This is a genomic window from Campylobacter sp. RM12651, assembly GCF_022369475.1.
Classification (GTDB): Bacteria; Campylobacterota; Campylobacteria; order Campylobacterales; family Campylobacteraceae; genus Campylobacter_E.
Map to the genome: position 1 here is coordinate 288358 of NZ_CP059600.1, position 57671 is coordinate 346028.

Sequence of the window (57671 nt, forward strand, 5' to 3'; positions counted from 1 at the left end):
ATGAGAATTTAAAAGCTCATTCAAGTATTATTAATAATACTAATATTATTAGAATTTCATCAGATGATAATGATTTAGCTATGAAATATATTAATGATATTAAAAGCAATTTTTTGCATAAAGGAGGTATGAAGTTAATCTTAGCAAGACAATAAAAATATAATAATTTTATAAAACTAATTTTGTAAAGGAGAAATTATGACATTAACAAAAAAAGAGCAAGAAAAACTCTTATTAAGCTATGCAGCAGTAGTTGCTAGAAAGCGTTTAGACAATGGTCTTAAGTTAAATTGCCCTGAAGCAATTGCTATTATAAGTGATTATGTAATGGAAGGTGCAAGAGCAGGTAAGAGCGTAAGCGACCTTATGAACGAAGGTAAAAATGTTTTACGCAAAGACCAAGTTATGGAAGGTGTTGCTGATATAGTAAATGAAGTTCAAATTGAAGCTACTTTCAAAGATGGAACCAAATTAGTAACTATCCATAATCCAATTAACTAAGGAGGAATTATGAAATTAGGTGAAATAATTTATGCACAAGGTGATATAGTTTGCAACGAAGGTCGTGAAAGTATAGAAATTGAAGTTGTAAATACAGGAGATAGACCAGTTCAAGTAGGTTCTCATTATCATTTTTATGAAACAAATAAACTTTTAGAATTTGATAGAGAAAAAGCTCGTGGAAAGCGTTTAGATATTATTAGTGGAACTGCAGTTCGTTTTGAACCAGGTATGAAAAAAAGTGTTAAGTTAATTGATTTAGCAGGTAGTCGTGAAGTTTGGGGACAAAATTGCAAAATCAATGGTAAATTAGATAAATAAGGAGCAATAATGTTTAAAATAACTAGAGCAGAATACGCATCTCATTTTGGACCAACTACTGGTGATAGTATAAGATTAGCTGATACAAATCTTTTTGCTAGAGTTGAAAAAGACTATACAAAATATGGCGAAGAGTGCAAATTCGGTGGTGGAAAAACTCTTCGTGATGGTATGGGTCAAAACTCAAGATTTTTAGATAAAGATGTAGTTGATTTAGTAATTACAAATGCACTTATAATTGATTATACAGGTATTTATAAAGCAGATATAGGTATTAAAAATGGAAAAATCCACGCAATTGGTAAAGGTGGAAACCCTGATATTACTGATGATATTGACTTTGTAACTGGAGTTGGCACTGAAGCACTTGCAGGAGAAGGTCTTATAGTTACAGCAGGTGGGATTGATACTCATATACATTTTATAAATCCTGAACAAGTTGATGAAGCTTTAAGCAATGGTATTACTACTTTATTTGGTGGTGGAACAGGTCCAAACGATGGTTCTAAGGCTACAACTTGCACCCCTGGTATATTTAATATAAAAAGAATGCTTCAAGGCACTGATGATTTACCTATTAATATAGGTCTTTATGCTAAAGGTCATGGTTCTAATGTAGAAGTGAATTTAGAACAACTTCGTGCAGGTGCAGCAGGACTTAAAATTCACGAAGACTGGGGAACTACAAAAAGTGCTATTGATAACGCATTAAAAGCTGCAGAGATTGCTGATGTATCAGTAGGTATTCACACAGATACATTAAATGAATATGGTTGCGTAGAAGATACAAAAGCAGCAATTAATGGTAGAACTATTCATACATTCCATACAGAAGGTGCTGGTGGTGGTCATGCTCCTGATATTATTAAATTAGCAGGCGAGCCAAATATTTTACCAGCTTCAACAAACCCAACAATGCCATTTACGGTTAATACTATTGAAGAGCATTTAGATATGTTAATGGTTTGCCATCACTTAAGCAAAAATGTTAAAGAAGATGTTGCTTTTGCTGATAGTAGAATTAGAAAAGAAACAATTGGTGCTGAAGATGTATTACACGATATGGGTGTAATCTCAATTATGAGTAGTGATTCTCAAGCTATGGGAAGAATTGGTGAAGTTGTAAGTAGAACTTGGCAAACAGCTCATAAGATGAAAATCCAGCGTGGAGCATTAGGTAATGATAGTGAATATTCTGATAATGAGCGTATTAAAAGATATATTGCAAAATATACAATAAATCCAGCAATAGCAGCAGGAATTTCTACTTATGTAGGTAGTGTTGAAGTTGGTAAAATCGCTGATTTAGTATTATGGGATCCAAAATCATTTGGAACTAAACCTAAATTAATAATTAAAGGTGGATTTTGCTTACATTCAGTAATGGGAGATAGCAACGCATCAATTCCAACTCCACAACCAGTAATGCATAGAAAAATGTTTGGTGCTTTAGGTGTTGCATTACACGAAACTTGCTATAGTTTTATGTGCAAAATGGCAGTAGATGCAAATGTTGCTAAAGAATACGGAATTAAAAAACAAGTATTACCAATACAAGGTGCAGCTAGTGCTAAAAAATCTGATATGAAATTAAACAACGCAACTCCAAAAATTGAAGTTGACCCACAAACTTATGTAGTAACGGTTGATGGAGAAGTTGCATATAGCGAACCAGCTACAGAATTACCACTAACTCAAAGATATTATTTATTTTAGGAGAAAAAATGATAGTAAAAACCATACTAGGCAATATAAAAGATTATGATACTAAAGGCAAAATGATAGATAATGTGAAAGTTTCGCCTGATGATAGATTAAAACACATACTTCGCTTAACAAGTGATAGTGGAGTAGAAATTGGCATAAGCCTAGATAATGGTCATTTTCATAATGGCGATATTTTAGGCGAAGATGATAAGAGAGTTTTTGTAATAGAATGTTTGCCACAGAGTGTAATTTTGATTAAGCCAAAAGATATGATGCAAATGGGTTTTGTAGCTCATTCAATAGGCAATAGACATATGCCTGCTGTTTTTGAAGATGGTTTTATGATAGTTGAAGATGATTATTTAATAATTGAGTGGCTAGAAGAAAATCAAGTAAGCTATGAAAAAACGCAAAAAGTTTTGCGTCATGCTTTAAAACACGCGAGTCATCATCACTAATGTTAGGGCAGTTTTTATTTGATAGTGCCTTTGCAAATGGTGCTTATTCGCATAGTTTTGGTTTGGAAAGCTATATTTCTTGGGGCGTTGTAAAAGACGCTTCAAGCTTTCAAAAATGGTTAGAAAGTTATATGCTAGATGTATTTGCTACTAGCGATGGTGCTATTTATGCTATTGCTTGTGGTTTAAAGGGTAAAAAATTAAGTTTATTAAAATTAGCAAAAGTAGCTAATTCATCAATGGCTAGTGCTGAATGCAAGGCTGCAGGTATTAGTATGGCAAGAGCTACTTTAAAAAATACAGAATTTATGCACGATGAATATGCAAGTTGGTATTATAAGGCTTGTGAGAATGATGAATTTTGCAATCCTGCTATTGCTTTTAGTGTTTTAGGGCAAAATATGGCTGTTGAATACGCATATTCAAGTATAAAAACACTAACTCAAAATGCAACTCGTGCTATACCATTATCTTATAAAAAATCAAGCGAGTTATTACATATTAATTTAGATTTAGCTAAACGCTCTGCTGATAAATCAATGCAAATTGCTAAAAGTTTTATAGAAAAAGGATTTTTTAGTTTGCAATTATTAGATGAAAATGATTTAAATAAATATCATTTGTTTTCTACTCATCATGAATTAGATTTAGGAATGTTAGCTCACGAAAAACTTGATTTTAGATTGTTTATGAGTTAAATCATTAGAATTTGAAAATATAAAAAAGGTAATAAATTAATAATTTATACCTTTTTTAATCTATTAAAATAATTTTTGTAATTCTTCTTCGCTTAGTTTCTTAGAATTATATTTGATTAAATAAATATCATCTTTTTTATTAATATCTATAATAAATTCGCTTTCTTTTAAAGGAGCTTTATTAGATTTATAAGTCTTAAAATCATTAGGATTATCCATAGTTTTTAGGATAAAAAACCAAATAGCACAAACAAAAGCAATCAGCATTAAAAACTCATTTTCCAAATCAGCGTGCATAAAAATCCCACATAAAAATGCTCCTAAAAACGAGCCAAAATATCCGCAAGAATTTGAAAATCCTAATACTAAACCTTTTTGTCTAGCTTTGCAAATCTTAGAAATTGAGCTTTGCATAATAGGCTCGTGTAGACAAAATGCAATAAAATATAAAATAACAGCTAAGAAAAATAAATAATAACTAGAGCTTAAAAATATCAAATATGATAGGAAAAATAATGAAACTCCGCTTAATAATATAGTCTTACTTTTGCCTTTTGACTCGCCAACAACTCCACCAACTCCCATAGCCAAAAATCCAAAAAACATAGCCACGCTATAAATAATCCATAAATTATCACTATTTTTATGAAATATATTTACATAAGCTAAAGGAATTAGCATAAAGGTGCTTGAGCTTAGCATTTTTTGTAAAAAGCAAGTTAGATAAAGTTTGTTTAAATTAGCACTTATGAATGCTTCTTTAAAAGGGATTTTTTCTTGTTTTATAATTTCTTTTTCTTTAGGTAAAAAGGCTAATAATACAATACACAAAACGCTTAAAATCGCACTTATATAAAATAAAGCCCCAAGCCCTAAAAAACTAGCAATAACAGAACCCAAAATAATAGCTACAACAAAGCTAAGTCCAATAGCTCCACCCATTAACGCCATTGCTTTTGCTCTATCTTTTTCGCTAGTTAAATCAGCAATCATAGCAGTAGCAACCCCGCCAATTGCTCCCATACCTTGTAAAACCCTACCAACAAGCATTGTATAAATATCACTTGCACTTGCACAAATTAAACAACCTATTATAAAGATTATTAATCCCATAAGCATAGTTTTTTTACGACCGATTTTATCACTTAATGCTCCAAAAGGCACACTAAAAATCATTTGAAAAATTGCGTAAATTCCAACAATAAGTCCAGCCAATACATCATTAGCTCCGTTTAACTTATGCGAATACAAGCTAATCACAGGTAAAACAATAAAAAGCCCAAAAAATCTTGAAGCAATAATAAAACTTAAAATCAAGGTATTTTTATTCATAATCTATCCTTTTTGATAAAAGATTATTTTACTCCTAAATTTATTTACCACTAATTTATCTAAATAAATTTTATTATTTTATGCTATATAATTTACAAAAAATTTATGCTAAACTAACGGAATTTTATATATTTTTGGAGTTTTATTTGAAAATTATTATATTACTTTTATTTAATTTGTTAATTTTTGCAGATGAATTAAAATTCGGTATCGTATATACTATTCAAGACAAAAATTATTCTAAACAAATAAATGATTGTTTATTAAACCCATCTTTAGGCAATGTTAATGGTTATAATGAGTTTTTAGGCAATTATTTAAAACTATGTTCTAGCTTAGGAATAAAGGCAGAGAATAATAAAATAATTTATTGTTTAAATAATGATAAAAAGCTCAACGGGGGGGGGTATTTAGATATAATCAATGCTAAAGCAAATCCAAATACATTAGAATTTTATTCATCAAGTGCTGATGATAATTCTTATAAGAGCTTAATTAATTCTAATCAAGATAGTTTTTCATTTATAGTAGAAAATAAAAATAATATTAAAACATATATAGAAGAGCTTTATAAATTGTATTCAGTGGATACTACTGGTAGAATTAAAATAGAATATAAAAAGACTTTAAATGATGCTGTTTATTATCTAATTGACCAAAGTCCTATAAAAACTACAAATAATGAAGATAATAAATTAATTAACGACTTTTATAACTACATAATAGCAAATCCAAGTGTTAATATGACTAGCGATTGGGAAGACAGATTTAAGCAAATAAGAAATATGCAAGCTAAAAATTCTCATATTTTTTATAGTGATATTTTTAAGGAAAAGGCATTTTTAAAGAATTTAAGAGCTGCATATAATGAATACTCATCATATCCTTTACCTAGACAAAACGAAGGTAAGTGCTATATTTTTGATATTTTTGCTTATGATACAAGTAATTTAGGTAAGAATGTAATTAGGTCTAGTAATTTTAAATATTCTCATCAAAATAGTAAGTATTATTCAAGTGATTTGATTACAAATTATAGTATTCATAAAAGCTCTCTTGTTAGAAAGGGTATATATGAATCAACATTCGCAGGAGAAGAAGTTAAATTTAGTATTAATTTAAGAGCTTTAAATGCGATAGCTAAAGGCGAAATTAAATTAAGTTTTTATCCAGACGCTAGTAATTTAGAAATTAAAAATGAAAAAATCTATTTAAAGGATAGAAATAAAGCTTTATTAAAAAGAGAAGCTGACGCTAAATATTATATGAGTGGTAGCAAACAATCAAAATGCCAATTAAATCTAGTAGAAAATACTAAAGAATTAGTTTTTAATTTAGGCAATTGTTTAATTAATCAAAAAAATATTGAAATCACAGAAAGAATTAGGGGTTTTGAAAGACCTATATTTCAAGAAAGTGGTAAAAGTATAATCAAAGGTTCTGTTGGCATTCCTTTAGTAAATGATTATCAAAATATATATACTTTATATACTAATAATAATGAAAAAGTAATTATAAATAATGCTAAAAACTCTAATGCAAAAAAGGCAAAATTAGTAAATACTATGCTAGAAAATGAAGAATATTTCATAGGGCTTAGCAATAAATATTCAAATATTAGTAGAGTTTATATTGACTTTTTGCCTAATTCTAATTTTGAAATTCTTAATGTCTATAATGCAAATTCTAAAATAGATAAAATCACTGAAGGTGCGTGTGCTGGTAAGTATTTATTAAATGATGAATTAATCCTTAGGATAAAGACAAATCAAGCAATCAAACAAACAAGTATTAAATATAATCAGTATTTTGAAAAAACTAATCAAAACAATGAATTAGTATGCGAACAAATGATAAATGATAATTATAACTATACTTTTGCTAGCAATGATTTTGCTATTAGACCTAAAGAATTTAGTTTAGGCATTTCATCGTTAAATCAAGAAGCATTTCAAAATACTTTAAATAGTTTTGTATCAAGAGAATTGAAAAATTATTCAAATCTAGCAATTGGAATAGCTAATTTGGTGATTAGTTATGATAATACTACTAAAAAATTTGCCTTATTAAATAATGAAAATAATAAAATTACAATTTTTGCTAATGACAATCGTGTAAGAAACAAAGAAAAATATGGAGTAGCTTTTATAAATAATGGCAAGTTTGATTTAAATATTAATTTTCCTTTAGCTACTGATGGTTTAATAGAATTAGCAGAAACTAATTTTACAAAACACGACCAAGAATTAGATATTTGTATTCAAGATGAATTTGATTTAGATAGTGCAAATACTTTAAAAAATGGAAAAATTTCTTGTTTTATACCTATTAAAAAAGCCTTAAATATTGAGTTTTTATCACAAACAAAAGCTATTAAAAACGAATATATAACTTGCAAAAAAGATATGCAAAAATGCAAACTTAATCAAGACAATTCAATAGGTATTAAAAATATAGCTTATGATAAACTTATGCTAGGAGATAATGCGGGCTTGGTTTATAATCTTTATTTGTTAAGTTCAAATTCTAATAACAAATTTGTTCCAACAAAATTTAAAAATGATATAAATTTAATGATAGATGTAGGCAATTTAAATGGTTTAGTAGTAAATGAAGGCAATTTAAAAACCTTACATATTAGCAAAAACGATTTAAATCAAGCATTTAAATTGGCTTTTAATAATTTAGGAGAAAATACAAGATTATCTAATCTAAACGAATACTTGCAAGATGAGGCAAGTTATAAAAATACTACGCAATTTACTTTCAAAAAGGACAAGCCAAGACCTTTACAAAAGGTTACAATCAGTGTCTATGTAGATGGTAAAGATGAGTTTAATATAACTTATAATAATGTTTATGATATAGCTTATACAGGCTTAATGTTTAAAGATATTAATACTACTAATCAAGCTTTAGAATTTAAAAAAGATTATGATTTTGGGTATTATGATGAGGTAGATGGGAAATTAAGTTTTATTAAAGATAATATTATTTTAGATGATTTATTGTCTAAAATTGACTTTATACCAACCTATAACAGCACTCAATTTATTAATAATAGTTTTCATAATATTTCAAATTCTTCATACACAAAAGATACTATAAAATTTGTTCCTAAAGCAGGATTTGAATATCTTTCAAATACTAAAAATACCTTTACAATAGAGTTTAAATAATATTAAGCCCCTTTAATATGGGGCTTATTTTTCTACGCAAAATAAAGCCCAGCTTAATTCTTGTTTGATTAAATCTTTATCGTTTTCATATAGATTTTTTAGTTTTTCAATTTGAATATCATTTAGTTTTTTGTAAGAAAACTCAACGCTTTTTTGTAAATCTTCATAAGTTTTATAATAATTTTGATTTTTTATAGTGATTTTATTTAAAGTGAAAAAATACCCAAGCTCATTTAAAATATTTGCAGCGTAAATATAATTAGGCGTTGCAATTATGTCTAAATCAAGGGCATTTATGATTTTTTCGTGTATGTAAGAACTATCGATTTTATATGTAAAATATAGCCTTTTTTTCGTGCAGTTTAAAAGAATTTGCAATGCTTTTGCTAGGTCATTAACATCTAAACACCTACTAGCAAAAACCAAATCCCAACTACCATCTAAATCATCATAAGAGCCTTGAATTATCCTTGCATTAGGGCAATTTATCTTAGCAAACTCAAGCATTTTAGGAGAAAAATCACATAAAGTAATATTGTTTATTAAAGAGTGCTTAGCTAAAAAAGCACTCCCACAAGCAAAATCAAGCAAACTATCACACCCACTAAAATCAACTTGCTTTAAAAATTCTCTCACATAAGCTTCGTGTTTTGCGTAATCATTAAAACTTTGAGCTTTTTTATCCCACTCACTTGCGTCCTTACTCTTAAAATCACTCAAATTCTTTTGCTCAATATAAAGATTTTTAAATGATATTTTAGAAAGATTGTTTGCTTTTAGCATAAATTCTCCTTAAAAACTTGGAATTAATATATCTTTAAACTTAGTATTTAAAAACTCTCTCATTTTTTCACTTCTCATAGCCTTAAGCAAAGCTTTAGTTTTAGGGCTATTTAAATCATTGGCTCTAACAGCTAAAACGCTAGCATAATCACTATCACTACTTTCGTGCAATATAGAATCCTTAATAGGATTTAGTCCTGCTAGTAGGGCATAATTTGTATTAATTATCGCCAAATCACATTCATTAAGTGTTCTTGTTAGTTGTGGAGCTTCTATTTCTTTTATTGTAAGTTTTAATGGATTATCTTTAATATCTAATACTGATTTTGTGCTAGATTTTGCATCTTCATTAAAGCTTATTATATTATTTAAGGCTAGTAAATCTAAAGCTCTAGCACCATTAATAGGGTCGCTTGGTATATAAACTAAGGCATTTTTAGGCAAATCTTTAATATCTTTAATAGTATTTGAATACGCTGCCATTGGACCTAGAAATATTTTTCCTGCACTAACTAGATTTGTCCCTCTTTCTTCGTTAAAGCTTTCTAAAAATTGTCTAATTTGAGTAAAATTCGCATCTAATTCTTTATCATTTAGAGCATAATTTGGGACTATGTAATTATCAAATTCTATGATTTCTAGTTTGTATCCTTGATTTTCAACCAAGTCTTTTACATTTTCTAAAATCATAGCAGTTGGATATGGAGTTACTCCGATTTTGATTAATTTTTCATCAGCATTTAAGCTTAATAAACATAAAAATATTAATAATTTTTTCATTTGTTTTCCTTTAATTTTTAAGGTGCTTACCGCACAACAATTAAAGAAAATGTTTTTACATTTTCTTTCTAGCCCACGCTTGCTTTTTATTCATTTTTGCGTCTAGCTAGAAAGTTTAGCTAGACGCTAACGCATCTGTATCATTTATAATCCTTTTTAATTTTTTAAAGCTAATCTTAATTATAAATATTAAATAAAATAATAAAAATACTTATATTTTTTATAAGTTGTGTAAAAAAGTAACAAAATATTAAGGAATGATTTTTGCTTTTTTAAATAAATATTTAAAGGAGAGCAAATGAGAATAGAAAGTATTTCAATTTTTGATGAAGCCAAACTTCAAAAAGCTCAAAAGGCTGCAGGTGTATCATTTTCATCTATTTTTGCAAGCGAATTTGCAAGAGTAAATCCTAAGCTAGAAACTCAAGCTAAGTATTCGCTAGATAAAGACATAATAGACGCTTCAAATATCTTTATAGATAGGTTTAATAATTCAAGATTTAAGGTATTTGATAATACTCACGATTTAACTAAGCTAAATTCTAATATATCTTGGCAAGGAGATTTAACAAAAGCTAAGATTTACAATGCTACCGAGTTTGGTTATAGCGTTGATAGTAGTGGCTTTTTAGGAGCTGATTTTAACAAAGCTGCAGGCTTGCCAAATGATTTTAAAATCCATTCAAGCACACTAAAAGAAATCTCAAGGCAAAATAACCTAATGACTATGCCACAAGTTGGTATTTTTAATAATATTTATGAAAATATTGATTACGCAGACACTATCAAACACCAGTTTAGATTATACGAGCAAATTGTAGGAAATGTAGCCGAGTTTAGCAAAGATGATATTGCTAATATGCCAAATTATGTTGATTTGGTTGGACTTAAAATCAATAATGGTTATACATTTGATTATTCACACGCAAATGTTGGCAATAAGTATTATGAGAATAAGGAAAATGCTTTACAAATAGGCTTTAAGTTTGATTATGATTTAAGCGTAAATAATAGCAGAAAGCTTAATTTTGATTTAAGTCCTTATATAAAAGATGGTGAGATTTCTAATACAGGATTATTTGTAAGTTTTCTAGGTGGCACACAAGGGCTTAAGGTAAGCGATAGTGGGGCAACTAAGATTAAAGATGAATATAAAGAAAGAATGATTATAGAAGATGCACTAAGTAAGCTTAATCCAAATGAAGGCATAGATATTTCAAAGCTAGAATTATTAACGGGACTTAGCAAGGAAAAAATCCAAGATTATTTAGATAAGTTTGAAGATGAGAAAAAATTAAAAGAAAAGGTAAGAGAGTTAAGTCAGAGTTTAGCAGTAGATGCTTTATTAAACAATAATTATTCAAATGATTTTAGGGCTAATGCTAAGGATTTTTATAAAAGAGTTCAGATATAAATTAAATATCTATTAATATTTTTTTAAACCTACCGATATAGAAAAATAACGGGGGTTTAAAATGCAAATAACAAATAACAATTATATAAATTATCAAACAAATATTAAAAATCAAATTCCAACCACTCAAACTCCTAAAGATAATATAAAAGAACAAATCGCAAATATTTTAAAAGACGCCCCACAAGATGAATGGGGCACATACGATCCAAATGCTGTGCTTAGTAAAATAGGAGCTTATGAAAAAGGCAGTAAGATTTATGAAGCCTTAGAAAACGAAATGCTAAAAGGAATAATTACTTACGGAAAAGACCCAAACGAGCAATTACCAAGCAATGAAGAAGTATTTAAATATCAAAAAGGCGATGATGCAAGGCTTAGCGAGTTTAAGCTAAAGGCTCAAGTAGCATTCGGCATTAAAACCAATAGTATTTATCAAAAGGCATATCAAGGCAACGCAAGTGCTGATGAAGTAAAAGATTTAGTTCAATTTTTAAAAGATAATAGTATTGATGGGCTTGATTTAAGTGGTAGATTTTTTAAAATACCTAAAGATTACGCCGATGAGATTATGGAGCTTTTTGCAGATGATAACCTAAATGTAGATGATTTTAAGCAAAAATATTTAGAGATTAAAGAAAAGATAGAAACTAAAAGAAACAAAGCAAAAGAAATAGATGAAGAACAAACTAAAGAAAAACCATTCGAAGCCATAGAAGTAAAAGGCTCTAATACTCGTGAAAGTATGGAAGATATTTTAAGCAAACTTGATATTCAAAATATCAAAGATGAAAGAGATTTATTAGCTATTTTAATGGCGTATAAAGATAGCGAGAATTTATATGATAAAAGGGTTTAAAATAAAGGAATAATTATGAAAATAAATTCTTATTCAACATATCAAATAACCAATATAAGCAAAAAAGAAACAAATAACGAGATTAAAAAAGTAGATAATAAAGCAGATGATAAAAAGGTAGGTGAAGTATTAGGATACGGAGTTGATAAAGATGGCTTTTTTACAAGTGATTTTAACAAAGCCGCAGGAATTGCTGAAGATTTTAAAATACATAGCGATACAATGCTTTCTCTTGTAGAAAAAAATAATCAAGCAAACCCGCCAATATACAAAATGCGTCACAACATAGACATAGTAAAAAGTGCAAGTAGTGCTTATAAAGTTTTAAAAGGAGTTTTAGGCGATGAGTTTTTAAACTCAAAGGATTTTTTTAGCTCTGATGAGCTTTGGAAAACTTCACATTTTTTTGAAATGGATAAAAGAAGCTTAACTATTACAAAGACTTTTGATAAATTAGAAGATTATCAAGACTATGTAAAAATGACAGATTATTGTAGGCTTGATTCAAAATATAGAGCTACTAATTATTTATCTGGCTTGTTTGAAAAAGATGATATTTTTTTTAAAAAAGAACCACCTATAAATAATTATGATGCGTGGTTAGATAGTATATGTAGTTTTATCTACGACCCACATAAAGAAAACTACCAAAACGAGCAAGGCGAGTATAGCAAAGGCGGACTTTTAGCTGCTGTTTTATATAATAATTATATTTTAGTAGAAGGTGAAAAAACTAATTATGCTAAGCAAATGGGACATGACTACAGCGACCCATTTGACCCGTATCGCACAGATGATGATTGGGGTATGATAAAGCCAAACAATACAAAACGCTATGAGATAGGTAAAGAAGATGAGTGGCAAAAGCTAATGCAAAAATTATTATATGAAATGCTAAGTGGTAAAAACCTAAAAGCTCCTAAAGATATAGATAATTACGAAACATTTGAAGAGTTTTTACAAGCAGCTTTACAATACAGCCAAAAAAATATAAGTTTATTTGATATAAAAGTTTAAATTCCTATTTCAAATTCCATTAATTTTAAAGGAATTTAAAATTATGAATTATTTAAAAATATTACGAAAAGTAACAAATATTAATAATATTTTTAATATTAAGTTTTATTTAAAATTAGTTAAAGTATTATGAGATTTTATTTTAAAACAAAGGAGAAAAAATGTTTAAAAAAACATTAAAAGTTTTATCTTTAGTTGCCGTTTTAGGCTTAAGTGCTAATGCTAATGATTTATTAGCAGATATTAGCAAAGGTGCTATAAGCGATAGTTCATTAGGTGTTAAGGTATTAAATACTGAAGAAATGAATAAGGTTCGTGGCGGGTATGTTTTAACCGATATATACACATATGGTGGTATGGCATTTGTGTTGGCTATCCCACATACATCAAATGAGTTAGGCGCTAGATTTAATAGTGATGGTTTATTGATAAAAAATAGTATAGGGCTTTGTCCTTTAGGGCAAACTCAATGTTACGCGAATCCTAGTACTAGAGAGCATATTGATAGAAATTACGGCAGACTTGTAGATTATATTAGCGCATTAGGCGGCAGAACTATAACAGGTCATGTTTTATTATACGGTATAAAAAATACAAATGTGGGTAATGGAGTGATGGCACCAGTTACTCATGTATATGCTGTAGAAAAAGAGTATTTAAATCTTTCAAATGCTAGTACAGTTCGAGAATTAATATATATGCTTAATCGTTGGTTTGACCATGAAGCTACGAATAGTTTTCAATTAGAATATAATCAAGTATTAAGAGAAATAAAACAAGCAGTAGGAGCAGATTTGCTAAGAATGGCAAGATAAGGATTTATTATGATGGTTAATGGAGTAAATAATTTTTCAAATACTTATGCAAATACGCTTAATAATAAAAACTCACAAAATAAAGCAAATGATGGGGCTAGTTTAGAATATCTAAAACTAGCTCAAGAAAAGCTAGAAAACGATCCGACCTATAAACCATTATATGACAATAATTTAGGTCTTCGTGATAAGCTAACTTATGGTATGTATGGAGCGTTAGACCCTGATGTTGTAAAGAATATAAGGTTGGAATTGGAGAAATCTCCAGACATTGATCCAGAAGAATTAGTAAAAACTCTAAATAAACTTTTTAAAAATTTAGATAAATTAACTTCAGATAGCATAAATGATGAAGAAAAAAATAAATTAATGAAAAGTATTTTTTCTAATACAGATGAAGATTTAAAAATATCACAATCTAAAGAAGAAATTAAGCAAGAAGAAAAAGAAGAACAAACTAAAGAAAAACCATTCGAAGCCATAGAAGTAAAAGGCACTAGCACTCGTGAGAATATGGAAGAAATACTTAGCAAAATTAATATTCAAAATATTAAAGATGAAAGAGATTTATTAGCTATATTTTTAGCCTATAAAAATGGCGAGAATTTATATGATAAAAGGGTTTGAAATTTTATATTTTAAATTGAAAGGAAGAGTTTGAAAAAGTTATTTTTTATAGCATTTACTTTAAGCTTTTTATTTGGCTCTGATGCTATTACTATTGATAGTCTTTTTAAAAGACAAATCGGACTTAGAAGCATTACAAGTCTTAGTTTAATCACTAGCGGGAATGCTAATATCTACACAAGTTATCCAAGTCTAATAATAGGAGGCGATCCTGTGATTTGGACTGATAATAAAAGGCTTAGTTTGAATGAAACTTTGATATATTCATTTAATAACAAGCTTGATTTTATAACTTCAATTGGCGCTAATGCTACTAGAAATGAATATAGTAATTTTTTTACGGGTAAGCCTATGAGTGAAACTCATTATTCATTTGAGAGCTTGTGGCTTGGGTTTAATTATAGATTTGATAGTTTTAGTGATAAAATACTTAGTTTTTCTTATCAAGCAGGATTATTACAAAGAGAAAAAGCACTTGATACAAATAAAAGTTTTTATTTTAAATCACATTCAGCTAAGCTAAACTTAAAAGGATATAGCGACCCTGCTATTTGGGGTATTTATATGGGATTTACATATAATGATACTAGGACTTTTGATAAACTAGCGATAAATTATGGAAATTCTTATAATTTTGGTGCAAATCTTAGTATAGTATTAAGCCCTAAAATTACGCTTGATTTAGAAGCTTCACAGAGTTTTCAAGCAGCTCAGAAAATCAATGGTGTAAAATATACAAATCTAAGAAGTATCCCAACATATAGTGTAGGCTCAACTTATAGTATAAATGATGATACAAGTATCAGTTTTAACGCTAGTTTTGGTGGTGGTTCAGCTGCTCCTGATAGTGTGTTTGGTATTAGCTTATGGCAAAAATTCTAATAATCTTTATAACTATAACTTGTCTTAATGCCGAGTTTGCAGTGAAGTCTTATAGACAAATCAAAAATAACTCCGTAGTAAGACAAAGTTATGAAGAATCTTGTGGGGCAAGTAGTATAGCGACATTGCTAAATCTAACAAATATCAAGCGTTTTAGTGAAAAAGATATTTTAGAAGTTTTAGATAAAAATACTAATATGCTAAGTTTTAATGAATTAAATAATGCGTTAAATAAATTGGGTTTTAATGCAAAAGCTTATAAATTAAATCGTAATATGTTTGAAAAAATATTCGTGCCTTTTATAGTAAAGATTGAAAATGACCCGAGATTTCCACATTTTGTAGTGGTAAATAATATTAATGGGGATTTTGTGAAAGTATATGACCCAAGCTTTGGCGAATATCTAAGCTCTAAAAAAGAATTTTATAGCGTATGGGATAAAGATGGTTTAGGTGGATACGCTCTAATAATTAAGCCAAATATTACAAAAGAACTAAAGCCAAATTTACCACGCCCAAGTCAAATAAAAGAAATTTAAATAAGTTTTATATTTTTAAAGTTTTTGTTAATTTTGCTGATATAGATGATAAAGGAGATGATTATGAAAATAACGGCTAATTCTTATATAACATATCCAACAACTAAAATTAGTAAAAAAACAAATAATGATAACCTAGATATTCAAGCTAATAAACCTTATTATGAAGATGGAAAGGCTAGTTTAGAATATCTTAAACTAGCCCAGCAAAAGCTAGAAAACGATCCGACTTATAATCCTTTTAATGATAGAAATTTAAATCTTGGAGAAAAGGCAAGTTATTGTGTGTTTGGAGCATTAGACCCTGATTTAGTAGAAGAAATAAGCAAAGAATTTATGAAAAATTGGGTAGAAATTGATAAAAAAGAGCTTGATAGAACGCTAAACTCACTAAATATGCCATCTTTAGGTTTGCCTGATGATTTTCCTTTAGGTTATATAGATAGTAAGAAAATGCCAAGCGTTGAAGAATTACAAGCTAGAGTTAAAGAAAAAGAAAATTTAAGAAATAATGCAATAAATACAAAAGAAGAAATTAAACAAGAAGAAAAAGAAGAACAAACTAAAGAAAAACCATTTGAAGCCATAGAAGTAAAAGGCACTAGCACTCGTGAAAGTATGGAAGATATTTTAAGCAAAATTAATATTCAAAATATTAAAGATGAAAGAGATTTATTAGCTATATTTTTAGCTTATAAAAATGGCGAGAATTTATATGATAAAAGGGTTTAGTTAAAATGACAATCATAAATAACAATCAGAGTATTTTGGATTTAAGGCAAATATTTTTAAGAGATGAGATAAGGACTGAAACTAATAAAGATTTAAATTCTAAGCCAGTAAGCTCTGATGATTTAAAAGGCATTTCTAATTTATATAATCACGATAATTGGGGCAAGAGTTTTAGTGGGGTTAGTAAGAATGGCGAAGTTACTATTTATGGCAAACTATTAGGGTTTGATGATAAAAGCAATTTAAATGAATTAAGCGAACTTTTAAGCTTTATTATGACTAATTCAAATTCAATAAACGGACAAATCGCCTTAAATGATGAGTTAGAAAGCTTATTAAATAGTGATTTAAGCATAGAAGAATTTAAACCTAGATGGCTTTTAGCAATTACTAAGGATTTAGCAGCAAAAGAGCTAGATACTAAAGAGATTAAAAGAGAACCGATTGAAGTAAAGAGCGATTTAAATGTGTATAAAGAAAACTTAGCAAACTTGGTAAAATCTCTAAGAGAGCAAAAAGATAGTTATGATGCTTATGTTTTATCTATGCTAGAAACCGAGTTTATAAACAAAAGGACATAAATGCAAATTAACTCATCTTTAAATCAAATAAATCTCATTAATACAAATAATAAAGATTTAAAAAAGATAGATTTAAGTAAAGAGCTTAGCCAAATTGCTAAGCCTAATGATATGTTTGATTTGTTTTTACAAGTTCAAAATGATTATAAGACAGATAGTATTTATCAAAGAGCTTTTGCAAAGCATTCTGATATAGAGATTAAAAAAGATTTGCAAAGCTTTTTGCAAGCAAATCCTATAAATAGTAGTAGTGGTAGCTTTACATATTATGATGATTTAAGATTTAATTTTAGCGATGATGAAAGGCTTTTTAGATTATTTGCAGATGAAAAAATAAGCATAGATGATTTTAAGAAAGAATATCTAAAAATAAAAGCTGAATATGAAGAAGAAAAACCTAGAGAAAAAATAGAAGTAAAAGGCACTAGCACTCGTGAAAGTATGGAAGATATTTTAAGCAAAATTAATATTCAAAATATTAAAGATGAAAGAGATTTATTAGCTATTTTAATGGCGTATAAAGATAGTAAGAATTTGTATGATAAAAGAATTTGAATAAATCAAATTCTTTTTATTTTTAAAATATAAATCCACCACCTTGAACCGGTGTTATATCTTTTATATCTTTTCCATTTGCATCATTACTTGTAAAGTTGTTGCCAATATTTTTAAATCTACAAATATCGCCTTTATTTGGATTTCCTTCTAGTATTTTTGCATAGCTTGTTTTAGCATTTGCATTAGTTACTTGCACCAAAGCACTAAAAATTTCTTCGTAGCCGTTTAGCTCTTTTGTGTAACTATCATAGATTTTATCGCCTTTTTTATAGCATTCTAGTTGTGTATTTATAGGTAGGCTTTGAGTAAAAACTGCTTGATTATTGCTGATTTTTTCTATTTTTGGTGGATAAATAGCAGCTTGAGTGTTTAATACAATAGTGCTTGCAATATCGTTTAAAATACTATCATAATCTTTAGATTTTATATCAAGGTTTATGCTATCAGCAAATCTTATTTGTCTAGTTGCAAATGTAATAACTTGATAATTTATACTAACACTTACTTTAGAACTACTACCACTGCCAATAATTGAGTAATTTTTATTAGTTGTATTAACATCGCTTATGGTGTAAAGCAATATATAATCAGTGCCTAGATTTTGACCTAATTTTAAGGCTTCATCTTTATTTGCGTCATTTAAAATTATATCTCTTTCAATAGCTAATGCTTCTCCTGCTTGTCTATCCAATAAATCAAATTTACGAGTTTTGTGGATATTGCTTTCTATTTTAAACCTTAAATCTCTTAATATTTGTTCGCTATCTCTTCCTAATAAAGAAAAATTATTCGGACTTAGAGCAGGTGCTACGATGATTTTTCTTCTATCGTTTTTCATTCCGGCTAGTTCGTATTTTTTTGAAACTGCTGTTTTTTGAATACTTACGACTACTTTAAATCCATCTTCTGTTTTTGTATTTTCTATAACTTCAAAAGAGCTAAAGCGACCATTTGTTGCTTTGCTAATTTGTTGGTTAAAGTGTTTATAAATCTCATTTTCATCACCACTTTTTATCGCACTAATTTGAGCTTCTTGTCTAGTTTTAACATAGGCTCCGTTTAATTTTAAAACAGCTTCTGCTAAAGCATTATCTACTGCTTGCTCGTATGTAATGCCATAGCCTTCTCCGGTAGCAGTTTTTGTGCTAGTTGTAGTTACTACTTTAGCATTTAGGCTTACTAAAAATAAGCCTAAAAAAACAATTAATATCTTTTTCATAATCTAATCCTAGAAATCATCAACATCAATATTTTTAGAGCGAATTACTTTTGCATTACCACTTGATGGAATTTCGCTTGTTTTTGAGCCTAATGTTTTTTTATCTAAATCACCTTTGATTTCTTTTCTTTCTTGCTTTGCTTGTTCTATGCTTGTAGGTGAATAATACATAATAACCCCAGCAACTCCGTGTGTATCAAATTGCTTAGTCCATTTATCAGCAACTTCAACACCTACTAGGCTCATTTGTGCTTCAGAGCTAAAAAATTCTTCTAAATCAGAATAGCTATCTGATCTAGTTTCTTTACCACCAGTTGCACTTTCATTTGCACCTTTTTTAATTAAAGTTGTATAGGCTTTTTGAACTGTATCAGTAGTTTTATCTGCATTTGTATAAGTATAAATAGATGATTTTACAAAAGTAGCTAAAGTTTTTTCTGCTAATATTTGAGCTACTGAATAACTTGAACTTTTATATTCATTAGTCATTCCATCCTCAATCTTATAAGTATCCATTCCAAAAGCTAAAAGTGATGGTTGGCAAGCTTCGTTGTAAAAGAATTTTAAACCTAATTTATTTATTTTATTATCACTTGAGCCTAAAGCATTCACTACTGCATCAGCACTTTTACATTGTTCTTCATTGTTTGTAGCATTTGCTTTATAGCCACCTGCTAAAGCTCTTGCTAATTCTCTTGACTTAGGTGATGTATATGCTACTATTCCTAGTTCTGTTTCACCATTATCACTAACTACTATAAAGTTTTCATAAGGAATTAATCCTGATATTTCTTCACGAGCTACTTTATACATTTCTTCTTTAAAAGTATTGCTATATAGCACTTCTTCTGCACGAAGTCTTAATTCTTCATCAATTTGTGGTTTTGTCAAATCAATCTTATCATCACTGCCGAAAAATTTATTCATTAAGCCATCTAAGAAACCTTCTTTTTCATTTTTTGCTTCTTCTAGTCTTCTTTGACGCTCTATTTCTTTATTTAGTCTTTCTTCTACTAATTCTGCTGGCATTTTACTATGATCATTCTTTTTAGCAATTTCTTTTGCAACTAAGTTTCCTGCCATTTTCATTGCTAAATTAGATTTAATTTTTAAAAATGCTTCATTATACTTTGCACTTAAAAAATCATAATATTGTGGGTCGTTTGGATGCTTTGGAATTGATATTGTTTCTATATAAACTTTAGCGTTTGGATTTTTTTCTAAAAGCTCACTTTTTGCACATTTTATTAATGTTTCTATATCATTTCCTGGATTTTCGCAAGTATTTGCAAAAACAACTGAACTTAATGCCAAAGATAAAACTATTTTTTTTACCATGCTACACTCCTATTTGAACCAAGTTTATTAATTTTTATTTCATCTTCCCAAATTGCTAAGCCATTATCAAGATTTGTAACCGTCATTTGGAAATAATAATCAACTCTTTGAGAATCACTAAAAGTTCCTTTAATTCTAGTATTTCTTTGAATTATTTTACCGCTTAAAGACCTATTTGCACTCAAGATTGTGCCTTTTTTAGCGATTGTTTTTTGATTAAATTCGTCATTATCTCTTAATTCTCTTGTAGCGTGGGTCATATTATCCTCAGCCCCATTAGCTCCAATTGCTGTTGTTACATAAACACGACCAGAATTAAGTAAAGCAATTCTTATTTTTTTAGTAAGAATATCTGTATCAAAATGTTGCATTGTATCATTAGTAATCCTACTCATTACAAGAATATGGCGTTCGTTTGGATTTGAAGTAGCAAAAACAGGGCTTGCTAACATAGAATTAATCAAATCTCTTGCCGCATTTTGTAAATCTATATCATCAATACCTAGTGAAACAGGCTGATTTTTGCCATTATTTACTTCATCAACGACATAACTTGGTGCAGCTGCACAAGCTCCTAAACTTAGTGCTAAAGCTAGTGTGTAGTATTTTTTCATTTTGTCTCCTTAATTAAATTTGTTAATTTTTATTTTGTAATTATGTGCGTTTGCTGGAGCACCTAATTTTATATATTTTGTTTCTTTTGGTTGTAGTGTTAGCTCTTTTTTAGCTAAACCTAAATTATCAACATGCATACCATTATCATAAAACCAATCTTGTGAGTATTTAAGATTTAGTTCATTATTGCTTATATTAGTAAGTTCAATACTAATTATTAGGTTATTAAAATCATTATTGCTTCTTTCTTCGCATTTTAGAATTTTATTTAAATCTTCATCTAAATAGCTTACATTAAAGCATTGATTGTTTTTGATTACATTTGCATTGTTAGCACACGAACATAAAAATACAGCAAAAGCTGTTAAGATATATTTTTTCATTTTTTTTACCTTTCTTCAAATATTGTTATATATTCAGTTCCTATTGTAGGAATTTTTACAAGTATTACATAATGTTTATTTATATCTAATTCTTTTGAAAATAGTGTTTGAGAATTTGGACTTGCAATATTTATACTTCCACTATTTGCAATTCTAATTGCTTGATAGTTTTTAGGTAAACCTATAAAGTATCTAATATCAGAATGGTTTAATAAATTATTTACCAAATCAACACCTATGCCAGAATATAAATTCTCTTTATTGGCTTTTACACTAATCATTGTTTTAGTAATCGCTCTTAAAAAAGACTTAGATATTCTAGGTATTAATGTAGCTTTGTATTCAGCGCCTATTATTTTATCCATATCACTTAGAAGCCTTGTTTTTTGATTATTTGCTACTATAAATGGATAAGCATCGCTACTATCTCCTAAAATTGCTATTGAAAACACTAAACTACTAACGGCTAATTGATTAGCATAAACAGAGTATTTTTCATTTCCAAAAGGAATTTTATAATCTATATCATTATCGTTTTTCTTAATAAAAACAATAGGCAATGATAGATTAAATTCTTTTAAAGATTTAGATTTACCATTTTCATAAATTACCCAAATATATTTATTTGTTTTAGATATTTGCATTCCTTTTTTTATTTTATTTGCTATTCTTTTAGTGTTGAAATTGTTTTTAGCTAATTCATAATCTTGATAAAACAGCAAATCATTTTCTTGAGAATAAACTTCTTTTAATAAATCAATAGAATTATTTGACCTACCATCTAAAATATAATAAAGAGCAGAAAAATAGCTAACAAATGGATTAGAATAATTAGCATAAGACTTATAAGCAGGAATTGGGACACTATTATTTATAATGTCTATTACTTCATTACTTTCTCTAGGTTTTTGTTGTAAGTAGTTTAATTCGCTTAAAATATCGCTTTCAAATTCTTCTTTATTTCTTTTTTGTCTATCTAAGGCTCTTTTGATTTCAACTCCAGCTTCATCGTATTCGCCTAAAGCTAGATAACTCATTGATTTGTATGTATTAGTTAGCATTTTTTCATAATATTGACCGCTATAATCAGTTATATTATCATTAAAAAGACCTTCTAAAACTCCTTCTCCAATCTTTAACAATATATTTTTTTCATCTTTATCTTTATAACCATCTTCAACCAAATCAAATAGCTTAATACTATCTTTATAAGACTTACACAAGAATGCTTGATATCCGTAATAATTGCCGTTGTAAAGTGGGTCTTTAATCTTTTCTAATACATTTTCTTTTGAGTATTTTAGCTCTTTTTTCGTAAGTAATTCGCAGTCTTTAGTATCTAAAGAATATATTTTATTTTTATTTTCTTCTTCGTAGCCTAAAAAGACAGAAGAACAAGCATTTAATACTAATAAAGTAAAAACTAAAACAAAAACTTTTAACAAAACTCTTAACATCGCCGACCCCCCCCCCATTTTTAAAAAACGCCATTTTATAAAAACTTAATTAATATATATTAATTTTTTTTAAAATTCAATAATTCTTAAATAATAAGAATTATTGTTTATTTTTATAGCTCTAGTATTTTAATAGGAAGACCCATTTTATTCATTTCATCAAAGAATGGTTTTGCATCAAATTCTTCCATATTAAATACACCTTTTCCGCTCCATTTGCCACTTGCTATTAAATATGTTCCAATTGCAGCAGGAACGCCTGTTGTGTAGCTTACTGCTTGAGCGCCAGTTTCAGCGTAGCATTCTTCATGCACGCAAACATTATAAATATATACTTTTTTAGCCTTGCCATCTTTAATACCTTCAATAATACAACCTATGTTTGTCTTGCCTTTAGTCCTTGCACCAAGACTTGCAGGGTCAGGTAAAAGTGTCTTTAAAAACTCAATAGGAATTATCTTCATTCCTTGATGTTCAACTGGCTCAATTCCTAGCATACCTACATTTTTAAGACAATTCATATGTTGAATATAGCTTTGTCCAAAAGTCATAAAAAATCTAATTCTTTTTAAACCTTTTATATTTTTACATAAGCTCTCAAGTTCTTCATGATAAAGTAAATAGCTATCTTTAACCCCAACTTCAGGATAATCGTGTTCAACTTTAATCTCAAGTGGTTTAGTCTCAATCCACTCGCCATTTTCCCAATATCTACCATTTGCACTAACTTCTCTTAAGTTTATTTCAGGGTTAAAATTAGTTGCGAAAGCATAGCCGTGATCTCCTGCATTACAATCCATAATATCAATTGTATGAATTTCATCAAATAAATATTGCTGCGCATACGCACACATAACATTCGTTGCACCTGGGTCAAATCCACTTCCAAGCAGTGCAGGAACACCAGCTTTTAAAAAGTCATTATTTCTAGCCCATTGCTCTTTATACTCAAATTTAGCTAAATCAGGATGTTCGTAATTTGCTGTATCAATGTATGGAATTTTAGTTTGAGAACAAGCGTCCATTAAAGCTAAATCTTGATAAGGTAAAGCCACATTTAATAAAATCGTAGCGTTTATATCTTGTATAAGCTTAACAACTGCATTTGTATCATCAGCATTAATCGTAGCAGTTGCAATCTCAACTCCTAAACGCTCTTTAATAAAACTTGCTATTTCATCACATTTGCTTTTTGTTCTACTTGCAAGCGTGATTTTATCAAAATATTTATATTCAGCTGCTTTATAGGTTGCTACACGGCTAACTCCACCAGCTCCAATTATTAATAAATGTTTCATATTTTCTCCTTTTAGCTTATGATAAAATATTTATGATAATGATTAATCTTTTTATGAGATTATATTAGTCTTATTTTATTTTAGGAGTATATTATGAAAAAATTATTTTTAGCTTTAAGCTTAGCAGGTATTTTAGGTGCTAGTGAATTTGTTCTTGATAAAGTTCATACTAGCGTTGAATTTAGCGTTAAACATATGTTAGTTTCTAATGCTAAGGGCAAATTTAAAAGTTTTGATGCGATGATAGATTTTGATGAAGCTAATAAAACTTTTAAAGTATTTAATGCAAGCGTTGATGTAGCAAGCGTTGATACAAATAGTGAAAAAAGAGACGAGCATTTAAAATCAAGTGATTTTTTAAATGAAAAAGTTAATCCAAAACTTACTTTTGTTATGAGTAAATACGAAAAAGTAAGTGATACACAAGGAAAAATGACAGGGGAATTAAACATAAATGGCGTTAAAAAAGAAGTAACATTTGATGTTGCTATCAATGGTGTTGCTACAATGGGAGATAAAACTAAACTTGGGTTTGACCTAAATCTTGACCTTTTAAGAAAAGATTTTGATGTAGCAAAAGATACAAATGAAGGCTTAGTAGCAAACGAAGTAAAAGTTCAAATTTTTGCTGAAGCTGATAAAAAATAATTAAAATTAAGAATTTGAAATTTTATTTCAAATTCTTATATCAATTAATCTTGTATCGCTTAAATCTTTTTTAAATTCTTTCGTAAAATCTATAAAATCTCCTAGCTTATCACTACTTATTAAATCTTTTAATTTATCTTCGCTTATTTTTAATTCATTACTTATGTTTTGGATATTAAATTTTTGTAATATTTCTTTTTCGTTATTATCTAAAGATTGTGATTTTTTAAGTTTTTCAATTATATTATTAAGTTTGATTTGTTCTTCTGTTTTTTTATTTAATTCTTCAGTTATATTAGTATTTATTTTTTTGTGTGAAATTGTCATAAAAGGTAGATTATCTAAAAATACTCCATATTGGTAAGCAGTGTCAGAATAATTGTATTTTTCAGCAATTGTTATATAGCCATCAAGATTTTTATCCATACTAATATTCCCATCAAGTATTGTGCTAATATCAGTTGATTGTTTATTATCAACAGTCAAAATACTTGGAACATAACTTGCAACTTTAGTAGCTTGTCCTGAACCATCTTTAGTTGGCTCTATATATAAAGCAAATGCATAGATAGTATAATCAATTTCTTTTTTATCTACTTCTCCATCGTTATTTCTATCGGCTGCTAAAAAATTACTCTTATACGCTACATCGCTAAACCACCCAGCTACAAAACTTGCTGCATCTTTATCTAAAATAATGCCTTTGCTAGTATCAATGAAATTATCTTCATTAAAAAATTCTTTTAATCTATTAATATTCTTGTCACTAAGTTTTACTCCGATATTGCTTTCATCAAATTTAAAAAACACATTGTAATCTTGCTCTTTATTTGTCTTAATCTCAAAATTATTTTTATTTATATTATCTTTTAAATTGCTAATATCTTTAGTATTTAATTCTTTAGTTTTAACATTATCAGCCCAAGACATTGCTATATTTTTTACTTGCGAGATATCTATTTTCATAAGTTTTCCTTAAATTATTTAGCTAGGAAACTCCTAGCTAATCTTTATCTTATAACAAATCCAGCATTTAATCTCGGACCATTATTTGAGCTAGATGTTCTTTTAAAATTAGGACTCCAGTTTTGTCTAGTAGGAGTTACTCTATCTCTTTCAGCACTTATAAAAGCCCATCTCCAAGGACCACTGCCTGTAAAATAATCATACCAATAATACGCACTTGCATTCGTAATAAAACCTAAAGCTAAAATAGCTAAAACTGCTTTTTTCATTGAAAATCTCCTTTCATTAATGATTTGAATTATTATAATATAACTTAAATAAATTATATTGAAATTTTATTTAAAAAATAGATATTTTGTAACTATAAGTAACAATTAGCTAATTTCTATTTCAAATTCTTTAATAATTTAAAATATAAATTAGACTTTTATATCAATTAATTTTGTATCGTTTAAATCTTTTTTAAATTCTTTTGTAAAATCTATAAAATCACTTAATTTATCATTTGTAATTAACTCTTCTAATTTATCTTCGCTTATTTTTAAATTAATATTAAAATCTTTTAAGAGTTTCTTTTCATCATTTGTTAGACTTTTTAGGCCTTGATTTTTAAGTTTTGCTAAGGCTGCTAATTTTTTTAATTCTTCTAATTCTTTCTCTTTTAATTTATCTGTATTTGCAATCTTATATAAGCTAATAAAATCATTATTATTTTTATTATTAGATACTTCTATGTTATCTTCAAAATATCCCTTTTCGCCTACATTTAGAAATTCGCCAAATGTAATAATACCATCAAGATTTTTATCATTATTTAAACTAGCATTTAAAGCATAGCTAATATCAGCATAGTATTCATCATTATCTGCTAAAAATTTACTCTCTTCATAGCCTTTTACATAATTAGTGATTATATATTCACCTTTATTATCTCTTCTATATTCAAGCCTTTCATGTATATAGCTTAATGTCTTTTTTCCTTCTTTATTGCTTAGCTCCCCATTACCATCAACATCAGCTTCAAGGAATTTTTGTTTATAAGCAATATCACTAAACCATCCAGCTACAAAACTTGCTGCGTCTTTATCTAAAATAGTGCCTTTACTATTAAAAATGAAATTATCTTCATCAAAAAATTCTTTTAATCTATTGATATTATTTTCACTAAGTTTTACTCCGATATTACTTTCATCAAATTTAAAAAACACATTGTAATCTTGCTCTTTATTTGTCTTAATCTCAAAATTATTTATATTTATTGCATTTTTTATATTGTATAAATCAAAAGAATTTAAAGAATTTGAATTAATTTTATCTTGCCAAGCTATAGGCGTATTTAAATAGTTTCCTAGATAATGTCTCATAAAAAATCCTTTAAAATTATGACTAAATTAGATCTAGCTAATTAATCAAGACATTTTTAAAATCATATAGCTATTTTTTACACTTAAAAAGCAATATTAAAGCACTAATACTTTTTAAAATATGCACTAACATTCGTAATGCAAATTAAGTTAATACATTAAAAAATGATTTGAATTATTATAATTTGATTTTAATTAATACTATTATTATTTTATTTAATGTTTTGATATATTGTAACTTTTAGTAACAATTAATTAAAAATAAAAAATTAAACCTTAATATCAATTAATTTTGTATCGCTTAAATCTTTTTTAAATTCTTTCGTAAAATCTATAAAATCATCTAATTTATCGTTTGTAACTAATTCTTCTAATTTATTTTCACTGATTTTAAGATTAAGACTAAAGTCTTTTAAGAGTTTCTTTTCATCATCGCTAAGCACGTCTAAACCTTGATTTTTAAGTTTTGCTAAGGCTACTAATTTTTTTAATTCTTCTAATTCCTTTTCTTTGAATTTATCTATATTCATAATTTTATAAATATTACCACTATCAATTTTAATTCGCTCATCACTTGATTTACAATCAGCTGTATATTTATGAATTTTATTTTTACCATCAGCTCCTAAATATTCGCCAAATGTTATTATTCCATCAAGGTTTTTATCATCATTTAAACTAATATTTAAAGCCTTACTAATATCCATACTCTCGCCCTCTGGCAAAGCTACCATACTAGGTAAATATGTGCCTATGATTGCATTTGAGATTATTTCTTCTTCAAGTGTCTTTTCATTTACTACTATTTCGGCTGCTTCACTAAATACCGTAAATGTATATTTAAATTCCTTGCCCGTTAATTCTCCATCGTTATTAATATCAGCTGCTAAGAGATTTTCTCTATAAGCAATATTGCTAAACCATCCAGCGACAAAACTTGCCGCATCTTTATCTAAAATAGTGCCTTTATTATTAGCAATGAAATTATCGCTATCAAAAAATTCTTTTAATCTATTTAGATTTTTTTCATTTATTTTTACACCTATATTATCACCATCAAATCTAAAAAATACATTGTAATCTTGCTCTTTATTAGTCTTTATCTCAAAATTATTTTTATTTATTTGATAATTTAAATCTTTTAGCTCTTTTTCTGTTAGCTCGTGCTTTTTAACATCAATTTTCCAAGCTATCGGCATATTTTTACTAGCACTTATATCGTGTATCATAAATAATCCTTTAATATTTATTTAAAGGATTATAGTTTATTTAGGATAAATAATTTAATCAGTTTAAATTCCTTAACCTAAGCTTGAGATTTTTTCTATAATTACTCCAAATCCTTGCCTTGCTACAGAGCCTACGACAAAATCACTAATTAAGGCATTTTCTCCACGAATAGTATCATCAGGTATTATATTTGAGATACTAACGCCTGTTCTTTTTGAAATATTTTTAGCAATTAATTTCCCATCAATATAAAAATCACTAGCACCTTCGCCACGCCTAGCACGAGAATGCTCAATTCCTACTGCTTCTTTATGAATTCCTTTTCTAGTTTTTAATATTCCTATTATTTTTTTATCATCTCTTATAACTTTGATTAAATCCTTATCTTTAAGACCTAGTTTTGCTGCTGTATCTTCGTGTAATTCAATGTAGTTTGAATATTTTAAATGAGTTAGTTTTGAACTAGCAGCAACTAAACTTGAATATATATTTGATTTATACGAAAAGGCTTTTAGATTTAACTCATCTAATGTGGTATTGTTTTTAAATCTTTGTTTTACAAAATAAGGAACCCCACTATAATTTTTCCCAGTTAAAGAATCCTTAGTAAGTGCTAAATCTTCGTTATAAATAGCTATTTCTTTTTTGTATGTTTTTGCTAAGGCATTTTTGTTATATGCTTTGTTTTTGCTTTCAAATTTTCCACCCCTTGCCATACAAAATAAAGCTTTTTTATAGTGTTTTGGGCTAATTTCTTTTAATTCTTGAATGAATGGTAAGTCCTTTATCTCATCTTCGTTTATTTCATAATCAAATCCACCATCAAGCGTAACATTTATAAAACTTCTTAAATAATAATCACTCGGCTTATCAAGGTCAAATAAATTACCTTCACTATCGCTAATTGCGTTTTTGCCAAATCCTGCTAAGCCTAATTTTTTGCCTAATTCAATTATAAAGCTATCCATACATACGCTTTCATTATTGCTAAACTTAACATTAGGAGAATTTAAAATAGGAAATCTAAAATGACTAGCTTTACTCAAAGCACCACCCCAAGGATTAACAACACCCCAAGTCTCATACATAACGTTATCAGGAACTATATAATCAGCAAACATACTTGTTTCGTTTATAAATGGGTCAATTGCTATGAATAATGGTATTTTAGAGCTATCTTTTAAAGAATTTTTAACATTATTCATATTACTAGCATAAGCAATATTAGCATTCCAAGAAAGCAATATATCTATTCCGTAAGGATATTTTAATGCTGCATTTGTGATTGCGTCGGTGCAAATTGCATTAGTTAGTGGATACCAAGGTAGTTTTGATGGATAAGGGTTTTCGTTGTTTTTGATTTTGTTTTTATATTCGCTAGTTGCTTCATAAGGTTTTTTAGTTTTATCAACCCTAATTCCACTAGGTTTAATTTTGCCTTTATATTTTGCTAATTCAAATTCTCCTGACAAATCATTATATTTACCCCCACCAGCACTCATTCCACCAATTTTATTTAAATTCCCAAGCAAACCAACTAATTCTAAAATAGCATAAGCTGTATAAAATCCATTAGTTTGCATAGTCCCGCCGTGCAAATCAAATGCTACTTTATTTTTATATTTTTTGATTTTTTCTAATAAATATTCATAATCTTTTTTACTAACGCCACTATTTTGCAACAAATCATCTAAAGAATTTGAATTGACACTTTCTTTTAATTTGATAAAACTTGTTTTAACCTTTATTGCTTCATCATCTAAAGTTATTATTCCATCATAATAAATATTAGCTTTTTTACAATCTTTTGCACTTATTAATCCTTGCTCGTTAATAACCATAATTTCATTATTAATTCTTAAAAATTCTCCTTTTTTATAGTTTTTATAATCATCTTCAACGACTAAATAAGCAGCATTAGAAAAACTTACATTGTTTTCATTTAAATTAGTATAAGATAGATATTCTTCATCATAAATTTTTTGATTTATTACATCTTGTAATAAGGCTAATGCTAAAAACAAATCCCCACCAGGCTTTATAGCAATCCATTTTCCTACGCTAGATGCACTTGAAGTAGAATTTGTAAGTATTGGGGTTATTGTTGCGTATTCTAAATTATTGCTTTTTCTATTTGCTATTTTTAATCCTTGTCTTTTGAAAGGATTTCCAGCTTGAGCAGGAGCACTTGCGAAATTAATCAAAAACTCGCAATTATCAAAATCAGGTTTTAAGTGTGGGTATTTATCAAAATCATTTAAAAAAGCAGCCATTCCAGCTCTCATAGAAAGACCGCAAGTTGCTGTGTGTCCGTGAAAATTAATAGTTCCGAATGATTTTTGAAATCTTTCTTGAAAGAAATTCTTTCTTCCTTCATCGCCTGTTGCGATTATACATAATCCATTTGCTTTCTTTCCAAATTCAGGAGCATTTTCATCTATTAAATCAGTATGATTATAAACTTCTTTAAATCCTTTTACATAGCCTTCATTAAATAAATCTCCGCCATTTACTATCTCATCTAAAAATTTATCAGGCTCAATACTTTGCCATTTATTTTCTCCCCTTTTTCCAACTCTTTTTAGTATTTTAGTTACCCTTGCTTTATCATTTAATTTATCAAATACTAAATTACCCCTAGCACAAACACTTGAATGGATTTTGCCTTGATTTGTGAGTAAATAACTATCTTTTATACTAGTATTCATATTAAGCCAAGGGTCGCTTGATAATAAACTATATGGATTGCCAATAACTTTTAAAACCTTATTATCTAATACTTTTACCCTAACACCACAATGAGTAACGCAACCATTACAAACACTTGAATAATACTTGCCGATTTTTGGATTTAGGCTATTTGCATATATGCTATCGTTTGTTTTTGTTTGTGGTTTTATGATTTTTTGTATTGTTTCATTGTAAAAATAAGCCCCTGCTATGCCTGTTATCCCTGATGCTATTAAAAACTTTCTTCTACTCACTTAATTCTCCTTTTATTTGTTTTTCTAATATGCTTACTAAAAGACAAAACAAACTTATGCAAATTAGCCAATTGCCAAATACAGAACCTAAACTATCACTACCTAAGATTTTTGGTGTGTATGTTAAAAATCCACTCATAATTTTTGGCATAGAATTTCCTGCAAAAACTACATTAAATTTAAAGCTAAAGCTATAAATTATCATAGACAAAAATGCAAGTAATAAAAAGAATTGATTGTTTTTTAATCTTGTAAAAAGATTTATTAAAATAATAAAAATTAAGCAAAACTCAAGTATGAAAATCTCATAAAATCTAGCCATAAATACATATTGATATAGCTCTTTAATTTCTTTATTAAAACCAAGCATAAAGCTAAACCAAAATAATCTTAATAATAAATCACATACTATTAAAGCACTAGCAAGTCTTATAAAGATAAAAAGATTGATTTTATAATTTATAATTTTTGAATATATAAATAAGACTAAAGCACATATTCCAACACCTCCTACACCGCCATTTGCAGCAAATAAAAGTGGTAAAACAGGTGTATTCCAAAAACTAACTCCAACACTTGTTCCTAAAATATATCCAGTGTATAAAGGAATGCAAAAAGATACAATAAGTGTGATTATTCCTAATTTTTTAGTATTTTTATTGTTAATATGATTATATGCTAATAGTATTAGTAAAATAGGGTAGGTTATAAGTAATATAATTCCTATTTTCATAGCTGAAGTTGATAGATTACCCCAGCCATTTAAAAAGATTTCAAAAACTCTGCTAGGTTGTTTTAAATCATCAATTAAATTAAAAGGAATTGCACATAAACAAACAAAAGAAATTATCATTGAAAATAGGGCGATATTTTTGTAGTTTTTCAATCCAAATACTAAATATAAACTAGCACATAAAAACGCTCCAAAACTAGCTCCTGCTATGAAAAAATCATTCACAACATCTAAAGCCCAAGTTCGCTGAACGCTAAAACCTTCTAAAACTACAGCACTCATTTTATTCTCCATTCTTCTTCTAAAGCCAAATCAAATTCTTTTGAAATATCTTGAAACATTTTATGATTAGGATTGATTTCATTTAATTCATTGTCTAAATTAATATAAAAAACTTGTGGTTTAGTCCCAAAATTTTGCTTTAAAACACTTGTTGGATAATCTTTTAATATTTGTGAAATTTCACTTGAACTATCATTTAAATCGCCAAAAATTCTAGCCCTACCAACGCAGGTTTGAACACAAGCTGGTAATTCATTATTATCTATTAAATGCACACAAAAAGTGCATTTATCAGCTACTTTTGTATTTTTATTAATAAATCTTTTATCATAAGGACAGGCATTTACGCAGTAACTACAACCCCAGCATATTTCATTATCTACTAATACTATTCCATCTTCTCTTTTAAAAGTTGCTCCTGTAGGACAAACGCTTACGCAAGGTGGATTTTCGCAATGATTACAAAGTTCTGGCAAAAATGCCTTAAATACTTCATCGCTTTTACTTAATTCATATTCAGTAACAAATGTTCTAAATTGTTCGTGGGGGACTTGATTTTCATTGATACAAGCAGCAGTGCAAGCTTGACAGCCGATACATTTTCTAAGGTCAATTAGCATTGCATAGCGTTTTTTGCTATCTCCTATATATCTTTTATCTTTTTTATCTATTCCATTATTTTTTAGGCTAAAAGCATAACTTGATGAAGCTAATGTGGTTGTAATAAATACTCTTCTATTCATATAAAACCTTTTGATTTAGATTTTAATGAGTATATTTTTTGATTGTATAATTAAAGTTAAAATTTAATAATAAATTAAGGTTTAAATATTATTGCCTAATTTTTGTTTGTTATTATCAATAAGTTTATATATAAATTTTATATAAATTTTTATAAGAATTTAATAACCATTAATATTTTTTTTAAACTTACCGATATAGAAAAATAACGGGGGTTTAAAATGCAAATAACAAACTATAATCACTTTTATAACATTTTAAAGCGTGAAGCAATAATTAATTACAATGTAAAAGAGCGTAATCAAAGCACAATTGGTAGTGTAAGAGAGCAATATATCAAAAATCTTAATTTAGATGAAAACTTATTAAATGATTTAAATAATACATTTATAAGAGATGATTATTTGCCAAAGAAAGCTTATACAATCAAAGAAGCTTTAAAGAATTTAAATAGTGATTATAGTGAAGCTTTAAAAGATTTAAAATATAACATAAATCAAATGTCTGATTTAATTTATAATTCAGCTTTTAGCGATTTTGATGAAACTTTTGTTGATGACGGGACTAATTTAGGCAATCTCAAAACCAAGCTTAATTTAAAATTAAGAGTAATACAAGAATACAAAGTAAGTAATATTTATCAAAGAGCTTTTAGTGATTTTTTTAACCCTGAAGACAAAAAAGAACTAAGAGAGTTTTTAAAAGATTTTAAGATTAATAATGAATACATTGATGAAAGTCTTAATAATATTAATGATAGTGATATTTTAAAATTATTATGTGATAAAAATATTAGCGTTAAAGATTTTATAAGTGAGTGCAAAAGATTAAAGGCTATAAAAGAAAATCATACAATACTTGATAATAAAAAAGATGATTTTAAACCCATAGAAGTAAAAGGCACAAGCACTCGTGAAAGTATGGAAGATATTTTAAGCAAACTTGATATTCAAAATATCAAAGATGAAAGAGATTTATTAGCTATTTTAATGGCATATAAAGATAGCGAGAATTTATATGATAAAAGAATTTAAAATAAAGGAATAATTATGAAAATAAATTCTTATTCAACATATCAAATAACCAATATAAGCAAAAAAGAAACAAATAACGAGATTAAAAAAGTAGATAATAAAGCAGATGATAAAAAGGTAGGTGAAGTATTAGGATACGGAGTTGATAAAGATGGCTTTTTTACAAGTGATTTTAACAAAGCAGCAGGAATTGCTGAAGATTTTAAAATACATAGCGATAGTTTAAAATCTTTAGTAGAACATAATGAAAATGCAATATCACTTTATAAAATTTGTAAATCAATTGATATAGCAAAAAGCGTTGAAAATGCTTATAAAGTCTTAAGCCAAGTTGTAAGTGAAGATTTTTTAAACTCTAAAGATTTTTTTAATACCGAAGATATAAAGCAATTTCCACAAGGTTATATTCAAGCAAGAAGTGATGAAATCAAAATCAATAAAATTTTACATTCACCTGATGATTATGAGAATAATCACGGAATGACTTTTCAAAATGAACTTTACCAAACTCATCATCCCTTATTTTATTCTTTTGACAATGATGATAAAACCTTACCAAACACAAATGTTTTTCCACCTGATAATATCAAGCAAGACCCTAGATTTAGTGGATATTTTGGTGATTATGACGAAGCAAGACAAAATTATATAAATGAAAATGGAGAAATATCAAAAGGCGGGCTTTTGATAGGTATATTAAAATCAAACCCAGCTTTAATTGAAGGAGAAAGCACATATAAAGGTAAATTAAGTGGTTATGATAGAAAAATTAGCTCGGCTACATTTTTTGCATTTGATAAAGCGTTAGGAATGCAAGTAATAGCAAGGGGAGAAAATGGCTTTATGAGTGCTGAAGTTGAGCGTATGCCAAGATGGCTGAAAGATTATGTCAAATTAAATGCTTATGATAAACCATTAAGCCAAAGAAGTGCTATTTTAGGAAGTGCTAATTATACTAAAACCTTATATAGTCTTAATAGTGGATTTTTTAGTAGTAATAAAAAAGCTGAAGAAAAACAAGCTGACGAATTTATGAGAAAGATAAGAGAGTTAATGGGTTTAGAAAATCCAAATAAAAACATTAGCGAATTAAATTATGATGAGTTTTTAAAACTAGCTTTTAGTTTTAGCCAAAATAAAGTATCTAATATAAGATTGTTTGATATAAAAGTTTAGATTATTTTAGAAATTTTATTGCAAAAGTTATAAGATATTTTGATTTTTGAAAATATTTTCTTATTTTAAATTCTTAAAACTAAATAGAATTTAAAATAAGAATAAAAAGCGAATTAGGAATAATCCTAATTCAAAATTATTAAAGTTTGCCGCCTTCTACAACAACACTTTCTTTATCAATATCAGTTCCATAAACAGGTGCTAGAGTTTCATCATAATTTTTGTGGAAGAATTGCTCTTCGCCTAGTTTTACTATCTCATTATTTAGCCATTCTAAAAGCTCTTTATTGCCTTTTTTAACAGCAGGTGCGATTACATCAATATCTCCTAATTCACTAATACCTACTACAAAATCAGGATTGTTTTTAACCCAAGCAAAAAGCAAGGTGTTATCGTGTGCTAGTGCAGCACCTCTGCCATCTAATAATGCTCCAAAAGTTTCAGTATTTTGGTCGTATTTTGCTAGATTTACTCCGTTTTTATTTTTTGTAAAATACGCATCAGCAGTTGTGCCTTTATTTACGATTAGAGTTTTTCCATCTAGTTCTTTAATGTCTTTAATCTCTGCATTTTTAGGACTTGCAATGCCTAATGAAACTTTCATATAAGGTAATGCAAAATCAACAACTCTTGCTCTTTCAGGTGTTTTTGTAAAATTAGCTAAAATAATATCAACTTTATCAGATTGTAAAAACTCAACCCTACTAGCAGCCTCAACAGGAACTAAGGTTAATTTATCTTCACTACCTAATAAATCTTTAGCAATTCTTTTTGCAAAATAAATATCATAGCCTTGAAACTTACCTTCTTTATCAACAAAGCCAAATGGTGGTTTATCAGCAAAAACACCTATTTTAATATTATCGCTAGTTTTAATCTCTTCAATATTTCTAGCATTAGCAAAACAGGTTAGTAAAGCCCCTGCAACAAGTGATAAAATAACTTTTTTCATAATTTCTCCTTTAAATAAAATCGCTTGTAATTAAAACGCAAAAAAATTAATAAAAGATAATTTTAATCCTTTTTAAATTCAAACATATTTAAAAATTGCTTAGCTCTATTAGTTTGCGGATTTGTAAAAAACTCTTCAGGACTTGCAATTTCAACAATTTTGCCACTATCCATAAAAATAATTTTATCAGCTACAGCTCTAGCAAATGCCATTTCGTGAGTTACTATTAGCATTGTTTTTTCTTCTTTTGCAAGATTTAATAATACATCTAAAACTTCTCTTACTATTTCAGGATCAAGCGCAGCCGTAACTTCATCAAAAAGCATAATTTCAGGATTCATACATAAAGCTCTAACTATTGCAATTCTTTGTTTTTGACCGCCACTTAGCTCTTTTGGATAGGCGTTTTGTTTATGCTCTAAACCAACTTTTTGCAATAAATCTAGGGCTTGTTTTAAAACTTCATCTTTTTTACGCTTTTGAACTTTCATAGGAGCTAATAAGATATTTTCAAGCACATTTAAATGGTCAAACAATTCATAGCTTTGAAACACCATTCCAACATATTTTCTAATCTCTTGCCAGTTTTTATAATCTTTAGTAATTATTTCATTTTTTATATAAATATTTCCACTAGCTATATTTTCAAGTCCGTTAATACACCTTAAAGTTGTGCTTTTCCCACAGCCACTAGGCCCTACTAAAACAACAACTTCGCCTTTATTAACTTCAAAAGAAATATCTTTTAAAGCGTGGTTATTGCCGTAAAATTTATTAATATTTTCAAGTTTTAAAATACTCATTAACTCCACCTTTTTTCTAGTATTTTTGATATTTTTGATAAGGGATAACAAATTATAAAATATATAAAAAATATAATTGTATAAATATATAAAGGTGCTAGATTGCTAATAAATAATGTAACTTCTTTTAATTGATTACCTATTGCTAAAATATCTACAACACCTATTAAATAAGCTACTGAAGTAGTCTTAATCATACGGCTTAAAAGATTTATTACATTAGGAATTAATCTTTTTAATGCAAGTGGCAAAATAATATATCTATACATTTGGTATTTACTAAGTGCAAGTGCGATTGAGCTTTCAAATTGGTGTTTAGGAATACTTGTTATTGCACCCCTTACTAAATCCATCATCTCAAACATACCCCAAATCACAAATACAATAATAGTAGCACTAATAGCATCTATACTAAGCCAACTTGACATTCCAAAATATATTAAAAATAGCCAAACGATAATAGGCATAAATCTTATAATTTCAAGAATTATTTTTAGAATATAAAAAATAATTTTATTTCCTAAACTCATAAAAACGCCTAAAACAAGCCCACCTATAATTGAGAAAAATATAGATACAAAAGATATAAATAAAGTAACTTTTAAGCCTTCATAAAGCCTTGAATAAATTGATAAATCAAATAATATTTCACTCATTTTCTAATCCTTGCTTCAAACCAAGTTAAAAATAATGAAAGCGGTAAAATCATTATAAAATAAGCAACACAAAGCATAAATAAAGCTTCATTAGTCACATAATAAAGTCCTATTATATCTTTTGCTGTATAGACTAAATCAGCTAGAGCTATTACGCTTACAACTGATGTTTCTTTTAACAAAAATATTATATTTGCATTAATACTAGCTATAGAAACTCTAAGTGATAATGGCAATAATATGTAGTATAAAACTTGATTTTTGCTTAACGCTAGAGCATATCCTGCTTCTATTTGGTGCTTATTAATAGCATTTAAACCTGATTTTAAACTCTCAGCCATATATCCACCACCTAAAAATGCAAGTCCAATTACTCCACAAGTAAAGGCTTCAAGTTTAATTCCAAGCTTTGGCATTGCATAATATAAGAAAAACAAATGAATTAAAAGCGGGGTATTTCTTGAAAGCTCTATATAAGCATTACAAATTAGTTTTAAAAACCTTAGTTTATGTAGTTCAACCCACATACAAAATAGCCCTATTAAAAATGATAAAACTATGCCATAAAATGCAAGTTTTATAGTAAGGATTAATGCGTCTATGTAAAGTGGATAAAACTCTTTTATAACTTCAAAATCCATCTAAGCTCCTAGCTAAAATAAAAACGGGTTAAATATATCTTTTTTTGATAAATAATATTTGTAATTTTATTTTCAAATTCTTTTAATTTTGTTACAAAAATTATTAATAAATATGTGTTTATATTAAATAATTTTATTCAAATAAATTAACTTGATTTTGAGATAAATAATTTAAAGAAATCTTTAAGAATGCTAATTTATAATCAGCCTTTTAATTTTGGCTAAGTTTTAGCTATACAAAGGATTTTTATGAAAACTTCAAATTTTGGTGCAGAACTTGCACACTTTCATCAAAACTACCTAAGCAAATTCTATAGCAATACTAAAGCGGTTATGGTTTTAAGCATAATGGCAACTTTATATTTCGCTATTTTTGGTGGTGTTTTTGCAGTAACAGGCGAATTTACTCGTATCGGTGGAGAAATTCTTGAGCTTTTTGGAATGGATTTAAGTTCGTATTCATATTATCAAAAGCAAAATCTAAACGGAACTATGCTAACTCGTGTTGATGGAGTTATGATTATTGGACTTATAATTGGTTGTTTATTAGCTGCTAGCGTTGCTAATAAGGTGTATTTTAGAAAAATAGCTTCTAAGACTAGATTTTTTCAAGCATTAGTAGGCGGAATATTAGCAGGATTTGGTGCTAGACTTGCTTGGGGATGCAATTTGGCTAACTTTTTTACAGGTCTTCCTTATTTTTCTTTACATACTTGGGTTTTTGCTATTTTTATGTGTCTTGGGGTTGCGGCGGCTATTTTGGTGCTAAAAATTAAGATTTTTGCTCCTAGATATGAGATGATTAAAACAAATACTCCGCAATTAAAAATAGATAAGAATTTAGAACAAAAAAACAAAATTATTTTATTTCTTAGCGTAATTGCTTTTTTTGTATTCTTTGCATATTTAGCTAGTAATGATACTAAAAATCTTCCTACAGCATTGATATTTGGAGTGATTTTTGGCTGGTTGATACAAAAAGGACAGATTTGCTTTACTTCTTGTTTTAGGGATTTATTTTTATTTAAAAGATATAGTTTTTCTTTAGCTTTATTTGTATCAATGTTAGTTGCTAGTATTTTCGTATTTGCATTATTAAATAAAGGCGGATACAACGCTAAGGTTTTAGAAATATCTCTTGGGCTTTGCACGGGAGCATTTATATTTGGCTTTGGTATAGTGTTTGCAGGTGGTTGTGAATGTGGATTTTTATATCGTGCAGTAGAAGGGCAAACTCATTTTATAGTAGTTGGTATTGGAAATATAATAGGAACTATGCTAATTGCTTTAAATTATGATTTATTGCCTAAGTGGTTTTTGAGTGGAGAAAAAATCAAATTAAGCGGATATAGTGGTCTTGGCATTAATATAGCTTTATTTTTAATAAGCATTGCTTTAATATTATTTTATGCAAGGAGAAAAAATGAAAATTGATTATTCTATTTCTTTATTAGGCGAACCTTGTCCTTATCCTGCAATTGTTGCTAATGAAGTAATTCACAAGCTAAAAAGTGGTGAAGTATTAGAAATAATTAGCGATTGTCCGCAAAGTATTAATGGAATTCCACCTGATATGAAAGCTTTAGGTCATAGTTGCGAAGTAGTGCAAAATGGCTCTATTTTAGGCTTTTATATCACTAAAAAATAAGTTTAGAATTTAAAACAGAAGTTTTAAATTCTAATTAACTTAAATCTTAAAATATAAACTAGACTTGCAAGTAAGCAAAAAATGCTTATTATGCAAGCTAGTGCAAAACTCGTATTAGCATTCATAGCACCGACTAAAAACGCTGCAAATCCTGCGAACATAAATTGCATAGCTCCAAGTATTGCTGAAGCACTACCTGAATATTTTTTAGATTTTTGCATAGCTTTTGTAACTAGATTTGGTGTTATAAAGCCTAGCATACATAAAGTTAAGAATAAAAATAAAGTAAAAGTATAAAAATTATTTGATAAGAGTATTAAGCAAAATGAATTAATTATCATTGTTATACAAGCTATAAAAATTACTTTTGATATACCGAATTTAGAAGTAAAATACACATTTAATCTAGCTGTTATCATAAATCCTAAAGAATTTATCCCAAATATTAATCCATATTCTTGTAAGCTGATATTAAAGACATTGGTAAAAACAAAACTTGAGCCACTAATATAAGCAAATAAAGTGCTCATAATTAAACTTGAGCTAATTACATAAATTAAAAAACTTTTATTAGTTAAAACACTTTTATATGCTTTATAAATATTTGAAAATGAAAAAGGAATTTGATTTTTGTTGCTTTCTTTTATATAAAAAATACTTAAAAATAATAATAAAATTCCAAGACAAAATAAAGTAATAAAAATGCTTTGCCAAGAAAAGTATTTAAGCAAAAGCCCACCAATGCTAGGAGAAATCATAGGAGCTATGCTAGAACTAATCATCATTAATGAAAATACAGCCACTGCTTTTTGCTTAGAAAAACAATCATTTACAATAGCTCTTGCAATCACAACCCCAGCACATCCGCCAAGTGCTTGCATAAATCTTAAAGCAATAAAAGTATAAATATTATCAACTAAAAAACATAAAAAGCTAGATATTATAAATATGAAAAGTCCTATAATTAATGGGATTTTTCTACCATAAATATCGCTAATTGGTCCATATAATAATTGTCCTAATGCAAAGGCTATAAAAAAACTAGCAATGCTTAATTGAGTATAAAACTCACTTGTATTAAAACTATGCTGAACTAAGCTTAATGCAGGTAAATACATATCAGTTGCAAGTGGGGCAATAGCACTTAAAAATGCCAATATTAAAATAAAAAATTTTTCTTTCATCTATACTCCTAAAAAATATGATACTGTCTTAATTTGGCAAATGAAGTTTTATGCAAGGAAAATTACCTTGCATAAATTATTAATGTTGATGATGATTGATTGCTTCTGGATATTTATAGCCTTTTTTCTCTAAATATTCTTGCATAAATTTAATTTCAATTTCTTGAGCTTTTATAATATCATTAGCTAATTTTTTGATATTTTCATCTTCTCCATATTTTAAAACGATTTTAGCCATATCAACAGCACCAATGTGATGAGGTAGCATACCTGCTACAAATGCTATATCAGGGTCGTTTTCATTCATACCTGCTTGCATTTTAGAATGCATTTTCATCATACTTTCATTTAGTTCTTTTTTCATATCGTTTAATTCTTGAGGACTTAAATCTTTAGCAAATAAACTAAATGCACCTAAGCATAAACATAAAAAAATTTTTTTCATAAAATACTCCTTGTTTTAAATAAAGATATATTTTATTAATTAGTATTTTCTATTAAGTAAATTATTTAGATTTTACATTAATTAAGACTATTTCGCTACTTGCATTAAACCTAGCTACTATGCCCCAAAATCCCGCTCCACTTGTTACATACATTTTGCTATTTTTTACATTATATAAGCCTTTTAAATATCCTTGCTCAAGTTTAACAGCCAAGCTAAAAGGAAAGATTTGTCCTGCGTGAGTATGTCCAGCTAGGATTAAATCATAAGGGCTAACATCGTATTTTTTAACAAATTTTGGCTGATGGGTTAGTAAGATATTAAACTTATCTAATTTAGGCTTTAATTTGCTAATATCAGGCTCAAAAGTCTTAAGCTTTAGCCCCATCAAATCATTTACACCTGATATTATAAAATCATCAAATTCTATGCTTTTATTATCTAAAAAATGCAATTTATATTTTTTTAATTCCTTAGCGATACTGCCTACTCCGTGATAATATTCGTGATTTCCTAAGACATAAAATGTGCCATAGGTTGATTTTAGTTCATTTAGATAATTAAGGTTTTTGACATTATTAATACCTGTATCTACTAAATCTCCTACGATTACTACTAAATCAGGATTTAAAGAATTAATTTTATTAATTATATTTATAAAAAACTCATCATTTAAATTCTTTTTTAGATGAATATCAGCTATCATTGCGATTTTTAAATCTTTTTTTAGTTTATCTTCGTTTAGATTTATTTCTTTTATTTTAGGGACTTTTATTGCGTTTTTTGATACCTTATAAAAAAATACAAAAGCTATGAAAATAAATATATACTCATAATTTAAAATATTTATATCTTTTAAATAATAAATAAGTATAAAAAATATAGGAAAAAAATTGAATATCTCCCATATATCAATTGCTTTTGCAAAATATTCTTCATAGACTATTTTTGTCTTGATATAATAAAAACTCATAATCATAAAAAACACAATAGTTGAAGCAATTAAAATTATAAAAGAATAATATAAAAGCTCTTTAATTAAGTTTTCTTGAGTAATTAGGCTTAGTTCAAACGCAAAAATAATACTATAAAAAGCCACAATTATTTTTCTAAATTTATTAAAAGTATTATTTTTAATAGTTCTTAAAAGCATATTTGCATTAGCGAAAAATACCAATAAAAAATATAAAATACCAAGTAATATAGCCATAATTAGTCCTTATTAGAATTTAAATTAGGAATTTCAAACTGCAATTCATCAGCAAATAGATTTCTCATACCAAAAATCCTACTTAATATTACATCTTGTTCTTTTACACTTGAGAGATTTTTGCCTGCATCTATTGTGGTTATTGCTACTTTTCCAACGATAATTCTACTCTCAACTCCACGCTCATAATTTTTAATCCCCCATAAATTATGCAATATATAGATTTTGTTATCAAATTCTCCTAAATATAAAACTATATGACCTTTTAGAGCTAGCAAGGTTGCAAAAGGTATTGCATTGCTTTTAATATAATTATATTTTTGTTTATTGCTAAGTTTTGAGATATTAAAAAATATTTTTCTATTTAAATAATCTTTTTGATAGATTTGATCTTGCGAATTTCTAGCTAGAAAAACTCCAAATGTGCCAAAGACATCTTTTAAAAAAGCAGAGCAATCTCTATCGCCGTTTAATCCGCCCCAGCCATAGTTTTGTCCTATTAATTCATTTGCGATTTTTTTTAAATCAACGCTAGAAAAACTATCTCCAAGCTTGAAAAAATCTTCTTTTTTGACCTTTATTTCAATAAGTTTTGCGTTATTGTTTAAATCCTTTTTAAAAACTCTTATAGTATAAAAATTAGCACTTTCTTTACTTAATGCCAAAGGCATTCCAATTCTTGCGTATTCTATGAAGTCTTCATTTTTATCTATTAATGCAATTTTATCTTTTTTAGGCATTATGAAGTCTTTTGATGATTTATAAATATTTAAATCTTCATCACTAATAAATGCAATATTTTTATTTTCTATAAAGCCAACTACTACGCTATTATAAATAAAACTCCAGCCAAAATCCTTGCTAAAATGAGAGATTTTAACAGGAGTATATGCGTAGATAAATGAGTTTTGCAAATAATCAAACGGATAGCCTTCACCTGCTAATTTAGGATTTTTAAATCTTGGTTTTTTAGTAGGTAATAATCTTAAATTACTTGAATGAATAATGATTGCATTTTTTGAAATTTTGTTTAAATTATCAAAATCAGCATTATCTACTATATTTTGCATTAATTTTTGAGAATTTAATTGATAATTTTCTCCATAACCTGTGTCTTTTAAAATATCATTTGCAATATTTTTCATATTGATATTTGTTTTATCAATTCCCCATACATAAAATAGGTTTTTTAAATAATTTTCTTTTAATTTTTGTGATACTTCTTTATTGATATAAAACTCATTGCTCTCATAATTATTTAAGTCTTGAGATGGAAGAGCAAAATAATTTTTACTGCAAGAAGTAAAAATTACAAGACAAATAATTAAAATAATATTTTTCATCATTCAAATCTAATTAAAATTTCACCTATAAATTTATTATCTTCGTAAGCTTCAACCCTATAAATCTTACCTGCTTTATCAATTGAGTATTGTTTTTGCATATTTTTAAGGCTTAGTTTTATACTATCTTCACTATCTTTTGCGTTATAGCCTATGACATTAATTCTTACTTTATCGTGTTTTTTAACTAAAAAATAATTTTTTACTTCAATCATTTTTGCGAAATTAGTTGTGATTTCTTTATCATCAACAATTAAATTTAACTTATCAATAATATCGCTATATTCAACATTTTTTTCTAAATACAAATTAGTTTGAAAGCGATTGCCGTATTGAATACTAAAGCCATTATCTTGATTGTTTTTAAAAATCGCAGTTAATTCATTGCTAGCTTTATAAGTAAATGGCAATTTTATTGGAATAAATCTTATTTTTTCTCTTGGTTTTTGAAGGCTTAATAAAAAGCGATTTTCAATTTTAATTAAAATCGGTTTTTCAATAACTTCTCTTACTGCATTAGGATTTAATTCAAATTCTCGCTCAAACTCAACTCCAGCAGCCTTTAAATAGCTCTCAATTGCTAGTAAATGATAATATGCTCTTTCGTGAGTTAATAGATTTTTGCTAGCTTCGTTTGCATAGGCGGCTTTACCTTGAGTAATTGCATAATAAGTTAGGCTTTTTAGCATTTCTTCATCGCCATTTGCTGTGTTTGTGTTTTTTAAATGATAGCTATGTAATTTGTGTAATAAATTATTATTTATACTTTCACAAGCCTTACTTGCAATTTCGTTTAAATTCCCATATTTTGCGTCAATTTGCTCTTGGTCAATTATGCAAGAATTTCCCCATTTTTTAGGATTTTTATCCTTATTTATATAATTTGGAGAATAATATCCACTACCATCGTGAAGATTTATTATGAGTTTTACTTCAGGTAAAGTTATTATTTTTTTGATTAATTCAACCGTGTAATAATCAGGGTCATCTTCGCTAAGTTCTGCGAATTTGCGATTTAAATCTCCAAATTCTCCACGACTTCTAGCAATTATTGAATCAAATGCAAGATTTGGCACGACAATTACTTTTCCTTTAGTGATTTTATAATCCGTGATTAATAAGCTAGCAGCGTGAAAACCACCTGGCTCATCTCCTTGAATACCGCCAAAAATCAAAACGGTATTATCACAAACTTTTTCACATTCTCCTAAAGTGTTTATAGTAAAATTTAAAGCAAATAAATTAAGACTTAAAAATGTTAAAAATATCTTAAGCATTCAAAAACTCTCTTACCATTTTATCTACACTAAACACATCATCAATAGTATTTATTTTACTATCAGCAAATTTATCTAAAGCCTTAAATACTGCGTCGCTAATATCATAGAATTTACATTCATCTTTTAAATATTTATATACAAATTCTTCATTAGCAGCATTGATAATAACACCTAAATCAGGATTGTTTAATAGCTCATCTTTTAGCCTAAAAATAGGGTATTTATTAGGATTTATCTCAAAGAATTCTAATTTAGCAAGTTTTAAAATATCAAAATACTCACAAGCAGCAAAATCACTCTCACCTAAGAGTGCATTTGCAATGCTAAGCTTCATATCAGGCACGCTAAAATAAGCACTCATTGAGCCATTTATACTTTCACAAAATGCGTGAATACTTGAGCTTGGCTCTATGATTGCGTCTAATTCTAAATTAGGATATAAATGTTTTGCTTCTATTAATTCATAAAGCTTATTTGTCATTGTTGCACTATCTATTGTGATTTTTGCTCCCATATCCCAATTAGGGTGTTTTAAGGCTTCATTTGCTTTTAGATTTGCAACTTCATTGTATTTAAAAAATGCCCCACCACTAGCAGTAATTGTGAGTTTTTTAGGGTGTTTAATACCCCTTAAAAGTGCTGCCAATGCACTATGTTCGCTATCAATAGGAGAGATATTAAAAGTATCAAGAAATTTTCCAGCCACAACCAAGCTTTCTTTATTTGCTAAAAAGAGTTTTTTATCTAATTCTTGAGTTTGTAAAGATATTTTAAGCCCTGCAAATCCTACTATTGCATTGATAATTCCATCACTTTTTAAATCTTGCATTATAAATGCAGCGTCTTTTATTGAGTATTTATTAGAATGATTTACTTTATCTAGTATTTCATCACTCGCTAAGACTATTTTAGGATTAAACATTTTTATTTGTTCGTTTAATAATTCATAGTTTTTATAAGCACTAATGCACTCTAATTTAATATCAGCTTGTTTTATGATTTTTAAAGCATTAACGCCGATTGAACCAGTTGAACCAAATACGCTTATAATTTCAGGTTTTGTTGGATTTATAGTAAAGCTCATAAGAATACCACCATAATAATACTAGCAAAAATCAAAGCATCAACTCTATCTAATACTCCGCCATGTCCAGGGAAAAGCTCCCCACTATCTTTAACCTTCGCTAAGCGTTTTAAATAGCTTTCAAATAAATCTCCAAATACAGCAAAAAATGCCATTAAAAATGATAAAAATAAAACTTCTAAAAAGCCAATCTCACTATAAACAAAACTAGCATAAATGCTTGAAATTATTGTGCTAATAATAATTCCGCCGATTACTCCTTCTAAAGTCTTATTAGGAGAACTTGGACTAAAGCTAGTTTTTCCATATTTTTTACCTACAAAATAAGCAAAACTATCACATAAAACAACGCTTAAAAGTAGCCAAATAAAGCCACTTAATTCAAATCTAATATAAGTTTCAAAAATAAAGCTAATTCCAATTCCTGCATAAATAAATGGTAGAATTTCTTTTAAATCTCCTTGTTTGTATGCTAAAAAAGAAGCAAGAACTAAAATAGCAAAAATCATAGAAACCACAGGCATTTGAGTATAAATTCCTAATATCAATCCTAAGGCTAAAATTAAATAATTATTTTTAGTATCAAATAATTTACAAGCTTCAAAATATCCAATGCCACTAGCTAATAAAAATATTATTAGCCATAAATAATAAGAATTTATCGCTAGAAAAATTACTGCAATTATTGCAAAAATTAAGCCTGTTTTTATTTTTTCATTCAACATAAATACTCCTTAAACAAGTTTATCAAAAAGCCTATCGCTTTCTTTTATTTCTTCAATTTCTTCATCTTCTTCTATCATAACACCGAAAAAATTAGCTCTTTTATGCTCTTTTTTAGGGCGTTCTTCTTGATATGATTTTTCATCATCAAGATTTGTGTTTGTTTTTGAGCTTTCGCTACTTTCTTCTATTACATTAACTTCTGGCGTAACTAAAGTAATTTGCTCATCAGCAAACATTTTTGCATTATGTTTTGCGTGATTATCAATCGCTACGCCTTGATTTTGATTTATATAATTTATATTTCCAATATTATTTACACTCATAAAAAAACCTTTATAGTATCGTAATTAACATAATTAACGAATGCTTTTTCAATAATTTTTACATTTGCTCTTTTTGTAAAATCTACTAAAAAATTACCTTCTTTTTTACCAGAATAACAAGCACAAAGACTTGCAGCATGATAGATTAAATCTATATCATAGCTTTTTTTGTTGCTTGAAATTATTACATGAGAGCCTTTTAAATCCTTTAAATGAAACCATAAATCATCTTTTTTGCTATTTTTTAGCAAATATTCATTAGCGTTTTCATTAAGTCCTACGCTAATTTTGTAATCATTTACATAAAAATTTAATATGTTTGGATTTTGCTGGGTTTTGCCTTTTTTATTGTTTTTTGCGAATAATGAGCGTAAAAATACTTCATCTTTTGTGCAAATTATTGCTTGTTTTAGGCTATTTAAAGCATTTATTTTTTCGTTTAGATTATCTTTTTCTATGCTTATATTTTTTGCTTTTTGGCTTAATTTTTTAGCGTTTTTATAAATATTATTTAGCTCATATTTTGCAGAATTGATTAAAGAATATTTATAAATTCCTATTTCAAATTCTCTTTCGTAATCTTTGATTTTATATAAGTTTTCTTTTAGTGCATCGCCTTTTGAGTATTCATAAAGTGCTTTTTTGTTTAGTAATTCTTCATCTTCTAAAGAATTTATTAAAAGCTCTAATTTTTCAATTTTTTTATCATTTTCCATTATTTTTTGAGCTTTTAATGAGTTTAATTTCTCGTTTTGAAGACTTGCAAAAATATTTGCGAAATAAATTTTAAAATCTTCAATTTTTATATTTTTTTCAGTGATTTTTGTAGGTTCTAAATCTATGTAAGGTTCATTTTGTAAAATATCTCTAAGGTTGTTTTTGCCGTATCTTAAGGCACTTATTATATTTCTTTTATCATCTAAGATTAGTGCATTTGTAAATTTTCCTGAAAACTCAAGTATTAAATAAAATTCCATTTTTTTATAAGCGTGAGCTAAGGCTAGTTTAAACTCTAAAATCCTATTATTTATAGGCACTTTAATATCTAAAATACTTGCGTTAAAAAGCATTTTTTTAAGTTGTAAATCAAATGGACTAGTATAATCTTTAGCATATAAATTACCACTATAAATTGCACTTTTGCCCTTGGTTAAATCAAAATATAATTTATCTTTAAACTCAATACATAAGCAATTATCATTTATTCTATACGCACGATTTATCTTTTTATATTGCTTTAAATAATCTTTAATTTGCACTAAATCATAATAATTCATTTTTAATCCTTTTATTAATTTTAACGGCTAAAATTAATAAAATTAGAAAAAAAGGGAAATCTATGACTTTAACAGAACAAATATTTGCTCATCATATAGGAAAAGAAGTAAAAGCAGGTGAGATTATTGATTGTCCTATTGATATGGTAATAGGAAATGATATTACAACTCCAATTTCTATTAAACAATTTAAAAAAAGTGGTGCTACAAAATTAGCTAATCCTGATGGCTTTGCAATTGTGCTTGACCACTATATTCCTGCAAAAGATATTCTAAGTGCAAATCAAGCAAAAATTAGTAGAGATTTTGTAAAAGAACATAATTTAAAATATCTTTTTGATGAAAAAAATATGGGTATTGAACACGCACTTTTACCTGAAAATGGACTGATTAGTCCAGGTGATGTGATAATTGGTGCAGATAGTCATACCTGTACGCACGGAGCTTTAGGAGCATTTGCTACTGGAATGGGAAGCACTGATTTAGCGTATGCAATGATAACAGGTAAAAACTGGTTTAAAGTGCCAAGTGCTATTAAAGTGCAATTTCGTGGAAAATTAAAGCCTTGGGTTTATGGAAAAGATTTAATTTTAGAAATTATTAGAATTTTAGGCGTTGATGGAGCTTTATATAAATCATTAGAGTTTTTTGGAATTGAAGAGCTTGATATGGATAGCCGTTTTAGTTTATGTAATATGGCGATTGAAGCAGGTGCAAAGAATGGAATTTGTGCTGTTGATAATGTTACAAGAGAGTTTTTAAACTCGGTTAATTTAAAGAGAAAAGGCGTTGAGTTTAGCCACTTGCCAAATGCTGTTTATGAAAGAGTAATTGAGATTGATTTAGACAAGCTTGACCCTGTTGTAGCATATCCATTCTTACCAAGTAATGGTAAAAGTATAAAACAAGCTGTAAGTGAAAAGGTAAAAATTGACCAAGCATTTGTAGGCTCATGCACAAATGGAAGGCTAAGTGATTTAAGAATTGCAGCGAGTATTTTAAAAGATAAAAAAGTTCATTCAGATGTAAGAATGATAATTACTCCAGCTACAACCAAAATTGCTTTACAAGCTCAAAAAGAAGGCTTAATGGATATATTTGCTAGTGCTGGTGCAGTTGTAAGTAATCCAACTTGTGGTGCTTGTTTAGGTGGGTATATGGGGATTTTAGCTGATGGAGAGCGTTGTATATCAACTACGAATAGAAATTTCGTAGGTCGTATGGGTGCGAGAACTTCAGAAGTTTATCTTGCAAATAGTGCAATTGCGGCTGCTAGTGCAATTAAAGGATATATTTGTTCTCCTGATGAGCTTTAAAAATAGCGTTTGCCTAATTTTAGGTGGTGGAAAATCAAGTAGAATGGGGCAAGATAAGGCTAATTTACGCTTTAATTATAAAAAGCGTGAAATTAGCCTGATTAATTATTTATATGAAAAATTGCAGCCTTTATTTAATGAAATATATTTTTGTGCTAAGACTAAGCCAAGTGATTTAAAATGTAAATTTTTAAAAGATAATTATGAATATTTTCATCCAATTAATGGTTTAAAGACTTTTAAAAATATTAAAATTCCTAATTCAAATTCTGTTTTTGTAATTGCAGTTGATTTTGTAAAAATTAATAAAAGCTCTATAAAAAGACTTTTTTATAAACATAAAAGATATAAAAGTTCAGTAGTGGCAAAAAGTATCAAAACTCATTTTTTATGTGGTTTTTATAAGATGAGCGATTTAAAATATTTAGATGAATTAGATGAAAATTGCAAAATCAAAGATTTTTTTATAAAGTCAAAGGCAATTACTTTAAGCTTTAAAAATGATAATGTTTTTTTAAATATGAATACAAAAAGTGATTTTGAAAAGTTTATTAAAAGTTACAGATATTAAACATTTTATGCTATAACTAAGCCTTTTTTATGGAGAGTTTGGCCTACTGGTGTAGCCCTAAGACTTCAAATCTTGTGGTGGGGTAGTTGACTATTCTGCGGGGGGTTCGATTCCTTCACTCTCTAGCCAGGTTTTGGAATTTTAAATAATATTTTAGGTTTAAATTATAAAATATTTTTTGATTTATGGTTTTAGGAAAAATAAGTTGAAAGAGATTAGAAGAGTTGATAATTTTGAATATATAATAAAAGTTACCGTTGTTATTATTGGCTTAGTTCATCTTATATATGCTGTTAGTTTTACTCTAACGGGGCTATATTTCTTATTACCTTCTAGCTTAATTCAAATTATTATTTCTTTATTAGTAGCTTATGTAGTGTTGATAAGAAACAAGGGATATGCAATTGCTACTTTATATGCGCATTTAGATATATTATTTTCTTGTTGTTATTGCACTTATTATCTTGGATGGGGCTATGGTTTTACTATGATAATAGTTCTTTTATTATCATTAGCATATTTACAAAATTTCAATACTTTCTTAGTTCCAATAGGTATAGGACTTGTAGAAGCGACTGCTTTTTTTGTAATGCTTTATATTACAAAAGATACTCCAAATTATCCAAATCCTTATATGCCATATATAAATATAGCTAATTTTTTATTTATGGTAGTTACATTGCTAGTTTATATTTGGCTAAATGATAGAGAAAACGCCAAGATTATTAAGCAACTTGATGCTAGAAAAGAATTCTTACAATATAAAGCTGAAAATGATTATTTAACCACACTTTTAAATCGTCGTGCTATGAATGAGATATTAGATAATATGTTAGAAAAATTAAAAAATAAAGAAGTAAATTCTTTAGCATTAGCAATAGGAGATATTGATAATTTCAAGCATTTAAACGATACTTATGGTCATAATTTTGGAGATTTAGCTTTAAAAGAAGTTTCTAAAGTGTTTAAAAACGAATATGAAAACAATACAAATACTTATGTGGCTAGATGGGGTGGAGAAGAATTTTTAATACTATTTAGCAATTACTCTTACAATGATGTTTTAAATTCTTTAGAAAAAAGTAGAAAATCTATTGAAAAATTACAAATTAAAGATAATTTAAATGAAACTAGCGTTACTATTTCAATAGGTGTTAGTTATTCTATAAATTTAATTAATAAAGATGTATTGATAACAAAAGCAGATGCAGCACTTTATAGTGCAAAAGACTCTGGAAAAAATAGAGTAAAGTTAGTTAATTTAGGTTAGATATGGGAAGTTTTTTAGATCAAGATGATTTAGTTGTAGCAAAAAAAATTGCTAGATATATACTAATTATATTTTCAACATTATATTTTTTATTATCTATTTTAATGGGTTGGTTAGGTCATAACTATCCTATGTTTGTTAATTTGTTTTTAGCTTGTATATATTTGTATTCATTAAAAAAGTTAGATTTATTAGAAGTCAATAGTTTAGTATATACGGTGCATTTTGTTTGTATAGTTTATGCTATTTTTATGGTTCTTTATTTTGGTTGGAGTTTTGGAGCTCAATATTTTTTAATACCTTGTATAGCTTTTTGTTATGTAGGTCAATTTGAAAATAGAAAAATTATCTATACATTAGCAATTTTTGAGAGTATAGTTTTTGAATTATTGTATATATTTATGGAAGTTAATAAATATACCTTACAAAATCAATTATATGTGCTTGGATACAATATTAATGGCATATTTTATATTATTCATAGCTTATTTGCGTGTCTTACAATTATAATTGTTATGTATTTTTTAAAAATTAAAGTTTATAAAACAATTGAGACAAAAGAAAATGCAAATGAAGTTTTAAGTATTAATGCTTCTACAGACCCGCTTACATATTTACTAAATCGTTGGGCTTTTATGGAAAAAATTCATTTAATTCAATATAAAAAGAATTTTCATTTTGCTTTAATAGATATAGATTTTTTTAAAAAAGTTAATGATACTTATGGGCATAGTGTTGGAGATGAAGTTTTAAGAGTAACCGCAAGTTGCATAAAGCTTAATTTTTCAAGATACACTGATATGATTGCTAGGTGGGGCGGGGAAGAATTCTTAGTATTTGCATTAGGTTGCAGTGAAGAAGAATTTTATGAAGCGTGTAATAATTTTAGAAAAGAGCTAAAAAATAATAAATTCTGTGCTGGCGATTTTACGATAAGTGCTAGCGTTGGTTGTTTGCATGTAAATGGCGATTTTTCATATAGTAATTTTGATAATTATATTAAAAAAGTTGATGAATTATTGTATATGGCAAAAAATAGCGGTAGAAATAGGATAGAAGCAAAGCGTATAGAAGATGAATGAATTTAGAAAGATAGATAATATAAGACAATTAGTAAAAATCACAATGATTTTACTAACAATAACCCATACTACTTATGGGAGTGTGTTTTATTTTCTAGGTCTTTATCCTATGGTTAATATTAAGTTTATTGAAGCTTTTATTGCTTTAGTAGCTACGATTTTTATTTTAAAAATTGACAAATATCATAATATTGCTGTTTATTTTACACATGCTTCTGTTTTGCTGTCTTGTTCAATTTGCACATATATTTTAGGGCAAGGATATGGTTTTTTAATAGTTATGATAGCACTTTTATCTCTTGGCTATGTTCATGACTTTAGCAGTTCTAAATATCCTTTGATTATTGGTATTTTTGAAATTATTTTATTTATAGTTACAATAATTATTACAAAAGATGTTCCTGATTTTGAAAGCGAATATATGGTTTTTGTATATGTATTTAATGTTATAAATATTACTTCTGTAATTATTTTTTATTCGTTTTATACGCATAGTATTGATGAGAATGAAAGTAAAATATTAGAAAAAGAAAGCATTAAATTACAAAATAAAGCTGATTATGATTATTTGACAAATATTTTAAATCGTCGTGCAATGAATGAAATTTTACATATATATCATAATTATTTTCAAAAAGACCAGATTCGTTCTATGGTAATTGTCTTAGGTGATATTGATAATTTTAAGAGTTTAAATGATGAGTGCGGTCATAATTTTGGAGATATTGTTCTTAAAAATACAGCAAAAATCATTAAAGATAAAATATCTAAAAGAGCTTCTAGTTATGTAGCTAGATGGGGTGGAGAAGAGTTTTTAATGCTATTAACAGGTCTTAGCATAGATGAAAGTGAAGAACTAATGAATGAGATTAGGGAAGATTTTGCTAACTATACTCATAAAGATGGTTATAATGCTAGGAAAACTACAATTACTTTTGGAATTTGTTATTCTTTAAGACTTGAAAGTATAGATTATATGCTATCTCAAGCTGATAATGCCTTATATAGTGGTAAAAAATCAGGTAAAAATAAAGTAGAAACTATAGTTTTAGGACAAATATGATAGATTTTGAAAAAAGAAAATATGAACTAGTAGAAGTTTTACAAGCTGAAAAAATTATGAAAGGTATTTTAGTTTTTAATTTAGTATATGCTTTAATAATGATAATTAATGATATTCCTTATTTGTTTTTAACGTATTTTATGCTAGCTGGATTATTTTTAGTATCGTTAGTATTTGTTAAGAGTAATAATTTTAATGCTTGTATTTATGTTACTTTTTTTTCTTGTTTTGTTTTTTCTGCTAGCTCAATTTATTATCTTGGGTGGGGTTATGGGTTTGAATATTATATATTACCTATAATATCTTATTTTTATATAGGTATTTATAGGAAAAAATACATTATATATTTAATAGCGACTTTCGGACTTATTTATTATTTGGCAATGTATTATTTTTTTTGTGTGAATGATTATTCTTTAGATATACCTTTATATTTATTTAGCGATGGTTCTAAATTCTATTTTAATTGTTTTAATGGGATTGTAGTATCAACTATTTTTGTAATTGTATCAAGTGTTTTAAGAAAACAAATATATATTGAATTAGAAAATAGACAAAATATAAATAAAAAGCTTGATAAAAGTGCAAATTTTGATTATTTAACAAGACTTATGAATAGATGGTGTTTTATAGATAGTATTGAAGATTTAAATATTAAAAGTAAGGTAAGTATTGCTTTAATAGATGTTGATTATTTTAAAAAAGTAAATGATACTTACGGACATAGTGTGGGAGATGAAGTATTAAAAAATTGTGCAAATTTAATGAGAAAGCATTTTGGAGAATATACTGATTTGATTTGTAGATGGGGTGGAGAAGAATTTTTAATATTAGCTTATAATGTATCTGCTTTAGATTTTGAAAATGCTTGTGAGAATTTTAGAATAGAGTATTCAAATTCTACATTTTCTGTTGAAAGCTTAACTACTAGCGTTAGTATAGGTTTAGTTTTTATAGAAGATAATTTTGCTAATAATATTTTAGATGAATATATAACAAGAGTTGATAAGTGTTTATATGAGGCTAAAAATACAGGTAGAAATAAAATAATAAAAAATATAATTTAATTTAAGCAAAAATTAATTTTATTAGGATAATATACAGCTTTTATTTTTAGTGTGCGTTCATAGCTCAGCTGGATAGAGCAACGGCCTTCTAAGCCGTAGGTCAGAGGTTCGAATCCTCTTGGGCGTACCACTTAGCGGATGTGGTGAAATTGGCAGACACGCCAGACTTAGGATCTGGTGCAGCAATGCGTGGAGGTTCAAGTCCTCTCATCCGCACCACTTATCACTTTATTTATCTTTTTTAATCACCTTTTTAATATTTGTTACGAAAAGTTACATTAACACATAAAAGTGCTAATTTTCTTTGCTTAAAATCTGATTTTATTGTAACATAAATCCTTTTATTTTATCAAAAAGGAGCCTTAATGGTAGAAAACCAGCAAATCAAACGAAATGGATTTGAAAAAATCTTACACAAAATTGAAGTATTAGGAAACAAATTACCTGATATTACAATTCTTTTTTTAATTGCATTTTTTATTGTGATGATTTTAAGTTTTGCATTAAGTTTTATTGATTTTTCTTACATTCATCCAGTTAGTCATGAAAAAATTGTAGTTAAAAATATGTTTGAAATTCATAATTTAACTGAACTAATAGTTAGATTAGGCGTTAATTTTATAACTTTTCCTGCTTTACAATTAGTTTTAGTTGCTACTTTAGGAGTTAGTATTGCAGAAGGCAGTGGTTATATTAGAGCATTACTAATTAAAATGATAGGAATAGTTCCAAAAAGCATTGTTGTTCCTGTGGTTATATTAATTTCTATATTTTGCCATATAGTATCGGATAGTGCTTATGTATTTTTAATGCCAATTGCAGCTGCTATGTATTATAGTGCAGGTCGCCATCCAATAGCTGGAATTACTACTTCATTTGCTGCACTTGCAGGTGGGTTTAGTGCTAGTTATATTCCAAGTGTAGTTGATCCGTTAATGCAAGAATTTACTCAAAAAGCAGCAAGGACAATTGACCCTGAAATAAGCGTAAATGTATTGTGTAATTATTTTTTAAGTATTTTTTCAACCTTTAGCGTAATTGCTGCTTGTTGGTTTGTTAGCTCAAAAATTATTGAGCCTATGCTAAATAAAACTATGCCTATTGATAGTGATTGCAAAATCGCTCATTTAGAAAATGAGAAATTAAGCTCACAAGAAAATAAAGCTTATTGGGGAGCAACTTTAACATTTATATTTATGGCTTTATTATTATTTGCTGTATCAATTCCAGATGATTCGGTTATGCGTGGTGCTAATGGCTCACTTACTAGTGCTGATGCAGCTTTAATGAAAGCTATTGTTCCATTAGTATTTTTATTCTTAGCAATTCCAGGATATGTTTATGGAAAAATTAGTGGCTCTATAAAAACTTCAAGTGATTTATCAAAAATGGCTGCAAGTAGTTTAAATACTCTTACTACTTTTATAGTATTTTGTTTCGTATGCGGGCAGTTTTTATATGTATTTAATACTTCAAATCTTTCAACTCTATTAGCAATTTCAGGAGCTGAGTTTTTAAAGAGTATGAATATGCCTTCAGTTTTCACTGTTTTAGGAGTGATTATATTTACAAGCTTTTTAAATATTTTTGTTACATCAGCTACATCAAAATGGGCTATATTAAGCGTTATTTTTGTTCCTATGTTAATGTTACTTGGAATTAGTCCTGAACTTACTCAAGCAGCATATAGGACGAGTGATAGTGCGGTAAATGTTATGACACCTATGTTTCCATTTTACCCATTAGTGATTGGTTATTGTCAAAAATATTATAAAAAAACAGGGGTTGGAACACTTAGTTCATTAATGCTTCCATTTGGTATTGCTTTATGGATAGCTTTAGTTGGTAGTTTATTTATATTCTGGGCTTTAGGTCTTCCGTTAGGATTTGATACTACTTATGTTTATAATTTTAAAGGTTAGATATGTTGGTAGAAGACTTTATAAAATATGTAAAAATCTCATCTCAAAGCGACGCTAGTAAGAGTAATACTCCTACTAGTGAAGGGCAGTTACAATTAGCGAAATTATTAAAAAGTGAGTTAGAGAATTTAGGACTTAGTGAAATTAAGCTAAATGATAATGGTATTTTAACCGCACTTTTAGCTGGTGATAAAACTAAGACTAGCTTAGGTTTTGTAGCTCATCTTGATACTATTGATGTTGGGCTTAGTCCTTGTGTAAATCCTAAGATTTTAAGATTTGAAGGTAAGGATTTAGATTTAGGTAAAGCGGTTTTAGAGATTTCTAAACACCCTGAAATTATGAAGTATTTAAATGAAGACATTATTTTTAGCGATGGCTCATCTGTTTTAGGGGCTGATAATAAGGCTGCAATTGCTGTTATTATAAACTTAATTAAAACTCTTAAAAATAGTGATATTAATCATCCTGATATATTTTTAGCTTTTGTGCCAGATGAAGAAATAGGGCTTTTAGGCTCAAAGCAGCTTAATTTAGATGATTTTAGGACAACTCAT

59 protein-coding genes and 3 tRNA genes (2 of these 62 only partly in view) are annotated in these 57671 nt (G+C 27.7%); 33 read left to right on the forward strand and 29 right to left on the reverse strand.

Annotated elements, in window-relative coordinates; all coding sequences use genetic code 11:
- The 6 genes in view from AVBRAN_RS01435 to AVBRAN_RS01460 are tightly spaced (at most 43 nt apart) and all read left to right on the forward strand, a layout consistent with a single transcriptional unit that may run on beyond the window.
- Positions 1 to 155, forward strand: the 3' end of a protein-coding gene (locus AVBRAN_RS01435; protein WP_239803349.1) for an urease accessory protein UreD. Its footprint begins 520 nt before the window's first position; only the last 155 of its 675 coding nucleotides appear in the window; its start codon lies off the left edge, out of view; its stop codon occupies positions 153 to 155.
- Positions 156 to 198: 43 nt separating this feature from the next.
- Positions 199 to 501: an urease subunit gamma gene (locus AVBRAN_RS01440; protein WP_214118762.1), complete on the forward strand. Its 303-nt coding sequence runs from the start codon at positions 199 to 201 to the stop codon at positions 499 to 501.
- Positions 502 to 510: 9 nt separating this feature from the next.
- Positions 511 to 822: an urease subunit beta gene (gene ureB / locus AVBRAN_RS01445; RefSeq protein WP_214118760.1), complete on the forward strand. Its 312-nt coding sequence runs from the start codon at positions 511 to 513 to the stop codon at positions 820 to 822.
- A gap of 9 nt (positions 823 to 831) precedes the next feature.
- On the forward strand, positions 832 to 2538 hold the full coding sequence (ureC, locus tag AVBRAN_RS01450; RefSeq protein WP_214118758.1) for an urease subunit alpha: 1707 nt from the start codon (positions 832 to 834) through the stop codon (positions 2536 to 2538).
- 8 nt (positions 2539 to 2546) lie between these two features.
- Positions 2547 to 2987: an urease accessory protein UreE gene (locus AVBRAN_RS01455; RefSeq protein WP_239803350.1), complete on the forward strand. Its 441-nt coding sequence runs from the start codon at positions 2547 to 2549 to the stop codon at positions 2985 to 2987.
- Positions 2987 to 3685, forward strand: coding sequence for an urease accessory UreF family protein (locus AVBRAN_RS01460; RefSeq protein WP_214118754.1), 699 nt, complete (start codon positions 2987 to 2989; stop codon positions 3683 to 3685). The genes AVBRAN_RS01455 and AVBRAN_RS01460 overlap by 1 nt, the downstream gene beginning before the upstream one ends.
- Before the next feature lie 63 nt (positions 3686 to 3748).
- On the opposite strand, the gene AVBRAN_RS01465 is transcribed toward AVBRAN_RS01460, so the two are convergent.
- A complete protein-coding gene (locus tag AVBRAN_RS01465; RefSeq protein ID WP_239803351.1) occupies positions 3749 to 5017 on the reverse strand; it encodes an MFS transporter in 1269 nt (422 codons plus the stop codon).
- Positions 5018 to 5163: 146 nt separating this feature from the next.
- Between AVBRAN_RS01465 and AVBRAN_RS01470 the strand changes: the two genes are divergently transcribed.
- Entirely contained in the window at positions 5164 to 8196 is a 3033-nt protein-coding gene (locus AVBRAN_RS01470) for a hypothetical protein (RefSeq protein WP_239803352.1), read from the forward strand.
- 24 nt (positions 8197 to 8220) lie between these two features.
- On the opposite strand, the gene AVBRAN_RS01475 is transcribed toward AVBRAN_RS01470, so the two are convergent.
- Together AVBRAN_RS01475 and AVBRAN_RS01480 are read right to left on the reverse strand one after the other, a co-directional pair.
- Entirely contained in the window at positions 8221 to 8979 is a 759-nt protein-coding gene (locus tag AVBRAN_RS01475) for a class I SAM-dependent methyltransferase (protein WP_214150138.1), read from the reverse strand.
- 9 nt (positions 8980 to 8988) lie between these two features.
- Positions 8989 to 9759 carry a MetQ/NlpA family ABC transporter substrate-binding protein gene (locus AVBRAN_RS01480; RefSeq protein ID WP_214119677.1) on the reverse strand — a complete coding sequence of 257 codons (771 nt, stop codon included), beginning with the start codon at positions 9757 to 9759 and terminating at the stop codon, positions 8989 to 8991.
- 298 nt (positions 9760 to 10057) lie between these two features.
- On the opposite strand from AVBRAN_RS01480, the gene AVBRAN_RS01485 reads away from it, so the two are divergent.
- The 10 genes from AVBRAN_RS01485 to AVBRAN_RS01530 all read left to right on the forward strand — a co-directional run bounded on the left by AVBRAN_RS01485 (position 10058) and on the right by AVBRAN_RS01530 (position 17780).
- A complete protein-coding gene (locus AVBRAN_RS01485; RefSeq protein WP_239803353.1) occupies positions 10058 to 11173 on the forward strand; it encodes a hypothetical protein in 1116 nt (371 codons plus the stop codon).
- Positions 11174 to 11234: 61 nt separating this feature from the next.
- Positions 11235 to 12032, forward strand: a complete 798-nt coding sequence (locus AVBRAN_RS01490; RefSeq protein ID WP_239803354.1) for a hypothetical protein — start codon at positions 11235 to 11237, stop codon at positions 12030 to 12032.
- A 15-nt stretch (positions 12033 to 12047) separates the two neighbouring features.
- Positions 12048 to 13049 (forward strand): hypothetical protein, encoded by a 1002-nt coding sequence (locus AVBRAN_RS01495; protein WP_214118736.1) that lies wholly within the window; start codon positions 12048 to 12050, stop codon positions 13047 to 13049.
- A 161-nt stretch (positions 13050 to 13210) separates the two neighbouring features.
- Positions 13211 to 13864, forward strand: coding sequence for a hypothetical protein (locus tag AVBRAN_RS01500; RefSeq protein ID WP_239803355.1), 654 nt, complete (start codon positions 13211 to 13213; stop codon positions 13862 to 13864).
- A 9-nt stretch (positions 13865 to 13873) separates the two neighbouring features.
- Entirely contained in the window at positions 13874 to 14491 is a 618-nt protein-coding gene (locus AVBRAN_RS01505) for a hypothetical protein (RefSeq protein WP_214118894.1), read from the forward strand.
- A gap of 30 nt (positions 14492 to 14521) precedes the next feature.
- Positions 14522 to 15373, forward strand: a complete 852-nt coding sequence (locus AVBRAN_RS01510) for a hypothetical protein (protein WP_214119684.1) — start codon at positions 14522 to 14524, stop codon at positions 15371 to 15373.
- The gene (locus AVBRAN_RS01515) at positions 15358 to 15912 is read left to right on the forward strand and encodes a cysteine peptidase family C39 domain-containing protein (protein WP_239803356.1); all 555 of its coding nucleotides are present in this window, start codon (positions 15358 to 15360) and stop codon (positions 15910 to 15912) included. The genes AVBRAN_RS01510 and AVBRAN_RS01515 overlap by 16 nt, the downstream gene beginning before the upstream one ends.
- A gap of 63 nt (positions 15913 to 15975) precedes the next feature.
- The gene (locus tag AVBRAN_RS01520) at positions 15976 to 16644 is read left to right on the forward strand and encodes a hypothetical protein (protein ID WP_239803357.1); all 669 of its coding nucleotides are present in this window, start codon (positions 15976 to 15978) and stop codon (positions 16642 to 16644) included.
- Positions 16645 to 16649: 5 nt separating this feature from the next.
- Complete coding sequence (locus tag AVBRAN_RS01525) at positions 16650 to 17225, forward strand: hypothetical protein (RefSeq protein ID WP_239803358.1); 576 nt, start codon at positions 16650 to 16652, stop codon at positions 17223 to 17225.
- Positions 17226 to 17780 (forward strand): hypothetical protein, encoded by a 555-nt coding sequence (locus AVBRAN_RS01530; protein WP_239803359.1) that lies wholly within the window; start codon positions 17226 to 17228, stop codon positions 17778 to 17780.
- A 22-nt stretch (positions 17781 to 17802) separates the two neighbouring features.
- Here AVBRAN_RS01530 and AVBRAN_RS01535 read toward each other — a convergent pair whose 3' ends face one another.
- From AVBRAN_RS01535 to AVBRAN_RS01560, 6 genes are all read right to left on the reverse strand, one after another.
- Positions 17803 to 19002 (reverse strand): hypothetical protein, encoded by a 1200-nt coding sequence (locus tag AVBRAN_RS01535; RefSeq protein ID WP_239803360.1) that lies wholly within the window; start codon positions 19000 to 19002, stop codon positions 17803 to 17805.
- Positions 19003 to 19011: 9 nt separating this feature from the next.
- Entirely contained in the window at positions 19012 to 20340 is a 1329-nt protein-coding gene (locus tag AVBRAN_RS01540; protein WP_239803361.1) for a DUF6844 domain-containing protein, read from the reverse strand.
- Positions 20334 to 20954, reverse strand: a complete 621-nt coding sequence (gene lpoB / locus AVBRAN_RS01545; protein WP_214118878.1) for a penicillin-binding protein activator LpoB — start codon at positions 20952 to 20954, stop codon at positions 20334 to 20336. Before lpoB ends, AVBRAN_RS01540 begins: the two co-directional genes overlap by 7 nt.
- A 9-nt stretch (positions 20955 to 20963) precedes the next feature.
- Positions 20964 to 21338: a hypothetical protein gene (locus AVBRAN_RS01550; RefSeq protein ID WP_214118876.1), complete on the reverse strand. Its 375-nt coding sequence runs from the start codon at positions 21336 to 21338 to the stop codon at positions 20964 to 20966.
- A gap of 5 nt (positions 21339 to 21343) precedes the next feature.
- Positions 21344 to 22795 carry a hypothetical protein gene (locus AVBRAN_RS01555; protein WP_239803362.1) on the reverse strand — a complete coding sequence of 484 codons (1452 nt, stop codon included), beginning with the start codon at positions 22793 to 22795 and terminating at the stop codon, positions 21344 to 21346.
- Between the two features lie 113 nt (positions 22796 to 22908).
- The gene (locus AVBRAN_RS01560) at positions 22909 to 24093 is read right to left on the reverse strand and encodes a saccharopine dehydrogenase family protein (protein ID WP_214118872.1); all 1185 of its coding nucleotides are present in this window, start codon (positions 24091 to 24093) and stop codon (positions 22909 to 22911) included.
- Between the two features lie 93 nt (positions 24094 to 24186).
- On the opposite strand from AVBRAN_RS01560, the gene AVBRAN_RS01565 reads away from it, so the two are divergent.
- On the forward strand, positions 24187 to 24741 hold the full coding sequence (locus tag AVBRAN_RS01565; RefSeq protein WP_214119700.1) for a YceI family protein: 555 nt from the start codon (positions 24187 to 24189) through the stop codon (positions 24739 to 24741).
- Between the two features lie 27 nt (positions 24742 to 24768).
- On the opposite strand, the gene AVBRAN_RS01570 is transcribed toward AVBRAN_RS01565, so the two are convergent.
- The 7 genes from AVBRAN_RS01570 to dsrO form a co-directional block, all read right to left on the reverse strand.
- Complete coding sequence (locus tag AVBRAN_RS01570; protein WP_239803363.1) at positions 24769 to 25707, reverse strand: hypothetical protein; 939 nt, start codon at positions 25705 to 25707, stop codon at positions 24769 to 24771.
- 44 nt (positions 25708 to 25751) lie between these two features.
- Positions 25752 to 25976 carry a hypothetical protein gene (locus AVBRAN_RS01575; RefSeq protein WP_239803364.1) on the reverse strand — a complete coding sequence of 75 codons (225 nt, stop codon included), beginning with the start codon at positions 25974 to 25976 and terminating at the stop codon, positions 25752 to 25754.
- Between the two features lie 150 nt (positions 25977 to 26126).
- Positions 26127 to 27071 carry a hypothetical protein gene (locus AVBRAN_RS01580; protein ID WP_239803365.1) on the reverse strand — a complete coding sequence of 315 codons (945 nt, stop codon included), beginning with the start codon at positions 27069 to 27071 and terminating at the stop codon, positions 26127 to 26129.
- 269 nt (positions 27072 to 27340) lie between these two features.
- A complete protein-coding gene (locus AVBRAN_RS01585; RefSeq protein ID WP_239803366.1) occupies positions 27341 to 28300 on the reverse strand; it encodes a hypothetical protein in 960 nt (319 codons plus the stop codon).
- Between the two features lie 72 nt (positions 28301 to 28372).
- Positions 28373 to 31285: a molybdopterin-dependent oxidoreductase gene (locus AVBRAN_RS01590; protein ID WP_239803367.1), complete on the reverse strand. Its 2913-nt coding sequence runs from the start codon at positions 31283 to 31285 to the stop codon at positions 28373 to 28375.
- Positions 31278 to 32312, reverse strand: a complete 1035-nt coding sequence (gene nrfD / locus AVBRAN_RS01595) for an NrfD/PsrC family molybdoenzyme membrane anchor subunit (protein WP_239803368.1) — start codon at positions 32310 to 32312, stop codon at positions 31278 to 31280. Before nrfD ends, AVBRAN_RS01590 begins: the two co-directional genes overlap by 8 nt.
- On the reverse strand, positions 32297 to 33043 hold the full coding sequence (gene dsrO, locus AVBRAN_RS01600; RefSeq protein ID WP_214119706.1) for a sulfate reduction electron transfer complex DsrMKJOP subunit DsrO: 747 nt from the start codon (positions 33041 to 33043) through the stop codon (positions 32297 to 32299). Before dsrO ends, nrfD begins: the two co-directional genes overlap by 16 nt.
- Positions 33044 to 33262: 219 nt before the next feature.
- Between dsrO and AVBRAN_RS01605 the strand changes: the two genes are divergently transcribed.
- Positions 33263 to 34075 (forward strand): hypothetical protein, encoded by an 813-nt coding sequence (locus AVBRAN_RS01605; protein WP_239803369.1) that lies wholly within the window; start codon positions 33263 to 33265, stop codon positions 34073 to 34075.
- A 15-nt stretch (positions 34076 to 34090) separates the two neighbouring features.
- Complete coding sequence (locus AVBRAN_RS01610) at positions 34091 to 35251, forward strand: hypothetical protein (protein WP_239803370.1); 1161 nt, start codon at positions 34091 to 34093, stop codon at positions 35249 to 35251.
- 139 nt (positions 35252 to 35390) lie between these two features.
- On the opposite strand, the gene AVBRAN_RS01615 is transcribed toward AVBRAN_RS01610, so the two are convergent.
- The 4 genes from AVBRAN_RS01615 to AVBRAN_RS01630 all read right to left on the reverse strand — a co-directional run bounded on the left by AVBRAN_RS01615 (position 35391) and on the right by AVBRAN_RS01630 (position 38303).
- Positions 35391 to 36203 (reverse strand): cysteine ABC transporter substrate-binding protein, encoded by an 813-nt coding sequence (locus AVBRAN_RS01615; protein ID WP_214119709.1) that lies wholly within the window; start codon positions 36201 to 36203, stop codon positions 35391 to 35393.
- Between the two features lie 62 nt (positions 36204 to 36265).
- On the reverse strand, positions 36266 to 37006 hold the full coding sequence (locus AVBRAN_RS01620; RefSeq protein WP_239803371.1) for an amino acid ABC transporter ATP-binding protein: 741 nt from the start codon (positions 37004 to 37006) through the stop codon (positions 36266 to 36268).
- Positions 37006 to 37662: an amino acid ABC transporter permease gene (locus AVBRAN_RS01625; RefSeq protein WP_214115982.1), complete on the reverse strand. Its 657-nt coding sequence runs from the start codon at positions 37660 to 37662 to the stop codon at positions 37006 to 37008. Before AVBRAN_RS01625 ends, AVBRAN_RS01620 begins: the two co-directional genes overlap by 1 nt.
- On the reverse strand, positions 37659 to 38303 hold the full coding sequence (locus tag AVBRAN_RS01630; RefSeq protein WP_214115980.1) for an amino acid ABC transporter permease: 645 nt from the start codon (positions 38301 to 38303) through the stop codon (positions 37659 to 37661). Before AVBRAN_RS01630 ends, AVBRAN_RS01625 begins: the two co-directional genes overlap by 4 nt.
- A 249-nt stretch (positions 38304 to 38552) precedes the next feature.
- Between AVBRAN_RS01630 and yedE the strand changes: the two genes are divergently transcribed.
- Together yedE and yedF are read left to right on the forward strand one after the other, a co-directional pair.
- Complete coding sequence (yedE, locus tag AVBRAN_RS01635) at positions 38553 to 39737, forward strand: selenium metabolism membrane protein YedE/FdhT (RefSeq protein WP_214115978.1); 1185 nt, start codon at positions 38553 to 38555, stop codon at positions 39735 to 39737.
- Positions 39727 to 39951 carry a sulfurtransferase-like selenium metabolism protein YedF gene (yedF, locus tag AVBRAN_RS01640; protein ID WP_214115976.1) on the forward strand — a complete coding sequence of 75 codons (225 nt, stop codon included), beginning with the start codon at positions 39727 to 39729 and terminating at the stop codon, positions 39949 to 39951. The genes yedE and yedF overlap by 11 nt, the downstream gene beginning before the upstream one ends.
- A gap of 23 nt (positions 39952 to 39974) precedes the next feature.
- Here yedF and AVBRAN_RS01645 read toward each other — a convergent pair whose 3' ends face one another.
- The 9 genes from AVBRAN_RS01645 to AVBRAN_RS01685 all read right to left on the reverse strand — a co-directional run bounded on the left by AVBRAN_RS01645 (position 39975) and on the right by AVBRAN_RS01685 (position 48823).
- Positions 39975 to 41135, reverse strand: a complete 1161-nt coding sequence (locus AVBRAN_RS01645; protein ID WP_239803372.1) for a multidrug effflux MFS transporter — start codon at positions 41133 to 41135, stop codon at positions 39975 to 39977.
- A 79-nt stretch (positions 41136 to 41214) separates the two neighbouring features.
- Positions 41215 to 41580: a DUF305 domain-containing protein gene (locus tag AVBRAN_RS01650; protein WP_214119711.1), complete on the reverse strand. Its 366-nt coding sequence runs from the start codon at positions 41578 to 41580 to the stop codon at positions 41215 to 41217.
- 61 nt (positions 41581 to 41641) lie between these two features.
- Positions 41642 to 42790: a metallophosphoesterase gene (locus AVBRAN_RS01655; RefSeq protein WP_239803373.1), complete on the reverse strand. Its 1149-nt coding sequence runs from the start codon at positions 42788 to 42790 to the stop codon at positions 41642 to 41644.
- Positions 42791 to 42792: 2 nt separating this feature from the next.
- On the reverse strand, positions 42793 to 44133 hold the full coding sequence (locus AVBRAN_RS01660; RefSeq protein ID WP_239803374.1) for an SH3 domain-containing C40 family peptidase: 1341 nt from the start codon (positions 44131 to 44133) through the stop codon (positions 42793 to 42795).
- Positions 44133 to 45410: a M99 family carboxypeptidase catalytic domain-containing protein gene (locus AVBRAN_RS01665; RefSeq protein WP_239803375.1), complete on the reverse strand. Its 1278-nt coding sequence runs from the start codon at positions 45408 to 45410 to the stop codon at positions 44133 to 44135. Before AVBRAN_RS01665 ends, AVBRAN_RS01660 begins: the two co-directional genes overlap by 1 nt.
- On the reverse strand, positions 45403 to 46461 hold the full coding sequence (locus AVBRAN_RS01670) for a 1-deoxy-D-xylulose-5-phosphate reductoisomerase (RefSeq protein WP_214116014.1): 1059 nt from the start codon (positions 46459 to 46461) through the stop codon (positions 45403 to 45405). Before AVBRAN_RS01670 ends, AVBRAN_RS01665 begins: the two co-directional genes overlap by 8 nt.
- 32 nt (positions 46462 to 46493) lie before the next feature.
- Positions 46494 to 47222, reverse strand: a complete 729-nt coding sequence (locus tag AVBRAN_RS01675; RefSeq protein ID WP_239803376.1) for a phosphatidate cytidylyltransferase — start codon at positions 47220 to 47222, stop codon at positions 46494 to 46496.
- Between the two features lie 9 nt (positions 47223 to 47231).
- Positions 47232 to 47546 (reverse strand): hypothetical protein, encoded by a 315-nt coding sequence (locus AVBRAN_RS01680; RefSeq protein ID WP_214119715.1) that lies wholly within the window; start codon positions 47544 to 47546, stop codon positions 47232 to 47234.
- Entirely contained in the window at positions 47543 to 48823 is a 1281-nt protein-coding gene (locus AVBRAN_RS01685) for an NFACT RNA binding domain-containing protein (RefSeq protein WP_239803377.1), read from the reverse strand. The genes AVBRAN_RS01680 and AVBRAN_RS01685 overlap by 4 nt, the downstream gene beginning before the upstream one ends.
- Positions 48824 to 48885: 62 nt before the next feature.
- Between AVBRAN_RS01685 and AVBRAN_RS01690 the strand changes: the two genes are divergently transcribed.
- The 11 genes from AVBRAN_RS01690 to pepT form a co-directional block, all read left to right on the forward strand.
- Positions 48886 to 50139, forward strand: a complete 1254-nt coding sequence (locus tag AVBRAN_RS01690) for a 3-isopropylmalate dehydratase large subunit (RefSeq protein WP_239803378.1) — start codon at positions 48886 to 48888, stop codon at positions 50137 to 50139.
- The gene (locus AVBRAN_RS01695) at positions 50129 to 50710 is read left to right on the forward strand and encodes a molybdenum cofactor guanylyltransferase (RefSeq protein WP_239803379.1); all 582 of its coding nucleotides are present in this window, start codon (positions 50129 to 50131) and stop codon (positions 50708 to 50710) included. The genes AVBRAN_RS01690 and AVBRAN_RS01695 overlap by 11 nt, the downstream gene beginning before the upstream one ends.
- A 30-nt stretch (positions 50711 to 50740) precedes the next feature.
- Positions 50741 to 50839: transfer RNA gene (locus tag AVBRAN_RS01700), tRNA-Sec, on the forward strand.
- Positions 50840 to 50915: 76 nt separating this feature from the next.
- On the forward strand, positions 50916 to 51980 hold the full coding sequence (locus AVBRAN_RS01705; protein ID WP_214115946.1) for a GGDEF domain-containing protein: 1065 nt from the start codon (positions 50916 to 50918) through the stop codon (positions 51978 to 51980).
- A gap of 2 nt (positions 51981 to 51982) precedes the next feature.
- On the forward strand, positions 51983 to 53062 hold the full coding sequence (locus AVBRAN_RS01710; RefSeq protein ID WP_214115944.1) for a GGDEF domain-containing protein: 1080 nt from the start codon (positions 51983 to 51985) through the stop codon (positions 53060 to 53062).
- Positions 53055 to 54125 carry a GGDEF domain-containing protein gene (locus AVBRAN_RS01715; RefSeq protein ID WP_214119719.1) on the forward strand — a complete coding sequence of 357 codons (1071 nt, stop codon included), beginning with the start codon at positions 53055 to 53057 and terminating at the stop codon, positions 54123 to 54125. Before AVBRAN_RS01710 ends, AVBRAN_RS01715 begins: the two co-directional genes overlap by 8 nt.
- Complete coding sequence (locus AVBRAN_RS01720) at positions 54122 to 55192, forward strand: GGDEF domain-containing protein (RefSeq protein ID WP_214119720.1); 1071 nt, start codon at positions 54122 to 54124, stop codon at positions 55190 to 55192. The genes AVBRAN_RS01715 and AVBRAN_RS01720 overlap by 4 nt, the downstream gene beginning before the upstream one ends.
- A 53-nt stretch (positions 55193 to 55245) precedes the next feature.
- Positions 55246 to 55322, forward strand: a tRNA-Arg gene (locus tag AVBRAN_RS01725).
- Between the two features lie 4 nt (positions 55323 to 55326).
- Positions 55327 to 55411 (forward strand) — tRNA-Leu (locus AVBRAN_RS01730).
- A 146-nt stretch (positions 55412 to 55557) separates the two neighbouring features.
- The gene (locus AVBRAN_RS01735) at positions 55558 to 57114 is read left to right on the forward strand and encodes an AbgT family transporter (RefSeq protein WP_239803380.1); all 1557 of its coding nucleotides are present in this window, start codon (positions 55558 to 55560) and stop codon (positions 57112 to 57114) included.
- Between the two features lie 2 nt (positions 57115 to 57116).
- Positions 57117 to 57671, forward strand: the 5' end (the start) of a protein-coding gene (gene pepT, locus AVBRAN_RS01740; protein ID WP_239803381.1) for a peptidase T. 648 nt of this gene lie beyond the right edge of the window; only the first 555 of its 1203 coding nucleotides appear in the window; the start codon lies at positions 57117 to 57119; the stop codon falls past the right edge of the window.

Bases quoted from the DNA above. Each gene is read 5' to 3' on its own strand.
- AVBRAN_RS01440 (WP_214118762.1), top strand. From the start codon at position 199: ATGACATTAACAAAAAAAGAGCAAGAAAAACTCTTATTAAGCTATGCA.
- ureB (WP_214118760.1), top strand. From the start codon at position 511: ATGAAATTAGGTGAAATAATTTATGCACAAGGTGATATAGTTTGCAAC.
- ureC (WP_214118758.1), top strand. From the start codon at position 832: ATGTTTAAAATAACTAGAGCAGAATACGCATCTCATTTTGGACCAACT.
- AVBRAN_RS01455 (WP_239803350.1), top strand. From the start codon at position 2,547: ATGATAGTAAAAACCATACTAGGCAATATAAAAGATTATGATACTAAA.
- AVBRAN_RS01460 (WP_214118754.1), top strand. From the start codon at position 2,987: ATGTTAGGGCAGTTTTTATTTGATAGTGCCTTTGCAAATGGTGCTTAT.
- AVBRAN_RS01465 (WP_239803351.1), bottom strand. From the start codon at position 5,017: ATGAATAAAAATACCTTGATTTTAAGTTTTATTATTGCTTCAAGATTT.
- AVBRAN_RS01475 (WP_214150138.1), bottom strand. From the start codon at position 8,979: ATGCTAAAAGCAAACAATCTTTCTAAAATATCATTTAAAAATCTTTAT.
- AVBRAN_RS01480 (WP_214119677.1), bottom strand. From the start codon at position 9,759: ATGAAAAAATTATTAATATTTTTATGTTTATTAAGCTTAAATGCTGAT.
- AVBRAN_RS01485 (WP_239803353.1), top strand. From the start codon at position 10,058: ATGAGAATAGAAAGTATTTCAATTTTTGATGAAGCCAAACTTCAAAAA.
- AVBRAN_RS01490 (WP_239803354.1), top strand. From the start codon at position 11,235: ATGCAAATAACAAATAACAATTATATAAATTATCAAACAAATATTAAA.
- AVBRAN_RS01495 (WP_214118736.1), top strand. From the start codon at position 12,048: ATGAAAATAAATTCTTATTCAACATATCAAATAACCAATATAAGCAAA.
- AVBRAN_RS01500 (WP_239803355.1), top strand. From the start codon at position 13,211: ATGTTTAAAAAAACATTAAAAGTTTTATCTTTAGTTGCCGTTTTAGGC.
- AVBRAN_RS01505 (WP_214118894.1), top strand. From the start codon at position 13,874: ATGATGGTTAATGGAGTAAATAATTTTTCAAATACTTATGCAAATACG.
- AVBRAN_RS01515 (WP_239803356.1), top strand. From the start codon at position 15,358: ATGGCAAAAATTCTAATAATCTTTATAACTATAACTTGTCTTAATGCC.
- AVBRAN_RS01520 (WP_239803357.1), top strand. From the start codon at position 15,976: ATGAAAATAACGGCTAATTCTTATATAACATATCCAACAACTAAAATT.
- AVBRAN_RS01525 (WP_239803358.1), top strand. From the start codon at position 16,650: ATGACAATCATAAATAACAATCAGAGTATTTTGGATTTAAGGCAAATA.
- AVBRAN_RS01530 (WP_239803359.1), top strand. From the start codon at position 17,226: ATGCAAATTAACTCATCTTTAAATCAAATAAATCTCATTAATACAAAT.
- AVBRAN_RS01535 (WP_239803360.1), bottom strand. From the start codon at position 19,002: ATGAAAAAGATATTAATTGTTTTTTTAGGCTTATTTTTAGTAAGCCTA.
- AVBRAN_RS01540 (WP_239803361.1), bottom strand. From the start codon at position 20,340: ATGGTAAAAAAAATAGTTTTATCTTTGGCATTAAGTTCAGTTGTTTTT.
- lpoB (WP_214118878.1), bottom strand. From the start codon at position 20,954: ATGAAAAAATACTACACACTAGCTTTAGCACTAAGTTTAGGAGCTTGT.
- AVBRAN_RS01550 (WP_214118876.1), bottom strand. From the start codon at position 21,338: ATGAAAAAATATATCTTAACAGCTTTTGCTGTATTTTTATGTTCGTGT.
- AVBRAN_RS01555 (WP_239803362.1), bottom strand. From the start codon at position 22,795: ATGTTAAGAGTTTTGTTAAAAGTTTTTGTTTTAGTTTTTACTTTATTA.
- AVBRAN_RS01560 (WP_214118872.1), bottom strand. From the start codon at position 24,093: ATGAAACATTTATTAATAATTGGAGCTGGTGGAGTTAGCCGTGTAGCA.
- AVBRAN_RS01565 (WP_214119700.1), top strand. From the start codon at position 24,187: ATGAAAAAATTATTTTTAGCTTTAAGCTTAGCAGGTATTTTAGGTGCT.
- AVBRAN_RS01570 (WP_239803363.1), bottom strand. From the start codon at position 25,707: ATGAAAATAGATATCTCGCAAGTAAAAAATATAGCAATGTCTTGGGCT.
- AVBRAN_RS01575 (WP_239803364.1), bottom strand. From the start codon at position 25,976: ATGAAAAAAGCAGTTTTAGCTATTTTAGCTTTAGGTTTTATTACGAAT.
- AVBRAN_RS01580 (WP_239803365.1), bottom strand. From the start codon at position 27,071: ATGAGACATTATCTAGGAAACTATTTAAATACGCCTATAGCTTGGCAA.
- AVBRAN_RS01585 (WP_239803366.1), bottom strand. From the start codon at position 28,300: ATGATACACGATATAAGTGCTAGTAAAAATATGCCGATAGCTTGGAAA.
- nrfD (WP_239803368.1), bottom strand. From the start codon at position 32,312: ATGGAGAATAAAATGAGTGCTGTAGTTTTAGAAGGTTTTAGCGTTCAG.
- dsrO (WP_214119706.1), bottom strand. From the start codon at position 33,043: ATGAATAGAAGAGTATTTATTACAACCACATTAGCTTCATCAAGTTAT.
- AVBRAN_RS01605 (WP_239803369.1), top strand. From the start codon at position 33,263: ATGCAAATAACAAACTATAATCACTTTTATAACATTTTAAAGCGTGAA.
- AVBRAN_RS01610 (WP_239803370.1), top strand. From the start codon at position 34,091: ATGAAAATAAATTCTTATTCAACATATCAAATAACCAATATAAGCAAA.
- AVBRAN_RS01615 (WP_214119709.1), bottom strand. From the start codon at position 36,203: ATGAAAAAAGTTATTTTATCACTTGTTGCAGGGGCTTTACTAACCTGT.
- AVBRAN_RS01620 (WP_239803371.1), bottom strand. From the start codon at position 37,006: ATGAGTATTTTAAAACTTGAAAATATTAATAAATTTTACGGCAATAAC.
- AVBRAN_RS01625 (WP_214115982.1), bottom strand. From the start codon at position 37,662: ATGAGTGAAATATTATTTGATTTATCAATTTATTCAAGGCTTTATGAA.
- AVBRAN_RS01630 (WP_214115980.1), bottom strand. From the start codon at position 38,303: ATGGATTTTGAAGTTATAAAAGAGTTTTATCCACTTTACATAGACGCA.
- yedE (WP_214115978.1), top strand. From the start codon at position 38,553: ATGAAAACTTCAAATTTTGGTGCAGAACTTGCACACTTTCATCAAAAC.
- yedF (WP_214115976.1), top strand. From the start codon at position 39,727: ATGAAAATTGATTATTCTATTTCTTTATTAGGCGAACCTTGTCCTTAT.
- AVBRAN_RS01645 (WP_239803372.1), bottom strand. From the start codon at position 41,135: ATGAAAGAAAAATTTTTTATTTTAATATTGGCATTTTTAAGTGCTATT.
- AVBRAN_RS01650 (WP_214119711.1), bottom strand. From the start codon at position 41,580: ATGAAAAAAATTTTTTTATGTTTATGCTTAGGTGCATTTAGTTTATTT.
- AVBRAN_RS01655 (WP_239803373.1), bottom strand. From the start codon at position 42,790: ATGGCTATATTACTTGGTATTTTATATTTTTTATTGGTATTTTTCGCT.
- AVBRAN_RS01660 (WP_239803374.1), bottom strand. From the start codon at position 44,133: ATGAAAAATATTATTTTAATTATTTGTCTTGTAATTTTTACTTCTTGC.
- AVBRAN_RS01665 (WP_239803375.1), bottom strand. From the start codon at position 45,410: ATGCTTAAGATATTTTTAACATTTTTAAGTCTTAATTTATTTGCTTTA.
- AVBRAN_RS01675 (WP_239803376.1), bottom strand. From the start codon at position 47,222: ATGTTGAATGAAAAAATAAAAACAGGCTTAATTTTTGCAATAATTGCA.
- AVBRAN_RS01680 (WP_214119715.1), bottom strand. From the start codon at position 47,546: ATGAGTGTAAATAATATTGGAAATATAAATTATATAAATCAAAATCAA.
- AVBRAN_RS01685 (WP_239803377.1), bottom strand. From the start codon at position 48,823: ATGAATTATTATGATTTAGTGCAAATTAAAGATTATTTAAAGCAATAT.
- AVBRAN_RS01690 (WP_239803378.1), top strand. From the start codon at position 48,886: ATGACTTTAACAGAACAAATATTTGCTCATCATATAGGAAAAGAAGTA.
- AVBRAN_RS01695 (WP_239803379.1), top strand. From the start codon at position 50,129: ATGAGCTTTAAAAATAGCGTTTGCCTAATTTTAGGTGGTGGAAAATCA.
- AVBRAN_RS01710 (WP_214115944.1), top strand. From the start codon at position 51,983: ATGGGAAGTTTTTTAGATCAAGATGATTTAGTTGTAGCAAAAAAAATT.
- AVBRAN_RS01715 (WP_214119719.1), top strand. From the start codon at position 53,055: ATGAATGAATTTAGAAAGATAGATAATATAAGACAATTAGTAAAAATC.
- AVBRAN_RS01720 (WP_214119720.1), top strand. From the start codon at position 54,122: ATGATAGATTTTGAAAAAAGAAAATATGAACTAGTAGAAGTTTTACAA.
- AVBRAN_RS01735 (WP_239803380.1), top strand. From the start codon at position 55,558: ATGGTAGAAAACCAGCAAATCAAACGAAATGGATTTGAAAAAATCTTA.